Below are 56,698 nucleotides of genomic sequence, written 5' to 3' on the forward strand. Positions count from 1 at the left end.
TGTTTGACCAAGCCGCCAAAGAAGAGGCCGACCACCTGGCCTGGACCCAAGAGCGACTCGACCAACTGGGTGCTCGCCCCAGCCTGTTAAATCCATTCTGGTATGGGGGCGCATTCGCTTTGGGTTTTGTTGCGGGCACCTTGGGCGACAAGGTTAGCCTCGGATTCATGGCGGAAACAGAGAAGCAGGTTGAAAAGCACCTGAACGACCACTTGGGCAAGCTGCCTGCTGGCGATCAACAGTCCAGGGCGATTCTGGAACAAATGCGCCAAGACGAGATTGAGCACGGACAAACGGCGATCGACCAGGGAGCCAACAACCTGCCCATGCCCGTGAAACTGGCCATGACCGCCATGTCGAAGGTCATGACCACACTTGCACAGAAAATTTAATCTTCAATAATTTCGTGGGTGAACACCAACTCAGCCGTTTTGCCCAGCATGGCAGACGCTGAGCAGTATTTCTCATGAGACAACTTAATGGCTCGGTCGACGAGGTTGGGCTTTAATCCCCGGCCAATCACCTGAAAGTGGAAGTTGATTTTGGTGAAAACCTTCGGGGCTTCTTCAGCACGCTCCGCACTCATTTTGACCTTGCAGTCGCGAATATCCTGACCGCTTTTGCGCAGAATCAACACCACGTCATAGGCCGTACATGCGCCAGTACCTGCCAACACGACCTCCATTGGACGCGGAGCCAGGTTATTACCACCACCGTCTGGGGCACCATCCATACACAACATATGCCCACTGCCTGTTGTGGCCACAAATGACATGCCGGGCAACCCGGACCAGCTAACTTCGGCTTCCATAAAGCTCCTTATTTATGATTAATCACTCATTATGCATTGCACAATATTTACTGAAAAGAAGTTGAAAAACTGCTCTATTTTATAAAAGTGAGTTAACAAATAACCAGTCAGTCACTAGCAATATTTTCAACCAATTGTTTTTATTGGATTTTTTTAATCCACTTTTGAAATATGGAATAAGTTGCTTATTTCGGACAACAAAAACAGACTCTTGCGCCGCAGCAGAAAAATCTCTAGAATTCAAATTGTAGTCACTTGAATGAACCACGAACCAAAAATCGCAGAGCTTCTTTCAAGTGCAAAGTTGTCTCCTCCACCCTCCTCCTTTGGTGGATTAAACCCAAGCACCTCACAGTGCTTGGGTTTTTTTTATGCAACATCCAAAAAAGTTTAACCGAAAGCAAAAAACTTTGCTAAAATCGCGGGTTACCTGTTGGGAGAGCCCCTCGGCTACAGACCTGCATAGTAATTGTGGGCTGTATGTACAAGTGGGGAGACAGGTAAAAAGCACTTTTTTATCTTTAAGGAAAAATCATGAAAACCTACTCAGCGAAACCCGGTGAGGTTAAACAAGAGTGGTTTGTGATCGACGGCACCGACAAGGTGTTGGGACGTGTAGCCAGTGAAGTTGCACGCCGCCTCCGTGGTAAACACAAACCTGAATTCACACCGCACATCGACACAGGCGACTTCATTGTTGTTGTAAATGCCGGTAAATTGCGCGTTACAGGTACAAAAGGCCTGAACAAGAAGTATTTCCGCCACTCTGGTTACCCCGGCGGTATTTACGAAACGAACTTTGACAAGATGCAAGAACGCTTCCCTGGCCGCGCGCTGGAGAAAGCTGTGAAAGGCATGTTGCCAAAAGGTCCTCTGGGCTACGCGATGATCAAGAAATTGAAGATCTACGCTGAAGCAGAGCACCCGCATTCCGCACAACAACCCAAGCCACTTGAAATCTGAGGTGAACCATGATTGGTGAATACAATTACGGAACCGGTCGCCGCAAAAGCTCAGTGGCCCGTGTTTTTATCAAGAAAGGTACTGGCCAGTTCATCGTGAACGGCAAGCCTTTGACTGAATACTTCGCTCGCGAAACAGGCCAGATGGTTGCACGTCAACCTTTGGTACTGACCGAGAACGTAGAAACTTTTGACATCAAGGTAAACGTACGCGGCGGCGGCGAAACTGGCCAGGCTGGCGCAGTCCGTCACGGCTTGACCCGTGCCTTGATCGACTTGGACGCAGAACTGAAGCCAACCCTGTCCAAAGCAGGCTTGGTGACACGTGATGCACGTGAAGTTGAACGTAAGAAAGTGGGTCTGCGTGGCGCCCGTCGCCGCAAGCAGTTCTCCAAGCGATAAACCAGCGCCAAGCTGTCATATCGTTTACACCCAGCAGCCCTCCCAGCTGGGTTACAATCGAAAGCCGCACAAATGTGCGGCTTTTTTTCTTTTCAGCACAAGGATTAGTCATGATCAAGGTAGGCATTGTCGGCGGAACCGGTTACACAGGGTCTGAACTTCTTCGCCTGTTGGCCCTGCACCCGCAGGCAGAACTGAAAGCAATCACATCACGTGGCGAAGTTGGCCAGCCAGTAGCAGACATGTTCCCGGCTCTGCGCAAACGCGTGAATATCGCTTTCACCGAACCTACCTTCGAATCCCTGAAAGAATGCGATGTGGTGTTTTTTGCCACCCCTCATGGTGTGGCCATGGCACAGTCCGCTGAACTGGTGAATGCGGGCATAAGGGTGATTGATTTAGGCGCAGACTTCCGCCTGAAAGACACCGCCGAATTCGAAAAATGGTATGGCATGCCACATTCAGAGCCCGAGCTACTAGGAAATGCCTGCTATGGCTTGGTTGAGTCAGCACGCACCGAACTGAAAAAAGCGAAGTTGGTGGGTTTGGCCGGTTGCTACCCCACGGCTGTGCAATTGGCGCTAAAACCCTTGATCAGCGGTGCAAATCCGTTAATTGACGAGAGCAGCATTGTGGCGGACTGCAAATCGGGGGTCTCCGGCGCGGGTCGCAAGGCGGCAGTCGGCTCCCTGTTTTCGGAAGCGGCCGAGAGTTTCAAAGCCTATGGTGTGAGCGGCCATCGCCACTTGCCAGAAATTGAACAAGGTCTTGAGTTGATCTCGGGGCGCAAAACCCAAATTACCTTCACACCTCACCTGGTACCCATGGTTCGTGGCATTTTGGCGACCACTTATGTCAGGTTGAACGAGCTGGGTAAGAACACCGACATTCAGGCCTTGTATGAACAACACTACGCCAACGAATATTTCGTCGATGTGATGCCCAAAGGTTCACTGCCTGAGACCAAATCTGTGCGGGGCTCCAACTTTGTACGAATTGCACTGCATCGCCCACAGGGCCGCGACACACTGGTGATAGTGTCGGTGATCGACAACCTGGTGAAAGGAGCCGCAGGGCAAGCTGTACAAGCCATGAATGTGATGTTCGACCTGCCGGAGCACATGGGGCTGGAGCAGTTGCCACTGGCACCTTAATTACAAGGATTTTGCGGTTTGAACCCCAAAAAAACTCACCATTCACGCCGAACTCTATTGCCGGGGGTGCAACGCTCATCTCGATTTGCGTTTGCCTATGGCCTGCTGCTTGGCTTGTCAATTCTGGGTGCCTGTGCGGCCTATGCCATGTGGGGCCCTGAAGACAACGCCATTCAAAAGCTGTTTTCCACCCAGGAGATTGAGGTTCTAAACGACCAGTTGACCGAACTTCAAACCAAAACCGTTGAGCTTCAAGATGAAATCTCCCGCACCAATGAATTGGTGAAGCTCGACAAAGAAGCGCGCAGCAAACTTAACCTGCTGATCACCAACCTGGAATCAGAGAATGCAAAACTGAAGGAAGACCTGGCATTTTTCGAAGGATTTATTCCAGGCAGCCTGCAGGGTGCTATTTCATTAAAGCGACTGCAAGTGAACAAAGACACTGTTCCGGATCAATACCGCTACAAAGCACTCGTGATTCAAGGTAGCCAACGCCCCGAAGTGACACTGAATGTGCAGGTTTTGATTAAAGTGTTGAACAAAGGGGAATCCAGTGTCATAGTTTTACCGAACGCTGAATCGTCCGAAGACCCCCAGTTCAAAATCAAACTGACCCGTTTTTCCAGGGTGTCGGGCATGTTTTCCCTTCCCGAGGGCAGCAGGTTGCAAAGCGTCGAAATGAGAATTCTGGAGGCCGGCGCTATTCGCGCTCAGTCCACCATCAAACTTTGAAGGGGTTTTAAACGCATGTTCTCTAAAAAAAATACCAAGCGGCTGCTGCCAATCCAAAGTCTGGTTGGTGTGGACATGATTCTAAGAGGCGACTTGCGCTTCAAAGGCGGCCTGCGCATTGATGGCGAAGTAGACGGTAACGTGATTGCAGACGAAAGCGCACAATCCCTGCTGGTGATTTCAGAAACCGGCAAGGTACGTGGCAGCGTGCGTGTTGGGCATGTTGTGGTCAGCGGCTTGATTGAAGGTCCGATCGAAGCCAACCAGCTTCTGGAGCTACACCCTTCCGCAAATGTCTCGGGTGACGTAAGATATAGGGCATTGGAGATGCATCCAGGTGCGGTCGTAGACGGTACCTTGCACCATGAGAGCGAAGAAGTCGTGCCAGGCAAGCTGGCTTTGGCTTCCAGCAAGTAATTCCAGCAAAAAGGCAGGACAAGATGGACGTAACTACAGAACAACCCAGTGTATTGGTTTTCACTGATTCAGCCGCAGCCAAAGTGCGCGACCTGATCAATGAAGAAGGCAACCCCAACCTGAAACTGCGCGTATTCGTGCAAGGTGGTGGCTGCTCTGGTTTCCAGTACGGTTTCACTTTCGATGAAGATGTAAATGAAGATGACACGGCGCTGGACAAAGGTGGCGTGACTTTGCTGATCGATTCCATGAGCTACCAGTACCTGACTGGTGCCGAAATTGATTACAAAGAAGACATCAACGGTGCGCAGTTTGTGATCAAGAACCCAAACGCGACAACCACTTGCGGTTGTGGCTCATCGTTCTCTGTCTAAAACAGGCACGGTATAAACAAAACCCACCTTCGGGTGGGTTTTTTATTGGCTCAACAATTACACACAATTGTCCCCACTACTTCTTTTTCCCGACTTTGCAATTATCGCGCTGGGCTACTTACTGCGCCGCTTCTGGATGGCACCTGCCGCTTGGGTCACCATAGAGAAACTGGTTTACTTTGTGCTGTTTCCCTGTCTACTTTTTTTCTCAGTAGTCTCAAGCAATTTTGATGTGAACACCGTTGGAGCCTTCGCCTTGGGTGGGCCTGCGGTGATCTTCACGGCATTTGTGCTGGGGTGGCTCGGTTTGCTGGTCAGCAATATGGGACGCGTGGACTTTGCTTCTGGCCTGCAAACCGCTTACCGGTTTAACTCCTACATTGGCCTGGCATTGGCCAGTCGCTTGGGCGGCCAATCGGCTGTTGCCAACATCGCTATTTTGCTGGCGCTGGGAGTGCCGCTGTGCAATGTGTTGGCAGTAGGCACAATGAGCAAAGGCGGCCGATTGGGCGCGTTTGTAGACATTCTGAAAAACCCATTGATTATCGGAACCTGCCTGGGGATTGCAGCGAAGTTGATGGGCGTACAGGTGCCTGAACCAGTCATGCTGACACTGGAACGTTTAGCGCAAGCAGCGGTGTCGCTGGGCCTGCTTGCTGTGGGAGCAGGCTTGGTATTCTCTGGTTTGAAAGGTAATTGGCCAGTGTCAATTTGGTGGTTGTTTGTGAAACTGTTGGTGTCACCTTTGGTGGCTGTTCTGTACGCACACTTCACGGGGCTTGCGCAAGAACAGACCATGGTGCTGCTGGTGTTTTCAGCAATTCCATCTGCGTCGAGTGCCTATATTCTGGCAGCGCGTATGGGCGGAAATGCACCACTTGTGGCGTGCCTTATTTCCATGTCAACGGTGGGAGCCGCTGTAACCTTGCCTTTGGTGTTTGCGATGGCACAGCGTTTTCCCTTGTAATAACGCTCGTTTATTTGGCCCACTCGGCTTGGGTTCCGACCTCTGCGGCTTTGTTAATAGCTCAATCGGCTTGGGTGCCGGTTTAAGCCAACTTGGCAGTGAGCCGTCAAGGCAGCAAAGCCTCAATCTGCTTTTGAATCCAGGGCTTCACCGATTCAAGCCAATTCGCTTGCAATGGGTCAACCACCTCTTTGTTCGCAGTCGAGCGCAGCCAGGTAATTTGCCGCTTGGCCAATTGGCGAGTGGCAGCAACGCCGCGGTCTATCATTTGCTGCCGTGTGCACTGGCCGTGCAAATGTTCCCACACTTGCCGATAGCCCACACAGCGCATGGAAGGCATGCTTTCGTCCAACACGTACTTGTGGCGAAGCTCGATGACCTCCTCAACCAGACCTTGGGCCAGCATGTTCTGAAAACGCGACTCAATTCGCTTGTGTAACACAGCCCGGTCAGAGGGCTCTATGGCCAAGGTAGGAATTTGCAAATCTGCCTGCCGGTCCCGCAAATGAAAATTAGACAGCGGTTGACCGGTAATCTGAAAAACCTCAAGTGCGCGCTGCAACCGCTGGGAGTCATTGGGTTTTAAGCGCTGGGCGGTAACCGGGTCTACCTCGGCCAGCCGGGCGTGAATTGCGGGCCACCCCTGCTCTGCAGCCTGTTGTTCAATGGTTTGGCGAATTTCAGGATTGGCAGCGGGAAGATCGTCCATGCCACTGACCAGCGTTTTGTAGTACATCATGGTGCCCCCCAAAATCACAGGTACTTTGCCTCGCGCCCGGATATCCTCAATCAACCTGTGGCATTGAATCACAAATTCAGCGGCGCTGAACGCGTCGCTGGGTGTGATGATGTCAATCAAATGATGAGGCACCGAAGCGAGTTCTTGAGGGGTTGGCTTGGCAGTGCCGATATTCATGTCCAGAAACACCAGTGCTGAGTCCAGACTAATAATTTCGATGGGGAATCCTTGATCAGCCATCCACAGCCCCAAAGCTGATTTGCCCGAGGCTGTGGGACCAAGCACAGCCAAGGCTGGAATAGAACCGATGCTGGAGTTGACCACCCTGCCCCCTTACTGGCCGCGCAAAAACCATTTGTCCATTTCAGACAAACTGAAATGGCGCCATGTGGGCCTACCGTGATTGCATTGGTCCGACCGCTCTGTACGTTCCATTGAACGCAACAGTGCATTCATTTCCGGCACAGTGAGTTTTCTGTTTGCTCGCACTGCGGTGTGGCAGGCCAACCCAGCGAGCCATTCGTTGCGCTGACGCTCGAGCACATGGGCCACACCGTACTGGTGCAAATCTTCAAGCCACTGTTGAAGCAATGCGGACAGATCTTGCCCTGCCAACATGGTGGGCACGGCACGTACTGCGATTTCCTGGGTGGAAATCAGGCTCAATCGAAAACCCAACTTTTCCCAAAGATGCTGACCGTGGTCTACTTCACTGGCCAGGCGTGGATCGATTTGTACCAACAGGGGTACCAGCAACTCTTGGGATGAAATGGTTTGCTGATTGTCCAGTGCATTCTTGAATTGTTCGTACAGCACCCGCTCATGGGCGGCATGCATGTCAACCACCACCATGCCATCAGGGCGCAAAGCGAGTATGTAAATACCGTGCACCTGCGCAATGGCCTGTCCCAGATATTCTGCTTCATCGGCCGCCTGGCTGGGTTGCGTATTACCCGGCATTTTCGGTTGCGCAGTGATGTTGGCAGGTCGTGGTGCTGACTGTGCCGGCGCCAAAGGTCGGTAGGCTTGAATGTAATCTGCAAGCTCCTCGCGCAGAAAAGGAAGTGCGGCACTTTTTGCCTGAACCTGAATCGCAGGCGAGGAATCACTGGATGCCCGCCATACATTGCCACTTCCACTGGTTGTGGCAGGCGGTGTCGCGATGGCGGGTGCTGAAACACCAACACTTGAGGGGGAATCGCTGAGCGGAACGACGGCTCGGGAAGGCGCCAGGCAGGCCTGAATAGATTGACGTACCCATTGATGTACAGCCCGCGCATTTCTGAACCGCACCTCGGTTTTTGCGGGGTGCACATTCACATCTACCTCGGTGGCCGGCAAATTCAGAAACAACACAAATGCCGGAAACTTGTCGCCATGGAGTACATCTTCGTAGGCGGACCGCACAGCATGGCCGATCAGTTTGTCTTTTACAAAGCGGCCATTGACGTAGAAAAACTGCATGTCGCCTTTGCCGCGAGCGGCATCGGGCAAACCCACAGCACCATGCAATTGCATGTCAGCAGTTTGAACATCAATCGGCTTAGAGGCACCATTGGCCATGGTTTCGAGAATGCTGAACACTCGAGCGCTCCAGCTACTTTCCTGAAAACGGCTTTGTAATTTGCCATCACGATACACCAGCCAAGTAACCGAAGGGTTGGCCAAAGCCATGCGTTTGACCACATCCAGACACTGAAAAAACTCAGTTTGCTCGGTTTTCAGAAATTTTCGACGTGCTGGTGTGCTGAAGTAAAGCGATTGCACATCCACTGTAGTACCCGGGCTTGCTGGTGAAGGCTCTACAAGCCACCGCCCGCTCTGATTGCTGATGCTGTATGCGCTTTCCTGACCTTTGGGGTAACTGCTCAGCGTAAATTGACTGACTGAAGCGATGGAGGCCAAGGCCTCACCGCGAAAGCCCAGACTCAGCACACTTTCAAGCTCGCTGAGCGATTGAATTTTTGAGGTGGCGTGGCGTGTAACTGCCAACTCGAGTTCGTCTTTGGGTATGCCTTTGCCGTTGTCTTGAATACAAATTCGTTGAATACCGCCGCCATCAATTCGTACCGTAATTTCAGACGCGCCGGCGTCCAAAGCGTTTTCAAGCAGTTCTTTGACAACCGAAGCAGGACGATCAACCACTTCACCAGCGGCAATTTGGCTGATCAACACATCGGGCAACAGGGATATCGGGCGGTGGCTCATCCGCCCATTATAAGTGGCAGCACACCCGGTTTAAGTCAGAGGAGTGCGGGCAACAGGGGGGTTCTTGGCAAAGTAATTGGCAATACCTTTGGCAATTGCTTCCGCCAGTTCTTGCTGATGGGCCGGATTGGCCAGTTTTTTCTCCTCATCCGGATTACTGATGAAGGCGGTTTCGATCAGAATGGATGGAATATCGGGCGCTTTCAGCACGGCGAAACCAGCCTGCTCTACACGCGGCTTGTGCAGGCGGTTTACCTTGCCCAAATTGCCGAGTACCGCGTCGCCCAGCTTCAAGCTGTCGTTGATTTGGGCAGTGGTGGATAAATCGAGCAGAACACGGGCCAGTTGCGAATCGGTGCCTTTAATGTTCACACCACCGATCAAATCAGAGGCATTTTCCTTGTTGGCAATCCATTTTGCTGCAGTGCTTGAGGCACCACGCTCGGACAAAACATAGACCGACGATCCGCCCGCGGTGGGTCGAATAAAGGCATCCGCATGCACAGACACAAACAGATCGGCATTTACACTTCTCGCCTTCTGAACCCGGGTATTCAAGGGTACAAAAAAGTCGCCATTGCGGGTCAACATGGCCCGCATGCCGGGCATTTTGTCGATTTCTGCCTTTAGTTTTTTACTAATCGCCAACACCACATTTTTTTCATAGGTGCCACCTTTGCCCACGGCGCCTGGGTCTTCACCGCCATGGCCCGGGTCAATTGCAACCGTGATGATTCGCCGCAGTTCTGGTACTGACTTCTTTTCAACTGGTGCATTCGGCTGAGCCTTGGCCATTTCTGTTTTGCCGGTGCCTTTTTCTGGCGCCACACCTTCCAGCTTTAAAGTACCGTTGGTTTCTGACTCGGCCAAACGCAGAGCACGGGAAATTTCGTCCTCCCGCATGGCGGGATCTTCAGCCTTTTGCAGCAGAGCCAGCAAGGGATCAGCCGGATTCTTGGGGTAAAAATCAACGACAAATCGATTCTTGTACTCGGCAATTGGATCAATCGTGAAAATCTCGGGCTTGACTTCAGCCTTTAGATCGAACACCAACCGCACAGTATTCGCATCGTATTGCCCAACACGAATTTGTTGAACGTAGGGATCGTCCGGATGCAGGCGGCTGGTCAGGTCTTTGAGCGTGTTGTCGAGTCGCATGTCAAGCAAATCGATGACCATGCGCCAAGGATTTTCAATCAGGAAGTGTTTGTACTTGATGGCCCCGGCGTGCTCAAGCGTAACCCGGGTGTATTCATCAGCAGGCCACAGGCGCACATCGACAAACTTCACCTGGTCAGCCGCAAAAGCACCCACCGGGATCAGTTTCAGAAGCATTCCTGCTCCAACGGTTTTCAACAAATCGCGACGCGAATTCATAGGCTATTGTTGTTCGTTCAGTTTTTCTACCAAATGCTGCCCGCTTACCGACAGGGCTTTCACCTCGATGCCTCGCCCAGTTGTTTCATGGCTCGGCAGCTGGTGATAACTCAGATGAATTTCGAGATCAGCGGGTGGAAGCAGGCCGCCCGCTTTTTCTGGCCATTCGACCAAGCAAATGGCAGTTTCCTCAAAATAATCACGAAATCCAGATTCCTCCCATTCATTCTGATCGAAGAATCGATAAAAATCAAAGTGATACACAGAATAATTCGAGAAATTGTAAGGTTCTACCAACGCATAGCTTGGACTTTTAACTGCACCCTGCACGCCCAAAGCCCGCAAAAACGCGCGCACCAATGCTGTTTTACCTGCGCCCAAAGGGCCGGAAAGGTAGATGCGAAGCGGTGCTTGCGCAAGTTTGGCCAGCTTTTCCCCTACACTGTGGGTTGCGGCGTCATCGGGTAAATGGCAGGTATAAGTTTTCATGCAGGCTCATCAAGAACAAGAGAACTGGGCATTGTTACAACGTGTGGCCAAAGCGCAGGGGTTGGGCTGCATGGGTGTCAGCGACACCCACTTGCAAGCCTGTGAACCACATTTGCAAGCTTGGCTTAATCAGGGCATGCACGGCGAGATGGCCTACATGGAGCGCCACGGACTGAAACGCCTGAATACAGACACCCTGTTTCCCGGTGCGATTCGAATCGTATCACTGCGCGTGCCGTACGTGCCTGAAACAACGCTGAACCAGCCCGATGCGGCGACATTCACCGAGAAAACCCTGAGTGAAATCGAGGCCCGTGACACACCGTATGTCAGTTTGTATGCCCGGGGACGCGATTACCACAAAGTGATACGCCAGCGCCTCAAACGATTTGCAGATGCAGTGAATTCAGAGGTGGCCGGATTCGGATTTCGTGTAGCAGTGGACAGTGCTCCCACAGCCGAAGTGGAGATTGCCCGCAAGGCGGGTTTGGGCTGGCGTGGTAAACACACCTTGTTGATTCATCCCGATGAGGGTTCGCTGTTTTTTCTGGGTGAAGTGTTTACGAACATGCCCCTGCCCCTGAGCGGCGAATTTGGAAAAAATCACTGCGGTACCTGCAACAGTTGCATGACAGCCTGCCCCACCCAGGCCATTGTGAAACCCTATCAAGTTGATGCACGGCTGTGCATCTCGTACCTGACCATTGAACACGACAGCGAGATACCCCTGGAACTGCGCCCGCTCGTGGGCACCCGAATTTATGGTTGTGACGACTGCCAATTGGCATGCCCATGGAACAAGTTCGCCAAGCCTGCGCAGTATGCCGACTTCAACCCACGCGCCGAGTTTGAAAAACCCGACTGGTTTGCCATGATGCGCTGGACCGAAGAGGAGTTTCTAAAGTTAACCGAAGGCAGCGCCATCCGCCGGATTGGCTACAAGCGGTTTAGAAGAAATTTGGCAGTGGCTGCGGGTAATAGCGTTGAAGTGATGGGCATTCGAGAAGCGCTTCTCGGCATGCGGAAAACAGCCGATGCATTCCTGATGGAGCACATCGACTGGGCTTTATCCCGACTTGATTAATCTCAAAAAGTCAGTGCGCTGGCCTAACAATGGTATGCGCTTCACCTTCTACACGCGGCCGAACCACACCCACCTGGTAAACCTTCTCGCCCGCTGCGCTTAACAAATCCATGGCAGCCTTGGCCTGTTCAGCGGGCAAAACCACAATCATGCCGATACCGCAGTTGAACACGCGATTCATTTCATCAAACGGCACCTGACCGTTTTCCTGTAGCCATTTGAACAGTTCTGTTTCTGGCCATGTGCCACGGTTCAGTTCGGCCACCAGGTTATCGGGCAACACACGTGGAATATTTTCAACCAAGCCACCGCCCGTGATGTGTGCCAAGGCGTGCACGGGGACCTTCTTGATTAGTTCCAAAACTGGCTTCACGTACATGCGCGTGGGTGCCATGATGGCTTCACGCAGGGGCATACCATCGCAAAGCTGATTCAAGTCCGGCTGGGCACGTTCCAGAATTTTTCGCACCAGTGAAAATCCGTTGGAGTGAATACCGTTTGAAGCCAGACCCAAAATGACGTCGCCGGCCTTCACTTTGCTGGCATCCAGAATTTCAGACTTTTCAACAATACCCACGGCGAAACCAGCCAGATCGTATTCGCCATCGGGGTACATGCCGGGCATTTCGGCGGTTTCACCACCGATCAGCGCGCAACCGGCCTGTTCGCAACCGTATGCAATGCCGCCCACCACACTCGCTGCTGTTTTTACGTCGAGTTTGCCGCAGGCAAAGTAATCAAGAAAATAAAGGGGCTCGGCACCTTGGACCAAGATGTCGTTGGCACTCATGGCCACCAGGTCAATACCCACTGTGTTGTGAATGTTCCACTCAAAGGCAAGGCGCAACTTGGTACCTACGCCGTCGGTGCCTGAAACCAGCACGGGCTCTTTGTAGCCTTTAGGCACTTCGAACATGGCACCAAAACCACCAATACCAGCCAGCACGCCTGGGCGCATGGTGCGTTTGGCCAAGGGTTTGATTGCGTCAACCAGATCATCACCGGCTTGCATGTCAACGCCGGCGTCTTTGTAGGTCAAGGGAGAATTCATTAAAATTCGGTCCGAAAAATTGTGGAGCTGGGTTGCTTGCTTCAGGTTTGTGGCCGCAAGCGCGAGTCGATGTATTTTAACCGAGACGGGGCGTAAAAAGTGTTATTCGAGGGTATTATTGGGGGCTGCTCGATTCCCCCCGCTTTGGCAATGCCCATGCAACAGTTGCTTCTCGATGTGTTCACGCCCCCCAGGCCGACACTGTCCAACTTTCTGATTGGACAGAATGGGCAGCTTGTGCATGAATTGCGGGAACTGATTAACATGAAGGGAACCAGTCCGTTCGTTTACATCTACGGACCTTCAGGTTGCGGCAAAAGTCATTTGTTGCGGGGCGTGGCCAGCCAATTGGGCGTGAATGTGCTGGAAGGTGGTAATCGTTTTGTTTTCAGGCCCACTGAACAAGCCTTGGTCATTGACAACATCGACCGCCTGACCCCGTATTCGCAAGTGCAATTGTTCAATGCTTTCAATTCAAGCATGGCCGAGAACAAACCCGGTAAAATTGTGTTGGCGGGTGAGCTCCCTACCATCGAGCTGAAGTTGCGAGACGATTTGCGCACACGCATCGAAGCTGGTTTGTGTCTGCGCGTACAACCCTTGAGCGATCAGGAAAAACATGAAGCACTGCAAGCCACGGCTCAATCGCGAGGTTTGCAACTGAGCGAGGAAGTGATTGAGTACGCACTTCGCTATTTTCAGCGTGACATGGGTTCGCTAATGGCGGTGATGGACGGGCTGGATCGCTTTTCCCTTGAACAACAAAAACCAGTGAGCGTGAATTTACTGCGCCATTGGATGAAACGACGAGAAAGTCTGGTAATTCGAGAATATGAAACTCGCACTGTTTGACCTGGACAACACCCTGTTGCCCATTGACTCCGACCATGGATGGTCGCAATTCCTGATCAACAAAGGCGTTTTGGACCGGGCCGAGTTTGAAGCGAGAAACGATCAGTTTTTTGCAGACTACAAGGCTGGCACGCTGAACATCGACGAGTTTCTGGATTTTCAGTTGCGCCCGCTGCGCGACAACAAACGGACACAACTGGCAATTTGGCACAATCAGTTCATGGCGGAGGTGATTCGACCCAACATGAAACCAAGCGCCATTGAGCTGGTAAAACATCATCAGGCCGACAATGCAGTGTGCGTTATCATTACTGCCACCAACAGCTTTATTACCCAACCCATTGCACAGGCGTTTGGTATTGAGGCCCTGATTGCAACCGAACCTGAACTGGTCAATGGCGAATACACGGGCAAGGTCACTGGTGTGCCCAGTTTCAGGGAAGGCAAGGTGACCAGGCTAAACGACTGGCTAGCGGCGAAAAACTGGACTCTGAGCAGTTTCGAGAGCAGTCACTTTTACAGCGACTCCATCAACGACCTGCCTCTTCTGGAATGCGTCAGCCACCCGGTTGCCGCAAACCCCGACCACAAACTGGCTGAAATTGCACAAACACGCGGCTGGCCCGTACTTGAGTTGTTCAAATGATCAAGAAACTGTTTAAACGGATGTTTTCCAAGCCGGCTACGCTAGGGCGTGAAACCCCGGGACCAGCAGCCCACTTGAACATGGGAACACCCAAGAAAGTGAAAGCCAGCTACGGCGTACACAAACCCAAAGTATGGGGTGTGGCCGAGCATAAAATTGATCGCCGCCTGGTTAGCCACAATGCGATCCGCGTGTGCGAAACCTTGCAAAGCAAGGGTTACAAAGCCTTTGTTGTAGGTGGCGCTGTGCGTGATCTGCTTTTGGGCATGCGCCCAAAAGACTTCGACGTGGCCACTGACGCAAGCCCTGAACAAACCCAACGGCTGTTTCGCCGCGCACGGGTTATTGGCAGGCGATTTCAAATTGTGCATGTGATGTTTGGCCCTGAAACCATCGAAACGTCGACCTTCCGAGCCTTGGCCAGTGCCAGCAACGAAAAAGATGAACATGGCAGGGTGCTGCGCGACAATGAATTCGGGCGGCAAGACGAAGATGCGTCGCGACGGGACTTTACCGTGAACGCCATGTACTACGACCCCAGCACAGAAACCGTATGGGACTACCACCACGGCATGGAAGACCTGCGTTCGCGGGTGCTGCGTATGATTGGGGAGCCCAGCCTGCGCTACCGCGAAGACCCCGTGCGTATGCTGCGTGTAGTGCGTTTTGCGGCGAAACTCAATTTCGAAATTGAACCCGCCACCTACGCGCCGATTGCGGAGTTGTCTGACTTGCTGCGCAATGTACCCGCCTCGCGCCTTTTTGATGAAATGCTGAAACTGCTGATGAGCGGCTCTGCCATGGCCTGCCTGAAAGGTTTGAGGAAGGCGGGTTTGCATCACGGTGTATTTCCCCTGCTCGATGCAATTCTGGAACATGAACGGGGTGAACCCTTCCTGACGGAGGCTTTGGCCCGTACCGACAAACGTGTCAAAGAAGGCAAGCCACTTAGCCCCGGTTTTCTGTTTGCCTGCCTGTTGTGGCATTTGGTGCTGGAAAACTGGGAGAAAAAACTTGAACAGGGGGAACTGAAATTCCCGGCCCTTTTCGCTGCGATGGACGATGTACTGGCCGAACAAGCCGAGCGCACCGCCATTCCACGCCGACTGACCGGTGACATGCGTGAAATTTGGGCATTTCAGCCACGTTTCGAAAAACGCGCAGGCAAAGCGCCATTCCGCATGCTAGAGCAGCAAAAATTTCGGGCATCGCTGGACTTCTATGAATTGCGTGCAATGGTGGGCGACATAGACGCAGATGTTGAACTGGCTGAATGGTGGCGGGAGTTCAGCGATGGCGATGTGAATAACCGCCAGAATATGCTGGACGCGCTGCGTGGAACACCCGCGGGTACTGATGGAGCAACCAAGAAAAAACGACGTCGCAGAAAACCCAAATCAGGCACAAGTGCACAAGGTGCAAGCCCTGCGGGACAGGAGCAACAAGGCGAGTGAGCGCCGAGGTGAGTCTTCAATTGAACCTTACGCTGAGCCACACCCTGTGCTACCTGGGTTTGGGTGGCAACTTGGGGCATCCCATGGCCTTGTTCGATGAAGTAATTGACTATTTCCGAGCCCATTCTTGCGCCAAGGCAGTGCGGGAATCTCTGCGTTTTGAGAGCGCCCCGGTGGATGCCACAGGCCCGAACTACGTGAACTCCGTGCTGGAATTGATGTGGCAAGGCAATGCCGAACAACTATTACATACATGTATGGCCATTGAGTCACAATTGGGGCGAGTTCGTACCACGCGCAATGCCCCACGCCCCATCGACGTGGATGTGCTCTTGTTTGGTCAGCAAACCGTTAATACCTCACAACTTACAGTGCCCCACCCCCGCATGCACTTGCGGCGTTTTGTGCTGGATCCGTTGCTGCAGTTAAACCCGGAAATCGAGATTCCCGGCCTGGGCCCGGCGAAAAATCATTTGCCGGGCACGCTGGATCAGATCGTCAAGGCAATTTGAACTTTTTTTCCAATACCAGCTTCACCCCTGCGCTACACTGAGGCCGCGCGCAAGCCACCCACCGGAGAGTAAAACTTGTTGTCAGAAAAGTATCGCCACATCGTGATTGAAGGCCCAATTGGCGTGGGGAAAACCTCGCTGGCCCGACTGATCGCCCAGCGATTTCAGGCAGAGCTGTTGCTCGAGAAGCCTGAAGACAATCCGTTTCTTGAGAAGTTTTATCAAGAACCTGCACGTTATGCACTGCCCACCCAATTATTTTTTTTGTTTCAGCGCATTGGGCAACTGAGGGACTTAACCCAGCGGGACTTTTTCGAAAACATGGTGGTCAGTGACTTTCTGCTGGAAAAAGACCGAATGTTTGCCAGCCTGACGCTGGACGAAGAAGAACTGAAGCTTTACCAGCAAATTTACCAGCACCAAAGCCCTCAAACCAGCGTGCCTGATTTGGTCATTTACCTGCAAGCCTCGCCACAGGCACTGATTGAACGGGTGCAAAAACGCGCAACGCCCTATGAGGTGAACATTACCGAGGCGTACCTGTCTCAGTTAAGCGATGCGTATAGCCGGTTTTTTTACCACTACGACGACGCACCCTTGTTGATTGTGAACACCGAGCATTTAAACCCGGTTGACCATTCCGAAGACTTTGATTTGTTGCTGAATCAGATTGACGGAATGAAAGGTCGACGCGAGTTTTTCAATTGGTCTGAGTAACACACACCCTACACGAGAGCACACCATGAGCGCACAACCCCAAGCCGCTGCCAGCAGCACACGCAAGGCTGTTACCTTGCCCGCTCTGCTTGAGATGAAAAAAAATCAGGAAAAAATTGCCATGTTGACCTGCTACGACGCTTGCTTTGCCAGCGTACTCGATGCAAGTGGCGTGGATATTCTGCTGATTGGCGACTCGTTGGGCATGGTACTGGCCGGAATGCCCAGTACCCTGCCTGTGACCATGGAAATGATGGAATACCACACACGCTGTGTAGCCGCTGGCAACAAGAATGCATTTGTGGTGGCCGACATGCCCTTTGGCAGCTACCAGGAAAGCGCAGAGCAGGCCTACCGCAATGCCGCGAAGCTGATGGCAGCGGGCGCGAATATGGTGAAACTGGAGGGCACGGCATGGTTGGCCCCAACGGTTGAATACTTGACCACAAGAGACATTCCTGTGTGTGCACACCTGGGGTTGACACCGCAATCGGTCAGTGCGCTGGGGGGTTATCGCGTGCAGGGCCGTGACGCAAAAGCCGCAAAGACACTGAAAACCAACGCCAAGGCAATGCAAGAAGCTGGCGCACAAATGGTGCTGTTTGAACTGATTCCGGGCAAACTTGCAGCGGACATTTCGAAAAGCCTGACTGTGCCAACCATCGGCATTGGTGCCGGGGTTGATTGTGACGGACAAGTTTTGGTGCTACACGACATGTTGAATGTTTTTCCGGGCAAAAAACCGAAGTTTGTGCGTAATTTCATGGATAATCAGCCCTCGATTCAAGCTGCCGTGCAGGCCTATGTGTCTGCAGTGAAAGACAAAACCTTTCCCACAGCAGAACACACATTCTGAGTATTTGATGAGACAGATTTCTTCAATTTCCGAGCTGCGCGATCAACTGCGTGGTCAAAACCGGGTGGCTTTTGTGCCCACCATGGGCAATTTGCACGAGGGCCACATGTCCCTGATGCGCATTGCCGCCAAACACGGTGACCCCGTGGTAGCGAGCGTGTTTGTCAATCGTTTGCAGTTTGGCCCGAATGAAGATTTCGACAAATACCCGCGCACCATGCAAGAGGACGCAGAAAAACTGGAAAGAGAACAGGTGTATGTGATGTTCGCACCCACCGAGCGTGACCTGTACCCCGAACCCCAGGATTACCGCGTAAAACCGCCCGATGATCTGGGCGGCACGCTGGAAGGGGAATTTCGCCCAGGCTTTTTTGAAGGTGTCAGCACTGTAGTCACCAAGCTGTTTAATTGCGTACAACCCAAAGTGGCGGTATTTGGCAAGAAGGACTACCAGCAACTGATGATTATTCGGCGCTTGGTCGCCCAACTGGCCATGCCCATTGAAATTATTGCGGCCCCAACCGTGCGGGCCGAGGACGGCTTGGCGCTTTCGTCACGCAACCGTTACCTGAACGAGCAAGACCGTGCCGAAGCACCGTTTTTGTATCAACTTTTGAATGATCTCTCGAATCAGGTAAAATCGGGTCGCCCGAATTTGGACCAGTTGATACAATTGGAGCGCAATTGCGCCGACATGCTGGCAAGCCGTGGCTGGAAGCCCGATTATTTTGAGGTACGCAGGCAATCAGACCTGCAGCGCCCCACCGATGAAAACCTGTCCGATCAAACGCCGCTGGTTATTCTTGCAGCGGCCAAGCTGGGTCAAACCCGCCTGATCGACAATCTGGAGATTGACTAATGCATCGTGAGATGTTGCTCGGAAAAATTCACCGAGCCAAAGTAACCCACTGCGAACTGCACTACGAAGGTTCTTGCGCGATTGATGAAAATCTTCTCGAAGCGTCGGGCATTATTGAATTTCAGCGCATCGACATTTACGTGATCGACAATGGCGAGCGTTTTTCAACTTATGCCATCAAGGGTGAGCGCGGAAGCGGCATGATTTCACTGAATGGTGCGGCTGCACGCCGTGCTCAAAAGGGTGACTTGGTGATTATTGCGGCCTATGGCACGCTGGATGACCAAGAATGCAAAACATTCCAGCCCAAGCTGGTGTTTGTGGACGACAACAATGTGATTGCCGAGCAGCGCGGGCACATTCCAACCCAACAAATGTAATTAAGCCAAGCCAGCGTTTAACCCAGGCAGGCAAATCAGGCGGAAGCGCGTTTCAAGCGGTCGTTGACCGCTTCCCATTCCTGATTTTGCCCTGGCCTTTCGAACAACAATTGTTTGCAGGCCAATTCGTCAGCCTGTCTCAATGTCGCGTACAGTGCTTTGGCTACCTCTGCTGGTTTGTCACTCAAAGCTTCAACCAACACTTCCCCGAACTTTTCTCGCAGTGCGTCGGCTTGCGCCAGGAATTCATCGGTCCAGCCCACACACAAGGTTTTATTCTGCAACTGCAGAGCAGCCAATTCACTGGCCTGCAATACCCAAACTTTGGCATCCGGGCTGTAGTGCTTTTCAAGCGCCCCTGAAACCCGTGGGTTGGCATGTGGGGTTTTCGAAACCTCAACATGACTTTTCACGGGCACGCCCAACACTGCCTCTATTTGTGCAGCTGTAATGGCACCCGGCCGAAGTATGGCGGGTTGCTCTTCAAGCAATGAGACGATGGTGGATTCAATGCCCACTTCGGGCACATCGCCATCAAGAATGAACGGAATTCGATCGCCAAGCTCGGCAAGTACATGGCTTGCGCGTGTGGGGCTGACTTTGCCAAACCGGTTGGCGGAAGGCGCAGCCACTGGCACCCCAGTGGCCTTTAACAGCTTGATTGCAACCGGGTGGGAGGGGCAACGAATACCCACAGAATTCTGCCCGCCAGTCACTTCAAATGGCATGCGCTCACCTTTGGGGACCACCAAGGTAAGTGGACCAGGCCAAAAGGCATTCATCAACTTTTGCATGGTGGGGGTAAGCTCAGCCACCCAGCCGACCAAATTTGCGCCGGGAGCCACATGGGCTATCAGCGGGTGTTCAGTAGGCCGGCCCTTGGCTTTGAATATACCTTGAATGGCATCAAGCCTGGAAACGGCGGCGCCCAAGCCAAACACGGTCTCTGTTGGAAAAGCGACTAATTGTCCGTTCTGAAGTGCTTGGGCACAACGCTGAATATTCGCATCACTGGCGGCCAACAGTTCGGCATGCATGTGAGGCATGCCGGAATCAGTCGTCGTCATCGCCAATGCCCAGAATATCCCGAACTTCTTGGGCAACCGCCAGGGCACGGTCAAGGGTTTCGGCGATCACCGTGATGTGGCCCATCTTGCGCCCAACCCTAGCCTGCTCTTTGCCATACAGGTGAAGTTTCACCTCGGGAATAGCCAATACTTTTTCCCAGGCAGGTTCGCGCGTGCTGCCGTCTTCGCCGTACCAAAGGTCACCCAACAAATTCACCATCACAGCCGGGCTGTGCTGGCGAGTGTCGCCCAAGGGCAAACCGGCAAGCACACGGGCCTGTTGTTCGAATTGACAGGTGACACAGGCATCGATGGAGTAATGACCACTGTTGTGGGGGCGCGGTGCAATTTCATTGACCACCAGGCCCAGATCATCGACAACAAAAAACTCGACACACAGCACCCCCACGTAATCAAGGGCGCCGGCGATGGAAATGGCGTTGGCGCGGGCTTGAGCAGCCATGGCATCATCAATGCGGGCAGGCACAATGGTGGTGGCCAGAATACCTTTGCGGTGGTGATTTTCAGCCACAGGAAAGGTGGCACATTCACCTTTGTGGTCACGCGCCACAATTACCGACATTTCCTTTTGCAGGTTGAGACGCTTTTCAAGCACACATTCCACTTCATTCAGATCGGCGAACGCCTTGCGTACCTCATCCAGCGTTTTCACACGAACCTGGCCCTTGCCGTCATAACCCAAACGGGCTGTTTTTACGATACCTGGCAGCAAATGCTCAAGATCATAGGTGATGTCAGTTGTGCTGCGTAGGGCCGCATGAGGTGCAACAGGCACGCCACAACCTGTGATGTAGGCTTTTTCTTCAATGCGGTTTTGCGCCACACCCACCGAGAAGGCCGACGGGCTGACTGGAATGCTTTTGGAAAGTGTATCCAGCGCCAAAGCAGGTACGTTTTCGAATTCGGTGGTGACACCCACGCAACGTTGGGCCAGGCGCGCCAGGCCTTGATCGTCCATGTAATCGGCAAGCACCTGGTCGTCAGCGACTGAACCGGCAGGGCCGTTGGCGACCGGGTCGAGCACCAGCACTCGATAACCCATGCTTTGTGCGGCCATGCAGAACATGCGGCCCAATTGGCCACCGCCCAACAGACCCAGCCACTGGCCGGGTTTGGCTGTTTTGAATTCGATCTTGCTCATGTGTTTGGCTTAAAAATCAACGCAAAGGGGGCAGTTCCATTTCACGGGCCACATTGGACTGGCTCACGCGAAAATCCTGCAATTTCTGGTTTAGTTCAGTGTTGGTCAAGGCCAGAATGGCAACGGCACCCAGAGCGGCATTGGCTGCACCCGCCTCGCCAATGGCAAAGGTGTGCACCGGAATTCCCTTGGGCATTTGAACAATGGACAACAGGGAATCTTCTCCGCGCAGGTACTTGGAAGGTACAGGTACGCCCATGACCGGAACAATGGTTTTCGCTGCCAGCATGCCGGGCAGATGCGCCGCACCGCCTGCACCGGCAATGATCACCTGAATGCCACGGGTGGCCGCAGTTTCTGCGTAGGCAAACATTTCATCAGGCATTCGGTGCGCGGAAACCACACGGGCTTCATAGTCCACGCCAAAGTCGCGCAATACCTGCACGGCGTTTTTCATCACTTCCCAATCGGAAGACGAACCCATGACCACGCCCACTTTGGGATGGTCAGAGGTGTGCAGGTGTGTGGCTTCGTTCATGTGCTTATCCAATCCAAAGGCGGCCAGTCAAAATTTCATAGGCTTGACGATATTTGGCCGCTGTTTTGTCGATGATGTCTTGTGGCAGTGTAGGCGCTGGTGCCTTTTTGTTCCAGCCCGGTACGCTTTCCAGATAATCGCGTACAAACTGTTTGTCGTAAGAAGGTGGGGAAATGCCCACCTGGTACTGATCTGCAGGCCAAAAACGGGAGGAATCGGCAGTCAACACCTCATCCATCAAGGTCAAGGTGCCGTTTTCATCCAGCCCGAACTCAAACTTGGTGTCTGCAATAATAATGCCCTGGCGCGCCGCGTAGTCACTGGCCTTGGTGTATAAAGCAATGGACACATCGCGAATTTGCTTGGCGAGGTCACTGCCAACCACGTCGCTCATGGTGTCGAAATCAATATTCTCATCGTGCTCACCCATTGCTGCTTTGGTGGCTGGCGTGAAAATAGGCTCGTTCAATTTGGCAGCCATTTGCATGCCTGGGGGCAATTTGATGCCGCACACTGCGCCAGTGGCCTGGTAGTCTTTCCAGCCAGAACCGATCAGGTAACCACGCACCACTGCTTCGATAGGCAGGGCCTTCAGCTTTTTAACCACCATGGAGCGGCCCTTGATCTGCGGCGCTTCTTCGGCAGACACCACAGTTTCAGGGGAAATTCCAGTCAGGTGATTGGGTACCACGTCGGCCAGAATATCGAACCAGAACTGGGCCATTTGGGTCAGCACCATGCCCTTCTCGGGAATGGGTTGATCCAGAATGACATCGAAAGCAGACAGGCGGTCGCTGGCCACAATCAACATTTTGTCGTCGCCAACAGAAAAATTTTCCCTTACCTTTCCACGGTGCAACAAAGGCAGGGAAGTCAGCTTGGTTTCAAACACAGTACTCATTCAAATGGCCTCGTGGGATTCAGGCTTTAAAAATAAAACACGCGGGGCACAGCCCGCGTGAGCTTCTACAGGCGCTATTTCTCGCTTACTGAACGATCTGTGCGAGTTCGCCCTTGGCATATTTCTGTGCAATTTCGCTCATGGGAATTGGCTTGATCTTTGCCCCCTGCCCTTCACAACCAAACTCCATGTAACGCTGTTTGCAAATTTGCTTGGCAGCTTCACGCGCAGGCTTAAGCCACTCACGGGCATCGAATTTATCAGGATTCTCGAACAGGAACTTGCGAACCGCACCAGTCATGGCCAGGCGAATGTCGGTGTCAATGTTGATTTTGCGCACGCCATACTTGATAGCTTCCTGAATTTCTTCCACGGGCACGCCGTAGGTTTCTTTCATTTTGCCGCCGTACTGGTTGATGATGGCCAGCAATTCTGCGGGCACGGACGATGAGCCGTGCATCACCAAATGCGTATTGGGAATTCGAGCATGAATTTCTTTGACACGCGAAATGGCAAGAATATCGCCGGTGGGCTTGCGGCTGAATTTGTAAGCGCCGTGGCTGGTACCGATGGCGATTGCCAGCGCATCCAGTTGAGTGCCTTTCACAAACACTGCTGCCTCTTCAGGGTCGGTCAGCATCTGGCTGTGGTCCAGCTTCACATCCGCACCAATGCCATCCTCTTCACCGGCTTCACCAGTTTCCAGATTACCCAAGCACCCAAGTTCACCTTCAACAGTCACGCCCACTTTGTGCGCCATTTCTACAACTTTGCGGGTTACTTCAAGGTTGTAATCAAATGAGGCTGGCGTTTTTCCATCTTCCATCAGCGAGCCGTCCATCATGACGGAGCCAAAACCCAGATCGATAGCACCCTGACACACCTTGGGGCTGGTACCGTGATCCTGATGCATGACCAAGGGAATATGCGGAAAGGCTTCCACAGCCGCTTGAATGAGGTGCTTGATGAATGGCTCGCCTGCGTACTTGCGGGCACCCGCGCTGGCTTGAAGAATAACAGGCGCACCCACTTCATCAGCGGCGGCCATAACAGCCTGAACCTGTTCCAGATTGTTCACGTTGAAGGCGGGGATGCCATAGCCGTTTTCAGCGGCATGGTCCAGCAGTTGGCGCATGGATACGAGAGGCATTTCAAAGTCTCCGAAAAATAAAATTAGTCAAATAACTGGTTAATTCAGCAGGCCAATGTGTTCGCCAACGCGAACTATTTTCATGGTGTTGGTTCCACCCGATTTACCAATTGGCTCACCGATGGTGATCACGATCAAGTCACCCAACTCAACCACTTTGGCATCCAGCAAAGCCTGCTCCGATTTCGCCAGCAACACTTCACGGTCCTCTGTTTCGTACTGCATCATGACCGTACGCACATCGCGATACATTGACAAGCGACGGCGGGTTTTTTCCTCGGGTGTGAGTGCAAAAATTGGAACGCCACTGTTCAACCGCGACATCCACAATGCTGTTGACCCGGACTGGGTCAGTGCGGCAATCGCCTTCACCTCAAGGTGGTGCGCAGTAAACAAAGCAGCCATGGCAATCGACTGGTCAACACGCTTGAATTTGCGGTTCAGGAAATCAGTGTCCAGGCTGATGGTGGCTGACTTTTCTGCCTCAACGCACACTCGGGCCATGGCCACGATGGTTTCCACAGGAAACTTGCCCGCAGCGGTTTCGGCCGACAACATTACAGCATCGGTTCCATCGAGCACTGCATTGGCCACGTCCGACACTTCAGCGCGAGTGGGCACAGGGCTTTCAATCATGCTTTCCATCATTTGCGTGGCCGTAATGGTCAACTTGTTGGCTTCCCGGGCTGCGCGAATCAGGCGCTTTTGGGCTGCAGGTACAGCGGCATCACCAATCTCAACTGCCAAATCACCACGCGCCACCATCAAACCGTCGCAAGAGCGAATCAAGTCATCCAGATTCTCCAAAGCCTCGCAACGCTCAATCTTGGCGATCATCATGGCGTGGCCACCTGCTGCGCGAGTCAGTTCTCGAGCCATGTACATGTCTGCGCCGCTTTTTGGAAAGCTGACCGCAATGTAGTCTGCCTCGAAAGCCACCGCGGTGCGAATGTCCTCCATGTCTTTGGATGTCAGCGCAGGCGCAGAAAGGCCACCGCCCAATTTGTTGATGCCCTTTCGGTTTTTAAGCACACCACCCACTTCAGTTTCGCATTGGATTTGACTGGGGGTTACTTTTTTGACCTTCAGTACAATTTTGCCGTCATCGAGCAACAGGGTGTCCCCTGTTTTCACATCATTCACCAGCTCGGGATAATCCAACCCAACGCGCTCATCATCGCCTGAGTCACACTTGGCTTCCAGCACAAAGGGCTGACCATTGACGAGGTTGGTGGACCCATTTGCAAACACACCAATTCGAATTTTAGGCCCTTGTAAATCGGCCATCACAGCGATGTCTCGCTTCAAACGGGCTGCGATTTCACGCACTGTTTTGACCCGGTCAATGTGCTCTTGGGCTGTGCCATGAGAGAAGTTGACACGCACTACATTCATGCCCGCAGCGATCATTCGCTCAAGAACTGCGGGATCAGTGGATGCCGGCCCCAAAGTGGCCACGATTTTGGTTTGACGGGGTACGTACACGTTGGGCACCAATTTGCTCCCTGAGTTGGCCATCAAGCCGCTCTCTGTTGAAGAATTTCCACGGCTGGCAGGGTTTTACCCTCCAGAAATTCAAGGAATGCACCGCCACCGGTGGAAATATAACTGACCTGATCACCGATGTTGTACTTGGAAATCGCAGCCAAGGTATCGCCGCCACCGGCAATCGAAAAGGCCTTGGAATTTGCAATGGCCATGGCCAGGCGCTCAGTGCCTTTGCCAAACTGGTCGAACTCGAACACTCCCACAGGGCCGTTCCACACAATGGTGCCTGCTTTGTCCAAAATGGCAGCCAGTTCCTCGGCTGTGTTAGGGCCAATATCGAAAATCATGTCATCTGCGGCCACATCAGCCACCTTTTTACTGGTGGCATAAGCTGTCGGGGAAAACTCTTTGCCCACCACCACATCACTGGGAATTGGCACGGCAGCGCCACGGGCTTTCATGTTGTCGATAATTGTTTTGGCCTCATTGACCAGGTCGTGTTCAGCCAGCGACTTTCCGATGGGCAAACCCAGCGCAGCCATAAATGTGTTGGCAATACCGCCGCCCACAATCAATTGGTCTACTTTGTTGGCCAAGCTGTTCAGAATGGTCAGTTTGGTTGATACCTTCGAACCCGCAACAATGGCCACCATTGGGCGCTTGGGTGCTGAAAGTGCTGCACCCAAGGCGTCCAGCTCAGCCGCCAGAAGCGGACCCGCACATGCCACTGGCGCATATTGGGCTGCGCCGTGCGTAGTGGCCTCCGCGCGGTGGGCGGTACCAAAGGCATCATTAACATAGATGTCACAGAGCGCAGCAATTTTTTGTGCCAGTTCAGGGTTGTTCTTTTTCTCGCCTTTGTTGAATCGGCAATTTTCCAGCAGCAATACTTCACCTGCTTTCACGTCCACGCCATTCACCCAGTCTTTCACCAGACGCACAGGGCGCCCCAACAATTCACCCAGGCGCGCCGCCACAGGCGCCAAACTCAGCTTCTCGTCGTACTCACCCTCGGTAGGACGACCGAAATGGCTGGTCAACAGCAAAGCAGCATTGTTGCTCAAACAATATTCAATGCCCGGCAAGGAGGCACGAATGCGGGTGTCTTCCGTGATGTTGCCATTTGCATCCACTGGCACGTTAAAATCGACGCGGATCAACACGCGTTTGTTGGATACGTTTTGGTCGGTCAGGCGCAGGAAACGCAACATTGCTGTTCAACTCTCAAGGAAGGTTATTGGAAACAATCCGGAATTATAACGCCCCCAGCCCACTTTTCCTCGGGGTTGCCTACTCCTTTGTGATTGGAATATTGGCAATTGCAGGGCAAGTTTTTGTACCCGACTTTGCCCGGCAAGGGCTTGATTTAATTGACTCATTCTTCATTTACGTTCTGGTAGCTCAGTTTACCCATTTAGGTTGGGTTCACCTAAGCCTGAACCTGGCAGGTTTGGCGATTGTAGCCTGGGGATTTTCGAACCACCGCAGCCACAGAGAATGGCTGTTTGTACAGCTACTTTCCCTGCTGTGGCTCGCTTTTTATTTAAGCTGGATTGAGCCTGTTCAATGGTATTGCGGTTTAAGCGGCGCCCTGCATTTTCAATTCGCAGCCTGCCTTCTGCTTGCGCTGCACAGAACCCAAAACAAACTTGCCCTTGCCTGGCCGTTGTGGGTGCTTGCTGCCGGGCTTATTGCAAAACTGATACTTGAATGGAATTCAGGCCCCACCACCGATACTCTGGTGGGAGGCCCGATTGCTTTCGAGGCGCACAGGGGAGGTGCCTTGGGTGGTGTTTTGTTTGGACTGGCTATGATTGGGCGGTCATTGAGGTTGAAGCAGAACCCAACTTCCTGAACAGCCCAGCCAGTAGAGTGAAGAGCAACAAACCTGGCAAGGTAGTCGCACCCCCGCCACCGCCGCCGCCACCTGCAGAAACTGCCGAGCTGGAGCCAGAACCATTGTCGGTGGTGGGCGTGGTAGTGCCGCCGGAGCTGGCGTTGGCTACCGATGAGGGCGAGCTTCCATCATCACCACTGGCCACGACTCGCAGGGCGGTAAAACTGCTGTGAGCCTCACCAACAGAATCGGTTACGGTGAGCTGAAACACCAGGTCAGAACTTGATGTTGGAGCTGGCAAGTCCACGTCGGCCGAGGTTTGGGTGCCACTCATTAGCTGCTCACCCGACACCTGCGTCCAGGAGTACGATGCGATACTGCGCCCTGCCGTCACACTGCTGGCCGAACCGCGCAAGCGAACCGGGTTTAAGCCAGTGGCGCTTTCCTGATATCCACTGGTGCCCAAGCCGTTGGCTGAAGCGGAGGCGTTAGCGACAGGACGCGTGCCTTTCACAGCAGATACCGCTGCAAAGGCATCCAGCATGCCAGTGCCACACAATGCGGTGGTGCAATTGCAGCTGCCTGAACCCTGATTGGCCGTGCAAGTGCTGCTTCTGGGGCTTAGAAAACCTGAAGTGCTGCCCAAAATTTGGCTACGCAATTGGGCGGTGGTGAGCGCAGGGTTGATTGCACGCATTAACCCGGCCGTGGCCGCCACCAAAGGCGCAGCAAACGAGGTTCCGGTTTTGCTGACCAAACTGGCCGAAGCCGGTGTGGTAGTACCTGAATTGCCCAAGCCCACCAAGCCATTGCTAAAACCGCCAGGCGCCATCAGGCTTACTGCCGTACCAATTGCGCTGTAACTGGCGCGGCTGCCATCGCGGTCTAAAGCCCCCACTGAAAGAACATTGTTGCAATTGGCCGGCGAGTCAACCGAACCACCGCTGTTCCCCGCGGCAGCCACCACCAAAGTACCCGCTGCATTCACCCGATCCACCACTGTTTGCTCAAACGAAGTACAAGTAGTGGGACTCCCCAGGCTCAGGTTGATTACATCGGCTGGGTTAGGATTGCGCGGAATTCCGGGTACATCAAGGCCGGCAGACCACAGCATGGCGTCCAGTACATCTGACAGCAAGCCACCACATTTTCCCAGCACACGAACCGGCAACACCTTCACATTCCAGTCGGCTCCGGCCACGTCAGAGTCGCTGTGGGTATTCGCAGCGATTTGACCAGCAACAAAAGTGCCATGCCAGCTTGAATTCTTGACACTACAGCCCGAGAATGCCGAGGTTTGCGCATCAGCACTGCTGATCCAGTTACCGGGGTCTGCTGCATTGGCATCGCGACCGTTGCCGTCATTGGCCGTGGGTACGTCAGAGACAAAGTCGTAACCACTGAGCAATCGCCCCATCAAATCCGGGGTTTCGAAAACCACACCTGTGTCCAGCACAGCCACCACCACATCCGCACTACCACGCACGATATCCCAAGCCTGATCAAACTTGGCACCCGCTGTGTTGAACGTGGAACGAAGGGCCCACTGGTTGGCAAAGGTTGGATCATTGGGCGTTGCAAAGGCGCGCACTGGACGATCTTCAATGGCAAATTCAACTTCGGGATCACTGACCAGCCTGTTCAGCATGGATTGCTGATCACCTGCACGCACGCTGCTGCCCCAACGCATCACATGAGTACCCACCGAACCCGCACGCAACCAAGTCGCATCCACATTGTTTCTCGCCATGACATCAGCAAGAAACTCACCTTCTTTTTCAAGGCGACGCAGGGACGGAGCGTTGCTCAACTCAACCGAGTTCTTCAATTTGACGATGAATTGAGCACCGCCACTTTGAGCGTGGGCAGGTGCAATCAATACAATCCAAAGCATGAACAAAACGCTGGTGACCAGCACACGCAGGGGCGTCAGTTTTTGCTTTTTGGGTCGGAAGGTCAACATGGCAGTACTCGCTTATCACAATGGGTTCAGGTTACCCAGCGAGGTGTGCAATCAATTTGTTGAATAGAAAGCAGAACGGAGCCTACTTCTCAGCCACCTCGCCGAAGCCCGACGAATACCGCTTTAACGGCATGAAACAAGGCTTTTCGCATGACCAATAGGGGTAGGGAGACCCACAAAAGGGGGAGGTTTTTTTGAGGAATACAAGGCGAAAAAAAACCGGACTCAAGGCCCGGTTTTTTCATTCACTACACGCTTGGAAATTACTTGGCGTTCATCAGTGCAACTGTGGTGTCCAACATGCGGTTGGAGAAGCCCCACTCGTTGTCATACCAGCTGGATACCTTCACCAGCTTGCCGCTGACTTTGGTCAAGGTGGCATCAAATGCGCTGGAAGCCGGGTTGTGGTTGAAGTCGATGGACACCAACGGTGCCTCGTTGTACTCCAACACGCCCTTCAACGGGCCTTCTGCCGCAGCCTTCAAAATGCTGTTCACTTCTTCAACGGTGGTGTCGCGCTTGGCAATGAACGACAAATCAACCATGGACACATTGATGGTGGGCACGCGAACTGCGTAACCATCAAGCTTGCCGTTCAATTCCGGCAATACCAAACCAACCGCAGCGGCCGCACCGGTTTTGGTGGGGATCATGCTCATGGTGGCAGAGCGCGCGCGGCGCAGGTCTTCATGGTAAACATCGGTCAACACCTGGTCGTTGGTGTAGGCATGAATGGTGGTCATCAAGCCTGTTTCCAGACCAATCGCATCGTTCAATGGCTTGACCAATGGGGCCAAACAGTTGGTGGTGCAAGAGGCATTGGAAATCACGGTGTCGGTGCTCTTCAATACATTGTGGTTGACACCAAAAACTACGGTGGCATCAACGTCTTTACCGCCAGGCGCGGAAATAATCACTTTCTTGGCACCGCCTTTCAGGTGGGCAGATGCTTTTTCCTTGGAGGTGAAAAAACCGGTGCATTCCATCACCACGTCCACACCCAACTCACCCCAGGGCAGTTCGGCTGGGTTGCGGTTGGCCAAAACCTTGATTTTGTCGCCATTCACAACCATGTAATCGCCATCCACGCTCACGGTACCGGGGAAACGGCCGTGGGCTGTGTCGTACTGGGTCAGGTGGGCGTTGGTTTTGGGGTCACCCAAATCATTGATCGCCACGATTTGAATGTCGTGTTTTTTGCCACCTTCATAGTGGGCACGCAGTACGTTTCGGCCGATGCGGCCATAGCCGTTAATCGCTACGCGAATGGTCATGACAAATCTCCTTGAAAGTAAATCAGTTATTTCTGTACCAAAGCCAATGCGGCCTCGGTGAATTTCTCGGTGGTCAGCCCGAAGTGCTTGAACAAGGCGCCTGCTGGTGCTGATTCACCAAACGTGCTCATACCCAGCACCGTGCCTTTCACCCCAGCCTGCGCAATGTACTTGTACCAGCTGTCGGTCATACCCGCTTCGATGACTGCGATTGGGGCTGTTCCAAGCACTTCGGCCTTGTAGGCTGCTGCTTGACGATCAAATACATTGGTTGAAGGCATGGACACCACACGCGCTGTGATACCTTTCTCAGCCAAAGCTTTCTGCGTATTCATGGCGATTTCGATTTCCGAACCTGTGGCAATCAAGGTGACCTTGGCGTCGGCCACATCGACCAATACATAACCGCCTTTGACGATCGAGTTCAATACCGATTCAGAGCGCGCCAGGAATGGCAGGTTTTGGCGGCTGAACAACAAGCTGCTGGGGCCGTCTTTGCGCATAACCGCACTATTCCAGGCAGCCATGGATTCCACTGAATCAGCGGGACGCCACACGTCCATGTTCGGCAGCAAACGCAAGGTTGCAGCATGCTCAACTGGCTGGTGGGTGGGGCCGTCTTCACCCAAACCGATTGAGTCGTGGGTAAACACAAAAATATTGCGCTTCTTCATCAATGCAGCCATGCGCAGCGCATTGCGGCTGTAATCCGAGAAGGTCAGGAAAGTAGCGCCAAATGGAATGTAACCGCCATGAAGGGCCACACCGTTCAGGGCGGCGCTCATGCCGAACTCTCGTACACCCCAATTAATGTGGTTACCGGCTGTGAAGCCTTCGGTGTTGCGGCGAACAGCCACGCATTTGGGCCAGTTGGTCAGATTAGAACCAGTGAGGTCAGCAGAGCCGCCCAGCAGTTCAGGCAATTCAGCAGCCAACAGCGTAATTGCATTTTGGCTGGCTTTGCGGGTGGCAATTGTTTCACCCTTGGCGGCCACTTCAGCCAGCAAACGGGCAGCAGTCTGTTCAAACTGGGCAGGCAAATCACCCGCCATCCGGCGCTTGAACTCTGCGGCCTTGGCCGGAAATTTGGCGCTGTAAGCCTCGAATAACTTGTCCCAGGCCGACTGGCGTGCAGCGCCTTCAACCTGCGCGTCCCAGGCGTTGTAAACCTCGGCGGGGATCTCGAAAGGCGCATGCTCCCAGCCAATGGCGGCACGGGTAGCGGCAATTTCAGCCTCGCCCAGTGGGGCGCCATGCACTTTGTCAGTGCCAGCCAAATTGGGCGAACCTTCACCAATATTTGTTTTGCAGCAAATCAGGGTTGGGCCCTTGTCCAAGGCAGCGTTTTGTTTGGCTTGGGCAATTGCGGCATCCACGGCGTCTACATCATGGCCATTCACATTCGGAATCACGTTCCAGCCGTAGGCTTCAAAACGCTTGGGCGTGTTGTCGGCAAACCAGTGCTCTACTTCACCGTCAATGGAAATGCCATTGTCGTCATACATCACGATGAGCTTGGACAGGCCCAAGGTACCGGCCAGCGAACAGGCCTCGTGAGAAATACCTTCCATCAGGCAACCATCGCCCAGGAACACGTAGGTGTTGTGGTCAACGACAGGGAAACCCGCTTCATTGAATTCAGCAGCCAACAGCTTCTCGGCCAAAGCCAAACCAACCGCGTTCGCAATACCCTGCCCCAATGGGCCGGTGGTGGTTTCAACTCCGGGGGTAATGTCAACCTCAGGGTGGCCTGGTGTTTTAGAATGCAGCTGACGGAAATTTTTCAGTTCCTCAATCGGCAGGTCGTAGCCGGTCAGGTGCAGCAGCGCGTAAATCAGCATGGAACCGTGACCGTTGGACAACACGAAGCGATCACGATCAGCCCACAACGGGTTCTGAGGATTGTGCTTCAAGTGACGGGCCCACAAGGCCACAGCGATTTCGGCCATGCCCATTGGCATGCCAGGGTGCCCGGATTTGGCGGCTTGAACTGCATCCATGGCGAGCGCGCGAATCGCGTTGGCCATGTTCTTTGACGAAGAGGACATAGGTATGGGGATTGAGGGTTATGCCTGTGGCAAAGTTGGAAAAAAATGAATTTTATCAAAGCTATTCCAATAAAGCGCCCCTTCGCGGACAAACCATTGAATAAAGACAGGGAAACATGAAACACGACAAAGGCAAGCGCTTACCACGCTTCTTGCTAGAACACTGCAATAGCGTGGGCCAAGTGCTTGATCTGTCAGACGACTTGATGCACTACGCCTCCCGGGTTTTGCGCCTGCGAGAAGGAGAGGCGCTGCGCGTATGGAACGGAAAGGGCTGTGAGTACCACGCCACAATTCACTATGCGTCGAAAAAACTGGCTCAAATTCAGGTCGGCGAGCAACTGGCCCTGCGAAACACCGAGCTGAATCGACCAGTGCACGTGCTTCAGGCATTGCCAGAAGGCGACAAAATGGATTGGGTACTCGAAAAATGCACAGAATTGGGCGTAGCTGGCTTTCACCCGGTTCAAGCCCAGCGCAGCGTGGTTAAACTGGAAGGGGAACGGGCGAACAAGCGGCAAGCCCACTGGGAACGGGTCGTGTTGGCAGCAAGCCTGCAAAGTGAACGGGGGCAAATGGCCCAGGTTGAACCGGTCCGAACGCTTTCCGCTGCACTTGAACACGTCGCGCTCATATGGCCCAACGCCCATGTACTTTGGTTTACACCGCAGGCTGAACTGGCATTGAGAAAGTGGACGCCCCAAGCTAACCCAGGGGAACCTTTGATCATTTGCGTAGGGCCTGAGGGTGGATGGTCACCTGAAGAGACTGATGCTGCCACGCAACTTGGCGCCTTGCCCCTGAATTTTTCGCAGCGCGTGTTGCGAACTGAAACATTTGCAGTCGCCTGTACAGCGCAGCTAACAGCCCTGCTAAACCTTGAAGCACACTGAACAACGAGAGAAACGGACATGAGCAGTACCCAAAGCAAAACAATGAACCATCAATTCAAGTTCAAAAACCCCAGCCTGTTGCAAACCAATCCGTTTGTATACGGCAGCTTTCATGAATGCGAAACCGACTTCGAAGTGGACAATCCGTCCACTGGGCAAACCATTGCGCAGGTTGGCAATACGTCCATTGCGCTGACCCATGACGCAATTCTGTGCGCGGAAAAAGCGCTGAGCAGCTGGCGCAACACCACCGCCAAAAGTCGGGCGCAAATTTTGCGCAAGTGGTTTGACCTGATTATTGACAACGCCGACGACCTGGCTTTCTTGATGACCCTGGAACAAGGCAAACCACTTGCTGAGGCCAAAGGCGAGGTCATTTATGGTGCAAGCTTTGTGGAGTGGTTTGCTGAACAAGCCAAACGCATTGAAGGCAGCGTGCTGGAATCGCCCCAATTGGGTCGCGAATTGTTGGTGCTTAAACAGGGTATCGGCGTGTGCGCTGCCATTACACCCTGGAATTTTCCGATCGCCATGATTACCCGCAAAGTAGCACCTGCGCTGGCTGCGGGCTGCACCGTGGTTATCAAACCTGCAGAACAAACCCCGCTCAGCGCGCTGGCGCTGGCCGAACTGTCCCGCCAGGCGGGTATCCCCGCGGGCGTGCTGAACGTGATCACTGGCGACTCCAGCCGTTCTGTCGAGATCGGCAAAGTGTTGTGCGAAAGTGAGGTGGTCCGCAAACTGACCTTCACCGGCAGCACCGAGGTGGGCCGCATCCTGATGCAACAATGTGCGCCAACCATCAAGAAATTAAGCCTTGAACTGGGCGGCCATGCGCCATTTATTGTTTTTGAAGACGCAGATCTGGACAAGGCAGTGGAAGGCTTGGTGGCCTCCAAGTTTCGCAATGCTGGCCAAACCTGCGTGTGCACCAACCGTATTTATGTTCAACGCAGCGTGCAACAGGCTTTTGCCGAGAAACTGCTTGCCAAAGTGGCAAAACTGGAAGTGGGCGATGGCCTGAAAACCAAAGCCAGCATTGGCCCCATGATCGACGAGCAGGCAGTCGTCAAAGTTCAAAAGCATGTGGACGATGCCCTGAGCAAAGGCGCCAAACTTCTTCATGGCGGCAAGCCTCACGAACTGGGTGGCCGTTTTTTCCAGCCAACCCTGATCGACAACGCCGACCATCGCATGCTGGTGGCTCAGGAAGAAACATTTGGGCCACTTGCTGCCATTTTTCCGTTTGACACCGAAGAACAGGCCGTCAATTACGCCAACAATACGCCTTACGGCCTTGCCGCCTACTTCTATACCGAGAACTCGGCACGCACGTTCCGCGTAAGTCGCGCACTGGAATACGGCATGGTGGGAATCAATGTGGGCGTTTTCTCCAACGAGGTGGGTCCTTTTGGCGGGGTTAAGCAGTCAGGACTGGGTCGGGAAGGCTCGGTGTGGGGCATTGAGGAATTCCTGGAAATGAAGTACCTGTGCATTGGCACGCTCTAAGCTCGACAGCCCCGGTAACCATTACAATACGGGGCAATCAATGACCAAACAATTGAATCAAGAAGGACACAGGCGCACATGCAAAAGAAACCGCTGACGTTTCAACAGGCCATTCTGACCCTGCAAAACTATTGGGACCAACAAGGTTGCGCCCTGTTGCAACCCTTCGACATGGAAGTGGGCGCTGGCACCAGCCACACCGCCACGTTTTTGCGCGCCTTGGGCCCTGAACCCTGGAATGCCGCCTACGTTCAGCCCTCGCGCCGTCCCAAAGACGGCCGCTACGGTGAAAACCCCAACCGCATGCAGCACTACTACCAGTTTCAGGTTGTGTTGAAGCCATCGCCAGAAAACATCATTGACCTGTACCTGGGCAGCCTTGAGGCCTTGGGTATTGACACCCAACAAAACGACATTCGGTTTGTGGAAGACAACTGGGAAAACCCAACCCTGGGTGCCTGGGGTTTGGGCTGGGAAGTGTGGTTGAACGGCATGGAGGTGACCCAGTTCACTTACTTTCAGCAAGTGGGCGGCCTGGACTGTTCGCCAATTTTGGGCGAAATCACCTACGGCATTGAACGCCTGACCATGTACCTGCAAGGCAAGGAAAATGTTTACGATTTGGTATGGACCGAACGCGAAGAAAAAGGCGTGAAGAAAGTGCTGACCTATGGCGATGTGTTTCATCAAAACGAAGTGGAGCAATCCACTTACAACTTTGAACACAGCAATGCAGACATGTTGTTCCGCCATTTTGGCGAGTACGAAACAGAGGCCAAACATTTGATCGAAGTTGGCCTGGCCTTGCCCGCTTACGAAATGATTCTGAAAGCTGCACACACGTTCAACCTGCTGGATGCCCGTGGTGCCATTTCCGTGACAGAGCGTGCGGCTTACATCGGCCGAATCCGCAATTTGTCGCGTGCAGTGGCACAGGCCTATTTCGATTCCCGAGAGAAGCTGGGCTTTCCCATGTGCAACACCCCCAACTCACAAGCCGCTTGATACACATGAATTCAACATTACTGGTAGAGCTGTTCACCGAAGAGCTCCCACCCAAAGCGTTACAAACACTGGGCAACGCGTTCGCCGAACTGCTGAGCAAAACACTGCGCGATGAAGGCCACCTCGCGGACAACAGCGCGGTGGAAGCTTTTGCCAGCCCACGTCGACTGGCATGCCGCATCACCAACGTGGCTGCGGTCAGCCCTGAGAAAAAAATTCAGGAACGCCTGCTGCCTGTAAAAATTGGCCTGGATGCCAACGGACAGCCCACCCCGCCCTTGCAGAAAAAACTGGATTCACTGGGACTGGGCGCCATTGCTGTGGATCAACTGGAAACCATCAGCGATGGCAAACAGGATGTGCTGCACATTTCGCGCACCCAGGCAGGCAAGGCGCTTGAAGATTCGCTGACCAAAGCCCTGGATACTGCCACCACCAAACTGCCCATTCCCAAGGTGATGAGTTACCAGCGCCCAGATGGCAGCACGGTGCATTTTGTGCGCCCCGCCCACCGCCTGGTTTGCCTGCACGGTGACAAGGTAGTACCCGCGCAGGTATTGGGACTGGAGAGTGACCGAATTACACTGGGCCACCGCTTCCTGAGCCAGGGTGTGCTGAATATTGCCAGCGCCGACAGCTACGAGACACAACTTGAAACCGAAGGCAAAGTCATCGCCAGTTTCACGAAACGCAAGGCAGCCATTGTGAAATCACTGGCTGAACAAGCGGCTGGAGACAAGGTGGTACAACCCGAAGATTTGATCGACGAAGTGTGTGCGCTGGTTGAATGGCCAGTGGTGTACGAAGCCGGCTTCGAAAAAGAATTTCTCGAAGTGCCGCAAGAGTGCCTGATTTTGACCATGCAGGCCAACCAGAAGTATTTCGCGATCACCGATCAAAACGGCAAGATGAAAAACCGCTTCTTACTGGTTTCAAACCTGCTCACATCGACCCCGCAGTTGATCACAACCGGCAATGAACGCGTGTTGCGCGCGCGCTTGGCGGATGCCAAATTCTTTTTCGATCAAGATCGTAAAAAAACCCTGGAAAGCCGCCTGCCCGGCCTGGCCAATGTGGTGTACCACAACAAACTGGGCACCCAGAAGGACCGCAACGGTCGTTTGGTTGAGCTCGCCGCCGCCTTGGCACCCCTTTGTGGTGCCGATGTTGAACTGGCCAAACGCGCTGCCCTGCTTTGCAAGGCTGACCTGCTCACTGACATGGTGGGTGAATTCCCCGAGCTTCAAGGCAATATGGGCGAGCACTACGCGCACCACGACGGCGAACATGCGGATGTGGCACAGGCGATTGCAGACCATTACAGCCCCCGTTTTGCCGGTGACCAACTGCCACGCAACCCAGTTGGCTTGGCGGCAGCATTGGCCGACAAGCTTGAAACCATGGTAGGTATTTATGGCATTGGGCTGATTCCCACTGGCGACAAAGACCCGTTTGCCTTGCGCCGCCATGCCCTGGGTGTGATCCGCATGGTGATTGAGAAAAACCTGAAGCTGGATTTGATCGACGCATTGAACAAGGCCAGCAGCCTGTTCTCCGCATTCCCTGATTTCAAGCAAAGCGTAGAGGGCCTTGCCGGCTTTATCCAAGACCGCTTGCGCGGGTATCTGAAAGACCAAGGCTACACCACCGCAGAAGTTGAATCAGTACTCAGTCAAAACCCGAGCCAGTTCGCCGACCTGCCCAAACGCCTTGAAGCCGTGCGCGCATTCTCGCAATTGCCTGAATCGCAAGCCCTGGCAGCGGCCAACAAGCGCATCACCAACATACTGAAAAAGACCGAAGTGGGTTCTTCTGACGTGGATGCCAGCCTGTTACAGGTAGACGCCGAAAAGGCGCTGGCTGCGCAAGTCAAAGAAGTGGAGCCACATGCCACCCGGGCGTTCGAACAGGGTGATTATCAACAGGCCCTGTTGGTATTGGCCCCACTGAAAGCCAATGTAGACGCCTTCTTTGAAAACGTCATGGTCATGGACAACAACGAAGCGCTGAAGAATAATCGCTTGGCATTGTTGAAACACATGCATGGCTTGATGAACCGCGTGGCCGATATTTCACAATTGGCCGCTTAAAGTCAGAACACAGAGCAAGGACAGTTCATGAAACTTATCGTGCTGGATCGGGATGGCGTCATCAATGAAGACTCGGACGAGTACATCAAGTCCGTGGATGAATGGATTCCCATTCCCGGCAGCATGGAAGCGATTGCTCGCTTGAACCGTGGCGGATTTCGCGTGGTCGTCGCCACCAATCAAAGTGGCATCTCGCGTGGCATGTTTGATCTTGAAACGCTTTCAGCCATGCACAAAAAAATGCATGAACTGGCTGGCGTTGCTGGCGGGCACATTGAAGGGATTTTCTTTTGCCCCCACGGGCCGGACGACAAATGCAATTGTCGCAAACCCAAACCAGGTCTGTTCCAGGAAATTCAGGCACGCACCGGCTTTAACCTTGAGGGTGTGCCCTGCGTGGGCGACTCACTCAGGGACCTGCAAGCAGGTGCAAGCATGGGTTGCAACACATTCCTGGTTAAAACCGGCAAAGGCAAAAAAACACTGGAAAAAAGCAAAGACGAATTGCCCAAAGGTACTTTGGTGTTCGACAATCTGACTGCAGTCGCCGAACATTTGGTACCCGACGACCCTTTCGCAAACAATCGATAACAACTAAAACTCGTTCGGAGGCCCGTGGTGAGATCCTTCATTGGTTCTATCCTGTTTTTTGTCTACGTGGTGGTGTACACACCCATTCACGCAACGCTGTTGCTCTTGGTCTCCCCCTTCATTTCCATCCGCAACAGGTATGTGTTTGCCTGCTGGTGGAATGCACTGAACATCAAAATGTTGCGATTGTTGTGCAATATCCAGTACAACATTGAAGGCATGGAGCACCTGCCCAACACAGGCGCCATCATCCTGGCCAAGCACCAGTCAGCTTGGGAAACATTTGGTATTCCCGCAAACCTGTTACCGCGCCAGCTCTGCCTGGTGTACAAAAAAGAATTGCAATATGTGCCATTCTTCGGCTGGGCGTTGTGGGTGCTGCGCATGGTCCCAATCGACCGAAAAAATGGTGTTGAAGCATTCGAACAGGTAAAAACCATGGCCGGCAAGCGCATGAAAGAAGGCGCCTGGATGATGTTTTTCCCCGAGGGTACCCGTGTGCCTGTGGGCTACAAGCGCCGCTACAAAACTGGCGGCACCAGGCTGGCGGTTGCCACCGGCACACCGGTGGTACCCGTGGCTCACGATGCGGGTGAATACTGGAAACGCAAGGGATTTTTCAAAAAAGCAGGAACAGTCACCTTGCGTTTTGGTCCACCCATATCCCCCGAGGGCCATGATGCAGAAAGCCTGATGAAAGTGGTTGAAGACTGGATTGAGGGTGAAATGCACAAGATCAGCCCGCACCGCTACACCAGCGCCGAAACCCCTTTGGTGGGCAAAGGCGACAGCTAATCCATGCAACTTACGGCAGCACCTCACCCCACTGAAGTTCGCAGCATTGAACTGCCGTGGGGGCTGTGCAGCTATATCCTAAAGCGCAGTAAACGCCGGTCAGTCGGGTTTTTGATTGGTGATCAAGGTTTGCAAATTTCTGCACCCTTGCGCCTTTCAATTACCGAACTGAACTCGATTATTGCGGGCAAATCGTCATGGATTGAGCAGCGCCTGAAACAATGGGAAACACGCAGCCGACAAACCATTTCCCTGTCCAGCCTTCTGGATGAAGGCAAACCAATTCCAGTTCGAGGCGAAGCCTACCATCTGGAAACCCTGCCACCGCGAAGCAAGGCACTGTTGAACCCTTGGACAAAAAGCATTGCTTTGCCTGCCTGTGAAAGTTCTGCGCAACGCAACAAGGCCATTGAAAAAGTATTGAAGGCCCACGCCAAGGAAGTGTTTACACACATGGCCAGCAAGTTGCTTGAGCGACAGCCCGCAGCGCAGCGTTTGCCTAACTTTTCGATTCACTTGAGTAGCCCAAGTTCACGTTGGGGCAGCTGCAACAGCCAGCGCGAGGTTCGCCTGAACTGGCGCTTGGTTCACTACCCGCCGCAACTGATTGAGTACGTGATTGCACACGAGTTGGCACACCTTGTTGAAATGAATCACAGTGCGCGCTTTTGGGCCGTGGTTGAAAGCCTGATGCCCGATTACCAAAAGCCGCACAAAACCCTGTCAAAAATGAATCCTGCCGAGGTACCTGTACTATGAGAATTCTTCACACCATGCTGCGCGTTGGCGACCTTCAACGGTCCATCGATTTTTACACCAAGGTCATGGGCATGAAAGTGATTCGAACCACTGAGCGTGCAGATCAAGGTTACTCACTGGCCTTTGTCGGATATGGCAGTGAGCAGGAAGGCGCTGTGCTTGAACTGACCTACAACCACGGCGTTGACAGCTACGATCTGGGCACGGCATACGGACACATTGCAATCGCAGTAGAAGATGCTTATACACAATGCGATCGCATTTTGGCAGCCGGTGGCAATGTCACTCGCCCCGCTGGTCCAGTGAAAGGCGGCAGCACCATAATCGCATTTGTAACAGATCCCGATGGCTACAAAATCGAATTGATTCAGACTGCAAGCTAAGCCACACGGTACGTAAACAGGTCCCCTGCCTGCGAGCGCAGGCAAGGCCTTGCGGACCACTTTGACAAACAGAAGTCAAGTAAAAAATTTCCATTTTTTTCCAGTTTTAGGGTCGAATAAAATCGCCCTGCCCGTTACAATGGGCTGCTCGAAATTTGCTTAAATTTTGTGCAACGTGCGCATCGCCCATTTAACACTTCCAAATAATCTGTTCCTTGCCCCAATGGCAGGCGTGACAGATCGCCCCTTCCGCCAGTTGTGCAAAAAACTGGGCGCGGGGCATGCTGTGTCGGAAATGGCCGCGAGTAACCCTGCTTTGTGGAAAACTGACAAAAGCACACGCAGGCTGAACCACTACGGTGAAACCAAACCCATCGCAGTTCAAATTGCAGGGGCCGACCCGGAAATGATGGCGCATGCAGCCGCCTACAACATTGAACGCGGCGCACAAATCATTGACATCAACATGGGCTGCCCCGCAAAAAAAGTGTGTGCGGTTGCGGCCGGTTCTGCATTGCTGCAAAACGAAAGTCTGGTCGAGCAAATTTTGAAAGCTGTGCATGCGGAATGCGAACAACGCGGCGTGCCACTGACCCTGAAATACCGCACAGGCTGGTCACCCGAACACAAGAATGCAATTCACATTGCGCAAATGGCTGAATCGATTGGCGTATCGCTTTTAACCCTTCATGGCCGCACTCGCGCCTGCGGTTACACCGGCGACGCAGAGTACGACACCATCAAGGCAGTGAAGCAGGCGGTCAGCATTCCAGTGATCGCGAACGGCGACATCACCAGCCCCGAGAAAGCAAAACATGTGCTGGATTACACCGGCGCAGATGGCCTGATGATTGGCCGGGCCGCACAAGGCAACCCCTGGATTTTTAGAGAAGTACTGCATTACCTGAAAACGGGTGAACACATCAATCCACCCACTCTGGAAGAAGCCCATGAAGTCATGATGCATCACCTGCGTGATCACCATGAATTTTATGGAGAGAAAACGGGCATGCTCACTGCCCGAAAGCATTTGCAATGGTATCTTTGCGGCCCAGCCGGAAAAAACAACACCGTGGTTGACCAACTTATGTTGGCACAAACCACCAGCGAACAATTGCGCATTGTTGATGACTTTTTTCTGAACTGGTTATCAAGCGGTCAGCAGTACTTCGCCGCTGCAAACGATTCACTCCAACCAACACCAAAAAGAAGATTGGCAGCATGAAACCCAATGACAGTGATCTAAGTCCCATCACCATTTCAGAGTGCATACGCAGCAACCTGGACAAGTTCTTTGATGATCTTGAAGGTGAATGTGCCAAGTCGGTTTACGACATGGTGTTGTCTGCCGTGGAGCGGCCCATGCTTGAAGTGGTCATGGAGAAAGCCAACATGAACCAAACAATCGCAAGCCAAATGCTGGGCATCAACCGCAACACACTGCGCAAAAAACTGCAGCAGCACGGCCTCATCTGATTTTTAATTTTTTACCGGCCGCCTAAAAAACGGCCTCTGAAACCATGACATCAAATCCAACCATCAAACGTGCGCTGCTGAGCGTGTCCGACAAAACCGGCATCCTTGAATTGGCCAAAGCGCTGGCCGATCGTGGCGTAGAAATATTGTCCACGGGTGGCACTGCCAAACTGCTGGCTGAAAAAGGCCTTGTCGTGAAAGAAGTCAGTAGCCACACGGGCTTTCCTGAAATTATGGATGGTCGTGTAAAAACCCTGCACCCGAAAATTCACGGCGGCATTCTTGCGCGTCGCGATTTACAAAGCCACCTCGACGCCATGCAAGAACACGGCATTGGCGCAATCGATTTGGTGGCTGTGAACCTGTACCCCTTCGACAAAGCGACTGCCGGCGACAATGTGTTGTTGGAAGATGCGATTGAAAACATCGACATTGGCGGCCCCGCCATGGTGCGTGCTTCTGCGAAAAACTACACTGGAGTCACCATCATCGTTGACCCCGCCGATTACGGCAAAGTGATCGATGAAATCAAAAGCAACGATGGTGCGACCACACTGAAAACGCGCAGTGGCCTGGCTGCCAAAGCTTACGCCCACACTGCCCGCTATGATGGTGCAATTGCCGCATTCCTGACCAGCCTTGAAGGCACTGAAGGTGCTTTAGAAGACACACCCGCGCGCATCGAGTACCCCGAAGTACTCTCCATGCAATTCCACAAAGTGCAAGACATGCGCTACGGCGAGAACCCACACCAAAGTGCGGCGTTCTACCGTGAGGCGAAAGCACCCGTTGGCTTGTTGGCCAACTACCGCCAGTTGCAGGGCAAGGAATTGAGCTTCAACAACATTGCTGATTCCGATGCAGCCTGGGAATGCGTCAAAACATTCGACGCCCCCGCCTGTGTCATTATCAAACACGCCAATCCGTGTGGCGTGGCTGTGGCCGAAGGCACCTTGCATGCGTACCACAAGGCTTTCAAGACAGACCCCACTTCTGCCTTTGGCGGCATCATCGCATTCAACCGACCAGTCGATGAAGCCACTGCGCAGGCCGTTGCGAAACAGTTTGTAGAGGTGGTCATTGCACCGTCGTTTGATGAAGCCGCACGCGCAGTATTCTTCGCCAAACAAAACGTTCGCTTGCTGGAAATCCCCGTGGAAGCGGGCATGCACAAGTTTGATTACAAACGCGTGGGTGGTGGCCTGCTGGTTCAAAGCCCCGACGAGCGCAATGTGCAGCAAGGTGAAATTAAAGTGGTCAGCAAACGCCAACCTTCTGATCAGCAATGGGCTGATTTGATGTTCGCCTGGCGCTGCGCCAAGTTCGTAAAAAGCAACGCGATTGTGTTCTGCAAAGACGGCATGACCATGGGCGTAGGCGCGGGCCAAATGAGCCGCGTAGATTCCGCACGCATTGCCTCAATCAAAGCACAAAACGCCGGGCTTACACTGGCCAACAGCGCGGTTGCGTCCGACGCATTCTTCCCTTTCCGCGATGGTTTGGATGTGGTGGTCGATGCAGGCGCAAGCTGCGTCATTCAGCCCGGTGGATCCATGCGCGATGAAGAAGTGATCGCAGCGGCCAATGAGCGTGACATCGTAATGGTGCTGACTGGTGTGCGCCATTTCCGCCATTAATTTCAACACCACACTTACCCTGCCGTGATGCGCATACTTGGCATAGACCCAGGCCTGCGCATCACCGGTTACGGCGTGGTCGACATCATCGAGAGCCAGCAAATTTATGTGGCCAGTGGCGTGATCCGCTCCAACTCCGACGCCTCCCTGCCCGATCGTTTACACACCCTGTTCACTGGGCTTTGCGAACTGGCTGAGCTGTACAAGCCCCAAGTTGCCGTGGTTGAAAAAGTGTTTGTGAACGTGAACCCGCAATCTACCCTGCTGCTGGGGCAAGCCCGCGGCGCGGTACTTACCGCACTCACCCACAGCGGTTTGGCAGTGACTGAATACACTGCGCTTCAAATTAAACAGGCGATTGTGGGGCACGGCAAAGCCAACAAAGAACAGGTGCAGGAAATGGTGAAGCGTTTGCTGAAACTGCCTGCCCACCCGTCGGCGGATGCGGCCGATGCCTTGGCAGCCGCACTAACCCATGCACAAAGCAGCAAACTGCTGGGTGCACTGGCCGCCAAAGACTTGCCCACCAGTATTTTCAAAACCCGCACCCGAAAGGGCCGCACCAGCTGGAAATGAATTCGCTTGGCGTATAATCAAATTCAGTTTACTGTGATTATGAACAGTGTGGAGAAACTGCAATGATTGGTCGCCTGAAAGGGACTTTGCTGGAAAAAAACGCCCCGTGGATTTTGCTCGACGTGCAAGGCGTGGGCTACGAACTACAGGTGCCCATGAGCACGCTGTTCAATCTGCCTGAAATCAACGGCAGTTGTACCCTGCTGACTCACCTTGTGGTGCGCGAAGACGCGCACACCTTGTACGGCTTTCAAAACATTGCCGAAAAAAATCTGTTCAAAACCCTGATTAAAGTGTCAGGCATCGGGCCGCGTACAGCTTTGGCCATTTTGTCGTCCATTTCCACCAACGATTTTTTACTGGCAGTACAAAGCCAGGAAACAGCCCGCTTGGTGAAAATTCCTGGCATAGGTAAAAAAACCGCTGAGCGCTTGTTGCTTGAACTGAAAGGTCAAATTGTGGCGTTGGGTGGCACGGCCAATATTGCAGAAGGCATGCCCTTGCCGATTGGAAATCAAAGTGAAATCGTTCAGGCCCTGTGCGCCTTGGGTTATTCTGACAAAGAAGCAGCGCTGGCCTGCAAAGGTCTGCCTGAGGGCACCAGTGTCACCGATGGCCTGAAACTGGCGCTGCGCAATTTGTCGAAAGGCTAAGCGAGATAATTCACGATGATTGAACCCGATCGCCTCATCAGCCCAACCAAAACCACGCCCGCTGAAGAAGCATTTGAACGTGCGTTGCGCCCAAAGCATTTGGATGAGTATGTAGGGCAACAAAAAATTCGCGATCAACTCGATATTTTTATTGCCGCGGCACGCGCACGCAACGAAGCACTAGACCATGTGCTTTTGTTCGGCCCTCCCGGCTTGGGCAAAACCACACTGGCCCATATTCTGGCCCGTGAAATGGGTGTGAACCTGCGCCAAACATCAGGCCCAGTCCTTGAACGCCCTGGTGATTTGGCAGCCTTGCTGACCAACTTGGAAGCGAACGACGTACTGTTCATCGATGAAATTCACAGGCTTTCGCCCGTGGTTGAAGAAATTCTGTACCCCGCGCTTGAAGACTATCAAATCGACATCATGATTGGCGAAGGGCCAGCCGCTCGAAGCGTGAAACTTGATTTGCAACCGTTCACGCTGGTTGGGGCCACCACCCGCGCCGGTATGTTGACCAACCCGCTGCGCGACCGGTTTGGCATTGTGTCCCGGCTTGAGTTTTACACACCCGAGGAACTCTCGCGGATTGTGGCACGTTCAGCCAATTTGCTGGACACCCCCGCGGAAGCCTCAGGCTGTCTCGAAATTGCACGCCGTTCTCGAGGTACGCCCCGCATTGCTAACCGCTTGCTGCGCCGTGTTCGCGATTATGCACAGGTGAAAGCGGATGGCATCATTACTGCTGAAGTGGCCGATGCCGCACTGACCATGCTTGATGTGGACAAGGTGGGCCTTGACCCCATGGACCGCCGATTGCTGGAAACCATCATTCACAAATTCGGTGGCGGACCGGTTGGACTGGAAAGCGTGGCTGCGGCCATTGGCGAAGAAAAAGACACCATCGAAGATGTGCTGGAGCCCTACCTGATTCAACAAGGCTACATTCAACGCACACCCCGTGGGCGTATTGCCACCTTGAACACTTATGCACATTTTGGCTTGACCGCACCGGCCAGTTTGGCGGGCACACATGCCGCGAATTTGCATCAGGGTGACCTGCTATAGCAATTTCGGCGGGATTACCTTCGCGGTTGCTGTAGCCACCTCGACGGGGTTGCCTTCTTTATCGCCAACTCCGCGGGGTTGCCCGATTCCGCACAGAAAACCGCTTAACCCCTTTTTGAAGCAAGGCATTCAATTCACCCAAGCCCGACAAAACTGATGGTCGGGTCTTGGGTGTCGCCATTGGGCGAGCATTGAAGCCTTGGTTCAAACGGGGCGGTTTTCTTGAATGTGCGGAACAGGCAAACCCACTGCCGAGTTGGCTGTGCAGGCAACGCCAGCGAATCTCCAAATCTCTTGAAAAGTGCGCGGGTGCGTGATCATTCACCGGCCTGGGATTGCTCACCGGCTGAGTTGCAGCCCAATCAGCAGCGGTGTCCCGATCGCCATGCCTTCGAGAAAACCTGCCCGTTTGAATTCACACGCCACGTTCAGCCAAAGGCTGACAATCCGATCGACCTTCAGTTTTGTCGAGCGGATTGAGTCAGTGTGATATCAAAAAGGGATCAACAGGTTTTCGGCTGGCGATTGGGATTTGCGCTGATTGGGCTTTGCCTTAATCAGCGATTGGGATTCGCGCTGAGTGGGCGGGACCAACGCTATGTGGGCCTTCAACTCGCGCCGACTGGGCAATCAATCCTCAGGCGCTTTCACCGGCTTACCCGCCCCCACCTTGGCCGTGGCTGGCTTTCGCACAGCAGGCTTCTTCGCCGCTACCGGGCGCTTCTCCGTGACAGGTTTCACAACAGGTTTGCTCGCCCACTTCACACCCAAGGCCGCTTCAAGTTCCTCAAGGGCCTCACCGGTGTAAACCGACAAACGCTGCATGGAAGGCAAGGCGTCGTGATCACCTGTAAACGCCACATTGAACTGGCCTGAGTAACTCACCACCGTGATATTCAAAGCCTGCCCATGCGGAATCAGGGAGATTGGGTAGAACTGCTCCAAGCGGCAACCCGAGAAATACAAATCACGTGATGGGCCAGGGACGTTCGATATCACTGTGTTGAAAATTGGACGCGTCAAGCCACCTAAGCCTGACACCAATTGCAACATCATTGGCGCCATCAACATGATGGTGTAGTTGTTGATCGCCTCTTTGGGCATGGCCTGCAAATTGGCTTTGGCCAACTGCGTCGAACGTCGAATTTCTTTCAAACGCGTCAGAGGATCGGCTTCGGTTGTGTACAGGTTGGCGATGATAAAGCTGATCGCATTGCCACCATCCAGATCATCAGCCGGGCGAACAGACACCGGCAAGCCTGCTGTCAACGATTCTGACGGCAACGCATCGCGCTCCAGCAAATAACGACGAATCGAACTTGAGCAAATCGCCAGAAAAATATCATTCACACTCACCTTGGCTGCCTCGGCCACGGCACGAACTCGTTCCAGCGGATAAGTTTGAGTAGCCAGTCGGCGCGCGCCACCCACGCGTTTGTTCACAATCGACTTGGGGCCGGAAAAAGGCGTGGCCAAAGCTGGGTCGGTTGGCTTGACAGCCTCACGCATCAAGTCCATCAGTGCACGACCCGCGGCAGGCAGAGACTGGCCGCTCAACTTGGCCGCTTCCCAGGCTTCACGCGCCTGGTCTGCAAAATGCTGGGGCTCAGAGTTCTTTTTCTTTCGGCTGATCGTACCGACAGACCAAGGGGCGGGCAGGTTCATGCTTTCTTTGGCCGACTTGCCAAAAATGCGTTCCATCAAACGCATGCCACCCACACCATCCATGAGGGAGTGATGCATTTTCGTGTACAAGGCAAAACGATTGCCGTACAGACCTTCAATCAGGTGCATTTCCCAAAGCGGCTTACGGAAATCCAAAGGGTGCGAATGCAAGCGCGAAATCAGGGTACCCAATTCGCGTTCACCGCCGGGGGCGGGCAAGGCACTGTGGCGGAAGTGATAATCCAGGTCAATTTTGTCGGCCTCAATCCACTTCGGCATCAAGGTCAGCAAGCGGGGACTGGACAAGCGATAGTTAAAGGGCGGTGCAAATTCAAGCGAATTACGAAGCATTTGAACAATGCGGGCAATGGCCTGCTGAGACGTTTCCCCCTCGGGCACCGTAAAAATCGCCATGCTGCCCACATGCATTGGAGCTTCTTTTGATTCGACGTACAGCCAGGATGCATCCAGCAAAGGGATATTTCGTGCCATGTCAGCGGTCTCCTCTTCTCATTGTTATTTGAATATGAATATTTAATTAATTTAATAGTGGCAGGATCCCAAAGTCCCGGAGGACCGCCCTACTCCTGCTTACAATACTGTAAGCATACTAGAGACGGGCCATTTCATGACATTCAAATACTCTCTGCGCGTTTATTTTGAAGACACCGATGCTGGAGGCATTGTTTATTACGGCAATTACCTCAAATTCATGGAACGCGCACGAAGCGAATGGTTCCTGCAACAAAGTATCGGCATGAAATCGCTTATGGAGGACCATCAAATGGTGTTCGTTGTCAGCCGAACCGAGCTGAACTACCTGCGCTCTGCTAAACTTGAGGATATTCTTGAAATATCGACGGAACTCACTGAACTTAAGCGAGTTTCTGCAGTCTTCAAGCAAACCGTAACGCGCAATGGCGAGGTCCTTTGCGAGGGTCAAACCAAGGTGGGATGTGTTAACACGCAAACCTTGAAGCCCAGCGCAATTCCCCCTGAAGTGCACGCGCAACTCAACCGATTGATGCCCTAGTGCGTTACAAGAAACGAATCATTTTCCTTACCGCGGATTGTTAATGGATATCTCTACCGACATGTCGTTCATCTCCCTGATCGCAGAGGCCAGCCTGGTTGTCCAGTTGGTCATGTTGATTCTGGTCATGATCTCCCTCATTTCATGGGCCACCATTTTCAAGAAATGGGCTGTATTGAAGCGCACCAAGCAACAGGCTGACAAATTCGAAGAAGAATTCTGGTCGGGCGGCGACTTGAACACCCTCTTCCAACGCGCAGGTATGCGCCGCAACGATGCTGGTCCGCTGGAGCGTATTTTTGAAGCGGGCATGAGCGAATTCTTGCGCGCCCGTGATAAAAAAGGCCTGACCGATTACTCACTGATCATTGACGGTGCACGTCGCGCCATGAAAGCAGCCTTCCAGCGCGAAAATGAAATCCTCGAACGCAACCTGCCCTTTCTCGCATCAGCTGGTTCAGTCAGCCCCTACATCGGACTGTTCGGAACGGTGTGGGGCATCATGCATGCGTTCGTGGGCCTGGCCAACGTACAGCAAGCCACCTTGGCTTCTGTAGCACCGGGTATTGCCGAAGCACTAATTGCCACAGCAATTGGACTGTTTGCGGCCATTCCGGCAGTCGTGGCGTACAACCGTTATGCCAACGACATTGATCGTTTGTCTACCCAGTTTGAGTCTTTCGTTGAGGAATTTTTGAACATTCTGCAACGTCAGCATTAATTTCTGCACCCATGCCAGAAACCAGCAACAGGAAACTTAATCGATGAAAGCCGAACTTGGACGAAAATCCAGACGCGCCATGAACGAGATCAATGTGGTGCCCTACATCGACGTGATGTTGGTGCTGCTGATCATTTTCATGGTCACGGCCCCAATGATTACCCCATCAGTGATTGATTTGCCGTCCATGGCCAACACCAATCCGCCCAAACAAATGCGCCCAATTGAAGTCACCGTGCGCCAGGTGGGCAGCTTGGTGGTGAAGGACATGAAAACCAATAAAACCACTGAAGTGACCTTGGAAAACCTGGCCGCTGAAGTGAAAAAACTGCAGGCCGATGAGCCCGATCGCCCTGTGGTCATTTCAGCCGAGAAAGCCATTCAGTATCAGGCCGTGGTTGACGCTATGGATGCTTTGCAAAATGCACAAATCCAGAAAGTCGGCCTGCTGGTGAAACCGAAAAGCAAATGAGCGCAGACTTAACCCGACCACGCAACGGCTGGGACTTTACACCAGCCCATCAAGCATTGCTTTCCAAAATGAGCAAGGAAAGCGGGTTAGAGGCGCGCCTGGAACCACCAGTAGACCACACTGGCGAGAAGGCAGGCCTGACAGTGTCTGTGCTTGCACACCTTACTTTGGTGGCATTTTTCGTTGTGGGGCTCAACTGGAATACCGAAGAGCCAGCCGCATTTGAAGCGGTATTGTGGTCCGAGATGCCCGCCAATGAGCCGATTGCCGTGCAACAACCCAAGCCCGACCCCGTCCCGGAACCCGAGCCACCTAAGCCTGTGGTTGAAACACCGCCACCTCCAAAGCCGGTGGAACCACCCAAGGCAGATATCGAATTGCCCAAGCCCGAGCCCAAAAAGAAGCCCGAGCCTAAGCCCGAACCGAAGAAACCTGAGCCCAAGCCCGAGCCAAAAAAACCGGAGCCCAAGCCTGAACCGAAGAAGCCCGAGCCAAAGCCGGAACCCAAGAAACCTGAGCCAAAAATTGATCCTGAACTGGCCAAAAAGCTTCGGCAGGAAGAACTTGCCCGCATTATGGGTGGAGCGCCCAACACAGGTAGCACATCTGCAGGCACCAGCAGAAACAAGGCACAGTACAGTGACCGAATTCGGCAATATGTACGGAGTAAACTGGTATTTCCCGGTGCCGACTCAGTCGACGGAAACCCGGAGGCCGTATTCGAAGTCAAGCAACTTCCCAACGGGGAAATTGTCTCTATCACTCAGAAAAAAAGCAGTGGGTTGCCAGCGTGGGACAGCGCTGTGGAGCGCGCTTTGCAGCGTTCCAGCCCACTACCCAGGGCTGAAGACGGTTCAGTCGAACCGGTGCTTGTCCTCTCATTCCGTCCAAAAGACGTTTAATTCATAGTGAAACAATGAACTACGCCAACCAAGCCATGCATTTACAACAATCAACCACCCTGTGGGACCGCCTGCGTCGATCCGCAAGCATCCTGCTGGCCTTCTTTGCCCTGGTAACCATGACAGTGCCGGCGCAAGCGCAACTGAAAATTGACATTACCGGAGTGGGTGCAAATCAAATCGCCTTTTCGGCGGCACCATTTCAGGGCAATCAGGGTTTGCCTGAAGACATTAAAAAGGTGATTGAAGACGATTTGGTGCGCAGCGGATTTTTCCGCTCTATCAATACCACCAGCAATGTTGAATTGAATGAGTCCACGCTAATCGATCCTTCCGCTTGGAAATCAATTGGCGTAGACGCCCTGATCGTGGGTTCAGTGAAAAAGCTGCCAGATGGGCGCCTGGACTTGCGCTTTAACCTGCACGACACTGCCCAGCAGAAGTCACTCGGCAAATTCAGCTACGTGATTGCCCCCTCGGCTTTGCGCCTGCATGCTCACAAAATTGCCGATTTTGTATACGAAAAAATGCTGGGCGAGAAAGGTGTGTTTTCCACGCGCCTGGCCTATGTTGAGAAAGCCCCTGGTCGCTACCGCCTGATTATTGCGGATGCCGATGGCGCCAACCCACAAGTGGCGCTGGCCTCCAAAGAACCCATTATTTCGCCAGCTTGGTCGCCAGACGGCACGCAACTTGCCTATGTTTCCTTCGAAACTCGCAAACCTGTTGTATTTGTTCACACACTTGCAACAGGTCGCCGCAAGGCTCTGGCGAATTTCAAAGGCAGCAACAGTGCACCGGCGTGGTCATCGAATGGCCAGCAACTTGCAGTGGTGCTGACCAAAGATGGTGGGTCACAAATTTTCTCGATGAATGCCGATGGATCGAGCCTGAACCGATTGACCAGCACAGGTGGAATCAACACCGAACCTGCGTACAGTCACGATGGCAGAAGCATCTATTTCACTTCTGATCGTGGAGGTGGCCCACAAATTTATCGAATGAGCACAAATGGCGGTGATGCGACACGTGTGACATTCGAAGGTGGATACAATATCTCGCCTCGAATTAGTCCCGATGACAAAACATTGACATATGTGACTCGTCGAGACGGGCAATTTCGAATTGCCGCACTGGATTTGGCAGGTGGCACAGAAATGCTGCTGACAAATACCGGGCGGGACGAAAGCCCAAGTTTCGCGCCGAATGGGCGTTACATTTTGTATGCGACCAAGTCGGGCGGCAAAGGGACCCTGGCCGTGGTGTCAAAAGATGGACGAATCAAGTACACCTTGAGCAGTTCGGGCGCTGACATTTCGGAACCCACCTGGGGCCCGTTCATAAACGATTGATTTTGAATTTGTTTTAACTGGTTTTACACTAAACACTCTTTAGGTCTGGAGAAAAAAATGAAACACTCAATGGTCAAGTACTTGGCGATTTCCGCAATGGTGGCCGTATTGGCCGCTTGTAGCTCTGCCGTTCCTTTGAACGACAAGCCTACAGTTGAATCAAAAACCGGCACAGCACCTGGTTCTGACGGCCGCGCCGTACCAACAGTAACCCCAGGCGATGCCGATCCTCTGAACGATCCGCAAGGCGTACTGGCCAAGCGCAGCGTCTACTTCGACTACGACAGCTACACTGTCAAGTCCGAGTACCGTGAGCTGGTTCAAAACCACGCCAAGTACCTGGTTGCCAACCCCAACCGCAAAGTTGTTGTTCAAGGCAACACCGACGAACGCGGTGGCGCTGAATACAACCTGGCTTTGGGCCAGCGCCGTGCTGATGCAGTAAAAACACTGATGCTGGCATTGGGCGTAAAAGAAGGTCAAATTGAAACAGTCAGCTTTGGCAAAGAAAAGCCAAAAGCAACTGGCAGCAATGAAGCCGCTTATGCCGAAAACCGTCGTTCTGACATCGTTTACCAGTAATCAAGGAAACTATTCGAGATGACTTTTAACATCAAGCAAAAAGCCTGGGCAATCGCCCTGTTCTGCGCCTTTGCATCCAATTCCGCATTTGCGATATTTGATGACACGGAAGCACGCAAGGCAATTCTGGACTTGCGCCAGCAGGTTAAAGTGCTTGAAGATCGGGTTGCTCGAATGGAATCTGCGAATCAGGGGCAGCTGTCACTGGCTCAGTCCCTAAGTGAAAAAGACCGAGAGATCGCCCGCTTGCGTGGTGATCTCGAAGTCGCCAACAACAACATTCGAAAGCTGCAGGAAGACAATCGTTTACTGTATACAAACCTTGACGACCGCCTCAAGAAGCTTGAACCGAAAGCCGTTCAACTTGATGGCGAAGAACTCACGGTTCCCCCCGAACAATTCAATGATTACCAGGCCGGACTTGACCATTTCAAGGCTGGCAACTACAAAGACGCAGCCCTGCAATTTCAGGATTTCCTGAACAAGTACAAGCAAAGCAAGCTTGAACCTCAGGTCCGTTACTTCTTGGGCAGTACCCAATTTGCGCAAGGCGAATATAAAACCGCCTTGGTCACGCAACGCGATCTGGCGAAAGATTTTCCGGACAGCCCGCGCGCGCCTGACGCATTGCTTAGCATGGCCAGTTCACAGCTGGAGCTGAAAAGCATCCCTGGTGCAAAAAAAACCTTGGGTGAACTGATTGCCAAATACCCCAACAGCCCCGCCGCAGCGAGCGCCAAGGCGCGGCTCGAAGCGCTGAAATAATCACACAAAAGTAATCACACCCTGTGCGCCCGTAAACGGGTAGACCCAGTTAAAATACCGGCACTTCAACACAAAGGTGCCGGTTCATGGAAGAAATCAACCTTAGCAGCATTCAAAGCACTGTGCTTTGGGCCACATTTGCCGTGGGCCTTGCCTTCGGTGCCATTTCCCATCGCACCCATTTTTGTACCATGGGTGCAATTGCTGACGTGTTCAACTTTGGTGACTGGAACCGCATGCGCATGTGGCTGCTGGCAATCGCCGTTGCCGCACTTGGCCTTCAGGGCCTAAGTATCACAGGACATGCCAACCTCAACGACACTATTTTCTTGAACAGTCAGTGGTCTTGGTTGTCAGGTATTGTTGGCGGCTTGCTGTTCGGCGCAGGCATGGTATTGGCTTCGGGCTGCGGCAGCAAAACCTTGATTCGCCTTGGCGCAGGCAATTTGAAAGCCCTCATGGTTTTCGTGATTATGGGAATTACCGCGTACATGACCCTCAAAGGGGTTTTCGGCGTATTTCGCGCCAATTACCTGGACCCTATTCGTTTTGAATTCAGCAGCAGCCCTTATTTGCCTGAGCTTTTGGCCAATCTGTTCAGCCAGGAACCCGCTGCCCTGACATCCATTTTTGCCATCGCACTGCCTGTAATCCTGTTGATCGTGGCACTGGGAAGCAAATCAGCCTGGAACAGAGAAGTGATTGTTGGCGGTGCCGGCGTGGGCTTAACCATTGTGGCGGCTTGGTGGGTGGTGTTCCAGGTGGCTTACATTCCCGAACACCCAGATACTCTTGAAGCGGCCTATTTGGGCACCTACGCAAACCGTGCGGAAGGCTTCAGCTTCGTGGCACCCTATGCTTACACGCTGGAATGGCTGATGTTTTTCTCAGACGTGACGCGGGTTCTTACCGTAGGAGTAGTGGCTTGCTTCGGGGTCATTTTGGGAGCCACCGCCAGCGCGTTATTAGAAAAATCGTTTCGCTGGGAAACATTCCAAGGCGTTGAAGACACGGCCAACCACACAGTCGGCGCAGTACTCATGGGTGTCGGTGGCGTACTTGCCCTGGGCTGCACCGTGGGCCAGGGGCTAAGCGGCGTAAGCACCCTGTCACTTGCATCATTCGTGGCTTTGGGCAGCATAGTTGTTGGCGCAATGGGAGCATTGAAGTATCAAATGTGGCGCGTTGAGCGCATGGTTTAACTTTCATGACAAAGAAGTGATGAAGCGCTTCTTTTTTTAAGAAAGCTCAGTTATACTCTCGGTCTTCGGCGAATTAGCTCAGCCGGTTAGAGCGACGGAATCATAATCCGCAGGTCCGGGGTTCGAATCCCTGATTCGCCACCACGAATTAAAAAGTCTAAGTCTCACAAGGACTTAGGCTTTTTTTCATTTCAAGCCATGTATCCGGTTAGGGATACGATCATGAGAATGCCCCCCAGAGTTTGCAAGACCCCGCGCGGGATCTACGTCTTTCGCTATTACGTCCACGGCATAGAAAAAAGACTCAGCCTGAAAACCCGAGATCCCCAGCGGGCGCGTTACTTGGGTTATCTTCTGAACCATGAGCTTGAATCGATGAGGCATTGGGGCGCGGAGATGAAGAATTACGGTAAACCAAAAGTTGAGGGGCTAAACCCTTCGAAATTGGAGATCATCAGTTCGACAGATGGTCAAATTCGATTCACCGACATAAAAGACGAAAAGGAGGCCGCCCTTGCGTTCAAATTGGCTTCCGAGTATGCAGCTAGCCAACAGGCCCAGAAAACGCAACAGCGCCCCCAGAATCGATCCGAAAGGGCATCAGATCCGATTGAACCCGATCAGCCATTAAGCAAAGATCAAGAAGAAATCTTGGCACTGCGTAAAGCAATGTCCGAAACCTTGGCAACCATTTCACCTGAATCCGCAAAATTCGAAATTGCGATTGAAAAATACCGAATCATCGAGAGCAGGCGCATAGACTCCAAATCGGTTTACGAGATCCTTGGGACGGTCAAAGCATTTCAGGCACGCAATCCCAAAGCAAAGAAGTTGGGTGATGTGACCAAAAAGATGGCGTTGGACTATTACACCGAATTGATGGGATCCAATCTGTCATTAACCACGGTGGACAAAAAGATCAAATTTTTGAAAAGCTTTTTCCGAGTGGCAATCGAACAAGACTTGTTGAAGACTGCCAACCCGTTTGAAACCATTAAGGTTGCTACCAAAAAGCAGATCAAGGCCCAACAGATCAATTACAGCCCTTTTACTCAAAAGGAATTGAATCGGATATTTGATCCGGCCACATACTTTGAATTTTTCGAACTCAACCCCTCCTATGTTTTGATTCCTGTTATTGCTCTTTATACGGGGGCAAGAGCGGAGGAAATCGCTTCGATGCGGGTTCATGAACTCGAAGAAGAGGATGGTGTGTGGTTCATCAGGGCACCCAAAGAGCGCGTCAAAAATACCAACTCAATCCGGAAAATTGTGTTTAGCCAGCAACTCGAGGGACTGGTTCTGAAAGCGATGCAACACATTGCAAGCTTCAAGAAACCCAATGATCCACTCTTTTACCTGACCGATGGCAAGAACGGTTACAACAAGGCACTAACCTCGCGTTGGGGTCTTTACTTGGATTCACTGGACATTAAAGCCAAAGACAAAGTATTCCATAGCCTGCGCCACACATTTATCTCAGAGATGACCAACACGGGCTGCAACACAGTTTTGCTGATGCGTTTAGTCGGTCACATTGACGAACGATTTGGCACTGTCCCTGTGAGCACAACCCACCAAGAGGTCTACAACAAACAGGAAAAGCCGATCAAGGCATTGCAACACCTAGCGGGGCAATTGACATGCGAACCGTCAGTTGCGTTCAAACAGGCTTTCCTGGATTGGTCTGAAAAATTCGTTCAGGCAGGCGAACCAGAGGTGCGGACGCGAAACCTTCGGAACACATCGGATTAAATTACCGCAAAGTCCGAAACCTAAATTCGCACAACAATCTGTGCAAATTGTTGGCCTTAGATTTTTAGGGGTCAATCGGTTCCAATTCCTTGCTCTTTAATTTGCATAACATCATGTGTTAATTGCCTTGCGGTCGTGTCTGGCCTTGTTGGGTAATTTGCGCAAAATGTTATGCACAGGCGGAAACTCGTTGACTCAGTCTTAAGCCTCGCAGAGGAAAGGGCTGGGCGTAGCCCTGGAGGGATCACCAAAAAAGGTGGGGTTAAAACCAGCGACGCCACCTTGGGGGGGCTAGCATCGGGGGGGGAATCGCATCGGAAATTGTGGTCGTTTCAAC

The 56,698-nt window shown here is 53.0% G+C and carries 58 protein-coding genes and 1 tRNA gene; 42 read left to right on the forward strand and 17 right to left on the reverse strand.

The features are described 5' to 3' along the window. A partial coding sequence (coq7, locus tag LMED105_RS11645; RefSeq protein ID WP_008251457.1) for a 2-polyprenyl-3-methyl-6-methoxy-1,4-benzoquinone monooxygenase occupies nucleotides 1-392 on the forward strand: 392 nt, incomplete at its 5' end. Here the strand turns inward: coq7 and LMED105_RS11650 are convergent. After that, entirely contained in the window at nucleotides 389-811 is a 423-nt protein-coding gene (locus LMED105_RS11650; protein WP_008251459.1) for an OsmC family protein, read from the reverse strand. The two genes, coq7 and LMED105_RS11650, sit on opposite strands and share 4 nt — an antisense overlap. 534 nt (nucleotides 812-1,345) lie before the next feature. Here LMED105_RS11650 and rplM point away from each other — a divergent pair. From rplM to LMED105_RS11685, 7 genes are all read left to right on the forward strand, one after another. Beyond that, nucleotides 1,346-1,774: a 50S ribosomal protein L13 gene (gene rplM / locus LMED105_RS11655; RefSeq protein ID WP_008251461.1), complete on the forward strand. Its 429-nt coding sequence runs from the start codon at nucleotides 1,346-1,348 to the stop codon at nucleotides 1,772-1,774. An 8-nt stretch (nucleotides 1,775-1,782) separates the two neighbouring features. Further along, entirely contained in the window at nucleotides 1,783-2,175 is a 393-nt protein-coding gene (gene rpsI, locus LMED105_RS11660; protein WP_008251463.1) for a 30S ribosomal protein S9, read from the forward strand. Nucleotides 2,176-2,285: 110 nt separating this feature from the next. After that, on the forward strand, nucleotides 2,286-3,329 hold the full coding sequence (argC, locus tag LMED105_RS11665; RefSeq protein WP_008251465.1) for an N-acetyl-gamma-glutamyl-phosphate reductase: 1,044 nt from the start codon (nucleotides 2,286-2,288) through the stop codon (nucleotides 3,327-3,329). A gap of 18 nt (nucleotides 3,330-3,347) precedes the next feature. Beyond that, nucleotides 3,348-4,064, forward strand: a complete 717-nt coding sequence (locus LMED105_RS11670) for a DUF6776 family protein (RefSeq protein WP_156799674.1) — start codon at nucleotides 3,348-3,350, stop codon at nucleotides 4,062-4,064. Nucleotides 4,065-4,079: 15 nt separating this feature from the next. Then, the gene (locus tag LMED105_RS11675; RefSeq protein ID WP_008251469.1) at nucleotides 4,080-4,481 is read left to right on the forward strand and encodes a polymer-forming cytoskeletal protein; all 402 of its coding nucleotides are present in this window, start codon (nucleotides 4,080-4,082) and stop codon (nucleotides 4,479-4,481) included. Between the two features lie 23 nt (nucleotides 4,482-4,504). Continuing rightward, nucleotides 4,505-4,855 (forward strand): iron-sulfur cluster insertion protein ErpA, encoded by a 351-nt coding sequence (gene erpA / locus LMED105_RS11680; RefSeq protein WP_008251471.1) that lies wholly within the window; start codon nucleotides 4,505-4,507, stop codon nucleotides 4,853-4,855. Nucleotides 4,856-5,087: 232 nt separating this feature from the next. Then, complete coding sequence (locus tag LMED105_RS11685) at nucleotides 5,088-5,822, forward strand: AEC family transporter (RefSeq protein WP_198006850.1); 735 nt, start codon at nucleotides 5,088-5,090, stop codon at nucleotides 5,820-5,822. A gap of 106 nt (nucleotides 5,823-5,928) precedes the next feature. Here LMED105_RS11685 and miaA read toward each other — a convergent pair whose 3' ends face one another. Genes miaA through tsaE form a run of 4 tightly spaced genes read right to left on the reverse strand, consistent with a single transcriptional unit; the run spans nucleotide 5,929 to nucleotide 10,635 of the window. Further along, the gene (gene miaA, locus LMED105_RS11690; protein ID WP_008251476.1) at nucleotides 5,929-6,885 is read right to left on the reverse strand and encodes a tRNA (adenosine(37)-N6)-dimethylallyltransferase MiaA; all 957 of its coding nucleotides are present in this window, start codon (nucleotides 6,883-6,885) and stop codon (nucleotides 5,929-5,931) included. A gap of 9 nt (nucleotides 6,886-6,894) precedes the next feature. Further along, nucleotides 6,895-8,769 (reverse strand): DNA mismatch repair endonuclease MutL, encoded by a 1,875-nt coding sequence (mutL, locus tag LMED105_RS11695; protein ID WP_008251501.1) that lies wholly within the window; start codon nucleotides 8,767-8,769, stop codon nucleotides 6,895-6,897. 30 nt (nucleotides 8,770-8,799) lie between these two features. Continuing rightward, entirely contained in the window at nucleotides 8,800-10,104 is a 1,305-nt protein-coding gene (locus LMED105_RS11700; protein WP_291746725.1) for an N-acetylmuramoyl-L-alanine amidase, read from the reverse strand. Between the two features lie 45 nt (nucleotides 10,105-10,149). Beyond that, entirely contained in the window at nucleotides 10,150-10,635 is a 486-nt protein-coding gene (gene tsaE, locus LMED105_RS11705; protein WP_008251503.1) for a tRNA (adenosine(37)-N6)-threonylcarbamoyltransferase complex ATPase subunit type 1 TsaE, read from the reverse strand. Here tsaE and queG point away from each other — a divergent pair. Further along, complete coding sequence (gene queG, locus LMED105_RS11710; protein ID WP_008251504.1) at nucleotides 10,634-11,719, forward strand: tRNA epoxyqueuosine(34) reductase QueG; 1,086 nt, start codon at nucleotides 10,634-10,636, stop codon at nucleotides 11,717-11,719. The genes tsaE and queG overlap by 2 nt on opposite strands. A gap of 10 nt (nucleotides 11,720-11,729) precedes the next feature. Here the strand turns inward: queG and purM are convergent, their stop codons facing one another. Then, nucleotides 11,730-12,770 carry a phosphoribosylformylglycinamidine cyclo-ligase gene (gene purM / locus LMED105_RS11715; protein WP_008251505.1) on the reverse strand — a complete coding sequence of 347 codons (1,041 nt, stop codon included), beginning with the start codon at nucleotides 12,768-12,770 and terminating at the stop codon, nucleotides 11,730-11,732. Nucleotides 12,771-12,926: 156 nt separating this feature from the next. On the opposite strand from purM, the gene LMED105_RS11720 reads away from it, so the two are divergent. The 8 genes from LMED105_RS11720 (at nucleotide 12,927) to panD (ending at nucleotide 19,046) form a co-directional block, all read left to right on the forward strand. Beyond that, nucleotides 12,927-13,622, forward strand: a complete 696-nt coding sequence (locus LMED105_RS11720) for a DnaA ATPase domain-containing protein (RefSeq protein WP_040513356.1) — start codon at nucleotides 12,927-12,929, stop codon at nucleotides 13,620-13,622. Then, nucleotides 13,603-14,268, forward strand: a complete 666-nt coding sequence (locus LMED105_RS11725; RefSeq protein ID WP_008251507.1) for an HAD family phosphatase — start codon at nucleotides 13,603-13,605, stop codon at nucleotides 14,266-14,268. The genes LMED105_RS11720 and LMED105_RS11725 overlap by 20 nt, the downstream gene beginning before the upstream one ends. Beyond that, nucleotides 14,265-15,722, forward strand: coding sequence for a polynucleotide adenylyltransferase PcnB (gene pcnB / locus LMED105_RS11730; protein ID WP_008251509.1), 1,458 nt, complete (start codon nucleotides 14,265-14,267; stop codon nucleotides 15,720-15,722). Before LMED105_RS11725 ends, pcnB begins: the two co-directional genes overlap by 4 nt. Then, nucleotides 15,719-16,234 (forward strand): 2-amino-4-hydroxy-6-hydroxymethyldihydropteridine diphosphokinase, encoded by a 516-nt coding sequence (gene folK / locus LMED105_RS11735; RefSeq protein WP_008251511.1) that lies wholly within the window; start codon nucleotides 15,719-15,721, stop codon nucleotides 16,232-16,234. Before pcnB ends, folK begins: the two co-directional genes overlap by 4 nt. Before the next feature lie 75 nt (nucleotides 16,235-16,309). Further along, on the forward strand, nucleotides 16,310-16,951 hold the full coding sequence (locus tag LMED105_RS11740) for a deoxynucleoside kinase (protein ID WP_040513349.1): 642 nt from the start codon (nucleotides 16,310-16,312) through the stop codon (nucleotides 16,949-16,951). A 25-nt stretch (nucleotides 16,952-16,976) separates the two neighbouring features. Beyond that, entirely contained in the window at nucleotides 16,977-17,807 is an 831-nt protein-coding gene (gene panB, locus LMED105_RS11745; protein WP_008251513.1) for a 3-methyl-2-oxobutanoate hydroxymethyltransferase, read from the forward strand. 7 nt (nucleotides 17,808-17,814) lie between these two features. Continuing rightward, nucleotides 17,815-18,666, forward strand: a complete 852-nt coding sequence (gene panC, locus LMED105_RS11750) for a pantoate--beta-alanine ligase (protein ID WP_008251514.1) — start codon at nucleotides 17,815-17,817, stop codon at nucleotides 18,664-18,666. Continuing rightward, complete coding sequence (gene panD, locus LMED105_RS11755; RefSeq protein WP_008251515.1) at nucleotides 18,666-19,046, forward strand: aspartate 1-decarboxylase; 381 nt, start codon at nucleotides 18,666-18,668, stop codon at nucleotides 19,044-19,046. The genes panC and panD overlap by 1 nt, the downstream gene beginning before the upstream one ends. Nucleotides 19,047-19,081: 35 nt before the next feature. On the opposite strand, the gene LMED105_RS11760 is transcribed toward panD, so the two are convergent. The 7 genes from LMED105_RS11760 to LMED105_RS11790 all read right to left on the reverse strand — a co-directional run bounded on the left by LMED105_RS11760 (nucleotide 19,082) and on the right by LMED105_RS11790 (nucleotide 26,563). Beyond that, nucleotides 19,082-20,113, reverse strand: coding sequence for an L-threonylcarbamoyladenylate synthase (locus LMED105_RS11760; protein WP_083797184.1), 1,032 nt, complete (start codon nucleotides 20,111-20,113; stop codon nucleotides 19,082-19,084). Then, nucleotides 20,100-21,275, reverse strand: a complete 1,176-nt coding sequence (locus LMED105_RS11765) for a 5-(carboxyamino)imidazole ribonucleotide synthase (protein WP_008251517.1) — start codon at nucleotides 21,273-21,275, stop codon at nucleotides 20,100-20,102. The genes LMED105_RS11760 and LMED105_RS11765 overlap by 14 nt, the downstream gene beginning before the upstream one ends. A gap of 16 nt (nucleotides 21,276-21,291) precedes the next feature. Further along, entirely contained in the window at nucleotides 21,292-21,813 is a 522-nt protein-coding gene (gene purE / locus LMED105_RS11770; protein WP_008251518.1) for a 5-(carboxyamino)imidazole ribonucleotide mutase, read from the reverse strand. A gap of 4 nt (nucleotides 21,814-21,817) precedes the next feature. Next, nucleotides 21,818-22,714: a phosphoribosylaminoimidazolesuccinocarboxamide synthase gene (locus tag LMED105_RS11775; RefSeq protein WP_008251519.1), complete on the reverse strand. Its 897-nt coding sequence runs from the start codon at nucleotides 22,712-22,714 to the stop codon at nucleotides 21,818-21,820. Nucleotides 22,715-22,799: 85 nt separating this feature from the next. Beyond that, on the reverse strand, nucleotides 22,800-23,864 hold the full coding sequence (gene fba, locus LMED105_RS11780) for a class II fructose-bisphosphate aldolase (RefSeq protein WP_008251521.1): 1,065 nt from the start codon (nucleotides 23,862-23,864) through the stop codon (nucleotides 22,800-22,802). A gap of 39 nt (nucleotides 23,865-23,903) precedes the next feature. Next, a complete protein-coding gene (gene pyk, locus LMED105_RS11785; protein ID WP_008251539.1) occupies nucleotides 23,904-25,382 on the reverse strand; it encodes a pyruvate kinase in 1,479 nt (492 codons plus the stop codon). After that, nucleotides 25,382-26,563 carry a phosphoglycerate kinase gene (locus tag LMED105_RS11790; RefSeq protein ID WP_008251541.1) on the reverse strand — a complete coding sequence of 394 codons (1,182 nt, stop codon included), beginning with the start codon at nucleotides 26,561-26,563 and terminating at the stop codon, nucleotides 25,382-25,384. Before LMED105_RS11790 ends, pyk begins: the two co-directional genes overlap by 1 nt. Before the next feature lie 89 nt (nucleotides 26,564-26,652). Between LMED105_RS11790 and LMED105_RS16435 the strand changes: the two genes are divergently transcribed. After that, entirely contained in the window at nucleotides 26,653-27,207 is a 555-nt protein-coding gene (locus tag LMED105_RS16435) for a rhomboid family intramembrane serine protease (protein ID WP_198006851.1), read from the forward strand. On the opposite strand, the gene LMED105_RS16440 is transcribed toward LMED105_RS16435, so the two are convergent. The 3 genes from LMED105_RS16440 to tkt all read right to left on the reverse strand — a co-directional run bounded on the left by LMED105_RS16440 (nucleotide 27,161) and on the right by tkt (nucleotide 32,474). Next, nucleotides 27,161-29,152, reverse strand: coding sequence for a S8 family peptidase (locus LMED105_RS16440; protein WP_008251543.1), 1,992 nt, complete (start codon nucleotides 29,150-29,152; stop codon nucleotides 27,161-27,163). The two genes, LMED105_RS16435 and LMED105_RS16440, sit on opposite strands and share 47 nt — an antisense overlap. Nucleotides 29,153-29,415: 263 nt before the next feature. After that, a complete protein-coding gene (gap, locus tag LMED105_RS11805; protein ID WP_008251545.1) occupies nucleotides 29,416-30,426 on the reverse strand; it encodes a type I glyceraldehyde-3-phosphate dehydrogenase in 1,011 nt (336 codons plus the stop codon). Between the two features lie 26 nt (nucleotides 30,427-30,452). After that, nucleotides 30,453-32,474 (reverse strand): transketolase, encoded by a 2,022-nt coding sequence (gene tkt, locus LMED105_RS11810; RefSeq protein ID WP_008251547.1) that lies wholly within the window; start codon nucleotides 32,472-32,474, stop codon nucleotides 30,453-30,455. Between the two features lie 116 nt (nucleotides 32,475-32,590). On the opposite strand from tkt, the gene LMED105_RS11815 reads away from it, so the two are divergent. The 14 genes from LMED105_RS11815 to ruvB all read left to right on the forward strand — a co-directional run bounded on the left by LMED105_RS11815 (nucleotide 32,591) and on the right by ruvB (nucleotide 45,912). Continuing rightward, entirely contained in the window at nucleotides 32,591-33,367 is a 777-nt protein-coding gene (locus tag LMED105_RS11815; RefSeq protein WP_008251551.1) for a 16S rRNA (uracil(1498)-N(3))-methyltransferase, read from the forward strand. An 18-nt stretch (nucleotides 33,368-33,385) separates the two neighbouring features. Next, on the forward strand, nucleotides 33,386-34,876 hold the full coding sequence (locus LMED105_RS11820; RefSeq protein ID WP_008251552.1) for an NAD-dependent succinate-semialdehyde dehydrogenase: 1,491 nt from the start codon (nucleotides 33,386-33,388) through the stop codon (nucleotides 34,874-34,876). A 78-nt stretch (nucleotides 34,877-34,954) separates the two neighbouring features. Continuing rightward, a complete protein-coding gene (gene glyQ / locus LMED105_RS11825; protein WP_008251553.1) occupies nucleotides 34,955-35,881 on the forward strand; it encodes a glycine--tRNA ligase subunit alpha in 927 nt (308 codons plus the stop codon). Between the two features lie 5 nt (nucleotides 35,882-35,886). Next, on the forward strand, nucleotides 35,887-37,971 hold the full coding sequence (gene glyS / locus LMED105_RS11830) for a glycine--tRNA ligase subunit beta (protein WP_008251554.1): 2,085 nt from the start codon (nucleotides 35,887-35,889) through the stop codon (nucleotides 37,969-37,971). Nucleotides 37,972-37,998: 27 nt separating this feature from the next. Further along, nucleotides 37,999-38,562, forward strand: coding sequence for a D-glycero-beta-D-manno-heptose 1,7-bisphosphate 7-phosphatase (gene gmhB / locus LMED105_RS11835; protein WP_008251555.1), 564 nt, complete (start codon nucleotides 37,999-38,001; stop codon nucleotides 38,560-38,562). 27 nt (nucleotides 38,563-38,589) lie between these two features. Beyond that, nucleotides 38,590-39,357 carry a 1-acyl-sn-glycerol-3-phosphate acyltransferase gene (locus LMED105_RS11840; RefSeq protein ID WP_040513369.1) on the forward strand — a complete coding sequence of 256 codons (768 nt, stop codon included), beginning with the start codon at nucleotides 38,590-38,592 and terminating at the stop codon, nucleotides 39,355-39,357. A gap of 3 nt (nucleotides 39,358-39,360) precedes the next feature. Then, the gene (locus LMED105_RS11845; protein WP_008251560.1) at nucleotides 39,361-40,116 is read left to right on the forward strand and encodes a M48 family metallopeptidase; all 756 of its coding nucleotides are present in this window, start codon (nucleotides 39,361-39,363) and stop codon (nucleotides 40,114-40,116) included. After that, nucleotides 40,113-40,499, forward strand: coding sequence for a lactoylglutathione lyase (gloA, locus tag LMED105_RS11850; RefSeq protein ID WP_008251563.1), 387 nt, complete (start codon nucleotides 40,113-40,115; stop codon nucleotides 40,497-40,499). The genes LMED105_RS11845 and gloA overlap by 4 nt, the downstream gene beginning before the upstream one ends. 175 nt (nucleotides 40,500-40,674) lie before the next feature. After that, on the forward strand, nucleotides 40,675-41,724 hold the full coding sequence (gene dusB, locus LMED105_RS11855; protein ID WP_083797186.1) for a tRNA dihydrouridine synthase DusB: 1,050 nt from the start codon (nucleotides 40,675-40,677) through the stop codon (nucleotides 41,722-41,724). Then, nucleotides 41,721-41,975, forward strand: a complete 255-nt coding sequence (locus LMED105_RS11860) for a Fis family transcriptional regulator (RefSeq protein WP_008251565.1) — start codon at nucleotides 41,721-41,723, stop codon at nucleotides 41,973-41,975. The genes dusB and LMED105_RS11860 overlap by 4 nt, the downstream gene beginning before the upstream one ends. A 44-nt stretch (nucleotides 41,976-42,019) precedes the next feature. Continuing rightward, the gene (purH, locus tag LMED105_RS11865) at nucleotides 42,020-43,612 is read left to right on the forward strand and encodes a bifunctional phosphoribosylaminoimidazolecarboxamide formyltransferase/IMP cyclohydrolase (RefSeq protein WP_008251566.1); all 1,593 of its coding nucleotides are present in this window, start codon (nucleotides 42,020-42,022) and stop codon (nucleotides 43,610-43,612) included. A 27-nt stretch (nucleotides 43,613-43,639) separates the two neighbouring features. Next, nucleotides 43,640-44,188, forward strand: a complete 549-nt coding sequence (gene ruvC / locus LMED105_RS11870; protein WP_008251567.1) for a crossover junction endodeoxyribonuclease RuvC — start codon at nucleotides 43,640-43,642, stop codon at nucleotides 44,186-44,188. 62 nt (nucleotides 44,189-44,250) lie between these two features. Continuing rightward, a complete protein-coding gene (ruvA, locus tag LMED105_RS11875; RefSeq protein ID WP_008251568.1) occupies nucleotides 44,251-44,841 on the forward strand; it encodes a Holliday junction branch migration protein RuvA in 591 nt (196 codons plus the stop codon). A 15-nt stretch (nucleotides 44,842-44,856) separates the two neighbouring features. Then, nucleotides 44,857-45,912 (forward strand): Holliday junction branch migration DNA helicase RuvB, encoded by a 1,056-nt coding sequence (gene ruvB, locus LMED105_RS11880; RefSeq protein ID WP_008251571.1) that lies wholly within the window; start codon nucleotides 44,857-44,859, stop codon nucleotides 45,910-45,912. Nucleotides 45,913-46,542: 630 nt separating this feature from the next. Here ruvB and LMED105_RS11885 read toward each other — a convergent pair. Next, entirely contained in the window at nucleotides 46,543-48,069 is a 1,527-nt protein-coding gene (locus LMED105_RS11885) for a wax ester/triacylglycerol synthase family O-acyltransferase (RefSeq protein ID WP_008251579.1), read from the reverse strand. A 136-nt stretch (nucleotides 48,070-48,205) separates the two neighbouring features. Between LMED105_RS11885 and ybgC the strand changes: the two genes are divergently transcribed. The 10 genes from ybgC to LMED105_RS11940 all read left to right on the forward strand — a co-directional run bounded on the left by ybgC (nucleotide 48,206) and on the right by LMED105_RS11940 (nucleotide 56,361). Further along, nucleotides 48,206-48,610, forward strand: a complete 405-nt coding sequence (gene ybgC / locus LMED105_RS11890) for a tol-pal system-associated acyl-CoA thioesterase (protein WP_008251581.1) — start codon at nucleotides 48,206-48,208, stop codon at nucleotides 48,608-48,610. A gap of 43 nt (nucleotides 48,611-48,653) precedes the next feature. Then, nucleotides 48,654-49,331, forward strand: coding sequence for a protein TolQ (tolQ, locus tag LMED105_RS11895; protein ID WP_040513351.1), 678 nt, complete (start codon nucleotides 48,654-48,656; stop codon nucleotides 49,329-49,331). Nucleotides 49,332-49,374: 43 nt separating this feature from the next. Further along, nucleotides 49,375-49,803: a protein TolR gene (gene tolR, locus LMED105_RS11900; protein ID WP_008251585.1), complete on the forward strand. Its 429-nt coding sequence runs from the start codon at nucleotides 49,375-49,377 to the stop codon at nucleotides 49,801-49,803. Beyond that, nucleotides 49,800-50,705, forward strand: a complete 906-nt coding sequence (locus LMED105_RS11905) for an energy transducer TonB (RefSeq protein ID WP_008251609.1) — start codon at nucleotides 49,800-49,802, stop codon at nucleotides 50,703-50,705. The genes tolR and LMED105_RS11905 overlap by 4 nt, the downstream gene beginning before the upstream one ends. Nucleotides 50,706-50,719: 14 nt before the next feature. Next, nucleotides 50,720-52,057 carry a Tol-Pal system beta propeller repeat protein TolB gene (gene tolB / locus LMED105_RS11910; protein WP_008251610.1) on the forward strand — a complete coding sequence of 446 codons (1,338 nt, stop codon included), beginning with the start codon at nucleotides 50,720-50,722 and terminating at the stop codon, nucleotides 52,055-52,057. A 57-nt stretch (nucleotides 52,058-52,114) separates the two neighbouring features. Further along, a complete protein-coding gene (gene pal / locus LMED105_RS11915; RefSeq protein WP_008251611.1) occupies nucleotides 52,115-52,639 on the forward strand; it encodes a peptidoglycan-associated lipoprotein Pal in 525 nt (174 codons plus the stop codon). Nucleotides 52,640-52,657: 18 nt separating this feature from the next. After that, the gene (ybgF, locus tag LMED105_RS11920) at nucleotides 52,658-53,404 is read left to right on the forward strand and encodes a tol-pal system protein YbgF (RefSeq protein ID WP_008251612.1); all 747 of its coding nucleotides are present in this window, start codon (nucleotides 52,658-52,660) and stop codon (nucleotides 53,402-53,404) included. Nucleotides 53,405-53,490: 86 nt separating this feature from the next. Continuing rightward, nucleotides 53,491-54,606 carry a YeeE/YedE family protein gene (locus tag LMED105_RS11925; RefSeq protein WP_008251614.1) on the forward strand — a complete coding sequence of 372 codons (1,116 nt, stop codon included), beginning with the start codon at nucleotides 53,491-53,493 and terminating at the stop codon, nucleotides 54,604-54,606. A 67-nt stretch (nucleotides 54,607-54,673) separates the two neighbouring features. Further along, nucleotides 54,674-54,750 (forward strand) — tRNA-Met (locus LMED105_RS11930). A 78-nt stretch (nucleotides 54,751-54,828) separates the two neighbouring features. Next, nucleotides 54,829-56,361 (forward strand): tyrosine-type recombinase/integrase, encoded by a 1,533-nt coding sequence (locus LMED105_RS11940; RefSeq protein ID WP_198006852.1) that lies wholly within the window; start codon nucleotides 54,829-54,831, stop codon nucleotides 56,359-56,361. Nucleotides 56,362-56,698 lie beyond the last annotated feature (337 nt).

This window comes from Limnobacter sp. MED105, from assembly GCF_000170915.1.
Lineage (GTDB): Bacteria > Pseudomonadota > Gammaproteobacteria > Burkholderiales > Burkholderiaceae_B > Limnobacter.

Excerpts from the sequence above, each read along its gene's own strand:
- LMED105_RS11650 (WP_008251459.1), bottom strand. The coding sequence starts at position 811 with ATGGAAGCCGAAGTTAGCTGGTCCGGGTTGCCCGGCATGTCATTTGTG.
- rplM (WP_008251461.1), top strand. The coding sequence starts at position 1,346 with ATGAAAACCTACTCAGCGAAACCCGGTGAGGTTAAACAAGAGTGGTTT.
- rpsI (WP_008251463.1), top strand. The coding sequence starts at position 1,783 with ATGATTGGTGAATACAATTACGGAACCGGTCGCCGCAAAAGCTCAGTG.
- argC (WP_008251465.1), top strand. The coding sequence starts at position 2,286 with ATGATCAAGGTAGGCATTGTCGGCGGAACCGGTTACACAGGGTCTGAA.
- LMED105_RS11675 (WP_008251469.1), top strand. The coding sequence starts at position 4,080 with ATGTTCTCTAAAAAAAATACCAAGCGGCTGCTGCCAATCCAAAGTCTG.
- erpA (WP_008251471.1), top strand. The coding sequence starts at position 4,505 with ATGGACGTAACTACAGAACAACCCAGTGTATTGGTTTTCACTGATTCA.
- mutL (WP_008251501.1), bottom strand. The coding sequence starts at position 8,769 with ATGAGCCACCGCCCGATATCCCTGTTGCCCGATGTGTTGATCAGCCAA.
- LMED105_RS11700 (WP_291746725.1), bottom strand. The coding sequence starts at position 10,104 with ATGCTTCTGAAACTGATCCCGGTGGGTGCTTTTGCGGCTGACCAGGTG.
- queG (WP_008251504.1), top strand. The coding sequence starts at position 10,634 with ATGCAGGCTCATCAAGAACAAGAGAACTGGGCATTGTTACAACGTGTG.
- tsaE (WP_008251503.1), bottom strand. The coding sequence starts at position 10,635 with ATGAAAACTTATACCTGCCATTTACCCGATGACGCCGCAACCCACAGT.
- purM (WP_008251505.1), bottom strand. The coding sequence starts at position 12,770 with ATGAATTCTCCCTTGACCTACAAAGACGCCGGCGTTGACATGCAAGCC.
- LMED105_RS11720 (WP_040513356.1), top strand. The coding sequence starts at position 12,927 with ATGCAACAGTTGCTTCTCGATGTGTTCACGCCCCCCAGGCCGACACTG.
- LMED105_RS11725 (WP_008251507.1), top strand. The coding sequence starts at position 13,603 with ATGAAACTCGCACTGTTTGACCTGGACAACACCCTGTTGCCCATTGAC.
- pcnB (WP_008251509.1), top strand. The coding sequence starts at position 14,265 with ATGATCAAGAAACTGTTTAAACGGATGTTTTCCAAGCCGGCTACGCTA.
- panB (WP_008251513.1), top strand. The coding sequence starts at position 16,977 with ATGAGCGCACAACCCCAAGCCGCTGCCAGCAGCACACGCAAGGCTGTT.
- panC (WP_008251514.1), top strand. The coding sequence starts at position 17,815 with ATGAGACAGATTTCTTCAATTTCCGAGCTGCGCGATCAACTGCGTGGT.
- panD (WP_008251515.1), top strand. The coding sequence starts at position 18,666 with ATGCATCGTGAGATGTTGCTCGGAAAAATTCACCGAGCCAAAGTAACC.
- LMED105_RS11760 (WP_083797184.1), bottom strand. The coding sequence starts at position 20,113 with ATGACGACGACTGATTCCGGCATGCCTCACATGCATGCCGAACTGTTG.
- LMED105_RS11765 (WP_008251517.1), bottom strand. The coding sequence starts at position 21,275 with ATGAGCAAGATCGAATTCAAAACAGCCAAACCCGGCCAGTGGCTGGGT.
- purE (WP_008251518.1), bottom strand. The coding sequence starts at position 21,813 with ATGAACGAAGCCACACACCTGCACACCTCTGACCATCCCAAAGTGGGC.
- LMED105_RS11775 (WP_008251519.1), bottom strand. The coding sequence starts at position 22,714 with ATGAGTACTGTGTTTGAAACCAAGCTGACTTCCCTGCCTTTGTTGCAC.
- fba (WP_008251521.1), bottom strand. The coding sequence starts at position 23,864 with ATGCCTCTCGTATCCATGCGCCAACTGCTGGACCATGCCGCTGAAAAC.
- pyk (WP_008251539.1), bottom strand. The coding sequence starts at position 25,382 with ATGGCCAACTCAGGGAGCAAATTGGTGCCCAACGTGTACGTACCCCGT.
- LMED105_RS11790 (WP_008251541.1), bottom strand. The coding sequence starts at position 26,563 with ATGTTGCGTTTCCTGCGCCTGACCGACCAAAACGTATCCAACAAACGC.
- LMED105_RS16440 (WP_008251543.1), bottom strand. The coding sequence starts at position 29,152 with ATGTTGACCTTCCGACCCAAAAAGCAAAAACTGACGCCCCTGCGTGTG.
- gap (WP_008251545.1), bottom strand. The coding sequence starts at position 30,426 with ATGACCATTCGCGTAGCGATTAACGGCTATGGCCGCATCGGCCGAAAC.
- tkt (WP_008251547.1), bottom strand. The coding sequence starts at position 32,474 with ATGTCCTCTTCGTCAAAGAACATGGCCAACGCGATTCGCGCGCTCGCC.
- LMED105_RS11815 (WP_008251551.1), top strand. The coding sequence starts at position 32,591 with ATGAAACACGACAAAGGCAAGCGCTTACCACGCTTCTTGCTAGAACAC.
- LMED105_RS11820 (WP_008251552.1), top strand. The coding sequence starts at position 33,386 with ATGAGCAGTACCCAAAGCAAAACAATGAACCATCAATTCAAGTTCAAA.
- glyQ (WP_008251553.1), top strand. The coding sequence starts at position 34,955 with ATGCAAAAGAAACCGCTGACGTTTCAACAGGCCATTCTGACCCTGCAA.
- glyS (WP_008251554.1), top strand. The coding sequence starts at position 35,887 with ATGAATTCAACATTACTGGTAGAGCTGTTCACCGAAGAGCTCCCACCC.
- gmhB (WP_008251555.1), top strand. The coding sequence starts at position 37,999 with ATGAAACTTATCGTGCTGGATCGGGATGGCGTCATCAATGAAGACTCG.
- LMED105_RS11845 (WP_008251560.1), top strand. The coding sequence starts at position 39,361 with ATGCAACTTACGGCAGCACCTCACCCCACTGAAGTTCGCAGCATTGAA.
- gloA (WP_008251563.1), top strand. The coding sequence starts at position 40,113 with ATGAGAATTCTTCACACCATGCTGCGCGTTGGCGACCTTCAACGGTCC.
- LMED105_RS11860 (WP_008251565.1), top strand. The coding sequence starts at position 41,721 with ATGAAACCCAATGACAGTGATCTAAGTCCCATCACCATTTCAGAGTGC.
- purH (WP_008251566.1), top strand. The coding sequence starts at position 42,020 with ATGACATCAAATCCAACCATCAAACGTGCGCTGCTGAGCGTGTCCGAC.
- ruvC (WP_008251567.1), top strand. The coding sequence starts at position 43,640 with ATGCGCATACTTGGCATAGACCCAGGCCTGCGCATCACCGGTTACGGC.
- ruvA (WP_008251568.1), top strand. The coding sequence starts at position 44,251 with ATGATTGGTCGCCTGAAAGGGACTTTGCTGGAAAAAAACGCCCCGTGG.
- ruvB (WP_008251571.1), top strand. The coding sequence starts at position 44,857 with ATGATTGAACCCGATCGCCTCATCAGCCCAACCAAAACCACGCCCGCT.
- LMED105_RS11885 (WP_008251579.1), bottom strand. The coding sequence starts at position 48,069 with ATGGCACGAAATATCCCTTTGCTGGATGCATCCTGGCTGTACGTCGAA.
- ybgC (WP_008251581.1), top strand. The coding sequence starts at position 48,206 with ATGACATTCAAATACTCTCTGCGCGTTTATTTTGAAGACACCGATGCT.
- tolQ (WP_040513351.1), top strand. The coding sequence starts at position 48,654 with ATGGATATCTCTACCGACATGTCGTTCATCTCCCTGATCGCAGAGGCC.
- tolR (WP_008251585.1), top strand. The coding sequence starts at position 49,375 with ATGAAAGCCGAACTTGGACGAAAATCCAGACGCGCCATGAACGAGATC.
- LMED105_RS11905 (WP_008251609.1), top strand. The coding sequence starts at position 49,800 with ATGAGCGCAGACTTAACCCGACCACGCAACGGCTGGGACTTTACACCA.
- tolB (WP_008251610.1), top strand. The coding sequence starts at position 50,720 with ATGAACTACGCCAACCAAGCCATGCATTTACAACAATCAACCACCCTG.
- pal (WP_008251611.1), top strand. The coding sequence starts at position 52,115 with ATGAAACACTCAATGGTCAAGTACTTGGCGATTTCCGCAATGGTGGCC.
- ybgF (WP_008251612.1), top strand. The coding sequence starts at position 52,658 with ATGACTTTTAACATCAAGCAAAAAGCCTGGGCAATCGCCCTGTTCTGC.
- LMED105_RS11925 (WP_008251614.1), top strand. The coding sequence starts at position 53,491 with ATGGAAGAAATCAACCTTAGCAGCATTCAAAGCACTGTGCTTTGGGCC.
- LMED105_RS11940 (WP_198006852.1), top strand. The coding sequence starts at position 54,829 with ATGAGAATGCCCCCCAGAGTTTGCAAGACCCCGCGCGGGATCTACGTC.